Here is a 57,671-nt window from a genome sequence, read left to right as displayed (position 1 = left end):
GCCCGTAAACTTCTCGATAATCGCCAGCAGCAGCTTCCGATCCATATAATCAAACCCCTCGGTGTCCACTGCCAGCATATCCAGCGCCTGAGTCGCGACCTCTGCGGTAATCGCCCCTTCGGATTTGACCTCTGAAAAATCCCGCACCCGGCGCAGCAGCCGGTTAGCAATTCGCGGCGTGCCACGCGATCGACGCGCCACTTCCAGCGCCCCGTCATGCGTCAGATCCAGCCCCAGACATTGCGCGCTGCGGCTGACAATGTGCTGTAAATCCGCAACCTTATAAAACTCAAGGCGCTGAACAATACCAAAGCGGTCACGCAGCGGGGATGTTAGTGAACCGGCCCGGGTAGTCGCACCGATGAGCGTAAACGGCGGCAGGTCCAGTTTGATGGAACGCGCGGCTGGCCCTTCGCCAATCATGATATCCAACTGATAATCTTCCATCGCCGGATACAAAATCTCTTCCACCACCGGTGACAGACGATGAATTTCATCAATAAACAACACGTCATGTGGTTCGAGGTTGGTCAGCAACGCCGCCAGATCTCCGGCTTTTTCCAATACCGGCCCGGATGTTGTACGCAGATTGACGCCCATTTCGTTGGCGACAATATTGGCCAACGTGGTTTTCCCCAAGCCAGGAGGACCAAAAATCAGCAGATGATCCAGCGCATCGCCGCGTTTGCGAGCGGCCTGAATAAAAATCTCCATTTGCTCACAAACCTGAGGTTGACCTACGTATTCCGTCAACAGTTTCGGACGAATGGCGCGGTCTATGATTTCCTCTTCAGGAATCGCTTCTGTGGAAATCAAACGATCAGCTTCAATCATGAATACCTCACAGCGCAGCGCGCAACGCGTCTCTGATCAGGGTTTCGCAGTCTGAATCCGGATTGGCAACTTTTGCAATCAACCGGCTCGCTTCCTGAGGTCTATAGCCCAGCGCAATCAGCGCGGAGGCCGCCTCAACTTCAGGATCGGATGCGTTTTTATCAACAGCGGACGGCGAAGTCGCCGGCGGCACATCGCCAACCGGGTTAAACAGATCGCCGCTTAAGCCTTTGAAGCGATCTTTCATTTCAACCACCAGCCGCTCGGCGGTTTTCTTACCCACGCCAGGCAATTTCACCAGGGCGCCAATCTCTTCCCGTTCGACCGCACTGACAAATTGCGTGGCGGACATGCCGGAAAGAATCGCCAGCGCCAGTTTCGGCCCCACGCCGTTCACTTTGATCAGTTCGCGGAACAGCGCTCTCTCCTGTTTATCATTGAAACCAAACAGAAGTTGCGCATCCTCACGCACCACGAAATGGGTAAAAATCACCGCTTCCTGCGCCAAATCAGGGAGTTCGTAAAAGCAAGTCATCGGCATGTGGACTTCATAGCCAACGCCGTTTGCTTCAATCAGCACCTGCGGCGGTTGTTTTTCCAGAATAATGCCTCTGAGACGACCTATCACGTTGATCTTCCTTTTACGTTTATCAGCAAAGAATAGGGTATAGCTTATAGCATAAAAAAGGCTGGATGAATATCCAGCCTCATACTTCAGCGTAACCGTCCCGCTAACGGATTGATTTTCCCGGTCGCGGTACGAATCAGGTTTTGGCTGAAGTGACAGTGAGTGATGGCGATTGCCAGAGCGTCGGCCGCATCAGCCTGCGGACTGGCGGATAGTTTCAGCAGCGAGCGCACCATATGCTGCACCTGCTTTTTATCTGCCGCTCCCGTACCAACAACCGTTTGTTTCACCAGTCGGGCAGCATATTCCGAAACCGGTAAGTCCTGGTTCACGGCCGCGACAATCGCCGCGCCGCGCGCCTGCCCCAACTTTAACGCCGAATCAGGGTTCTTCGCCATAAACACCTGTTCAATGGCCAGACAGTCCGGACGAAATTGCGTGATAATTTCACTCACGCCGGCGTAGATCAGCTTAAGCCGCGTCGGCATATCATCCACTACGGTTCGGATACATCCGCTGCCCAGGTAGGTCAGTTGACGACCTTGCTGGCGAATAATGCCGTAGCCTGTTACACGCGAACCGGGGTCGATGCCCAGAATAATTGTCATCGCACCGCTCCGCCGGTTCGTTTGTCAGTAAGGCGTGGTTTCCCCTGCATTATCGGACTGCCATTACAGCAGTTCCGCCACCTCGTCGGAGATCTCACCGTTGTGGTAAACCTCCTGTACATCATCACAGTCTTCCAACATATCGATAAGTCGCATCAGTTTCGGTGCGGTGTCTGCGTCCATATCTGCCTTGGTGGACGGTATCATGGAAACTTCTGCGGATTCCGCTACCAGACCGGCCGCATCCAGTGCGTCTTTCACTTCACCGAACGTTTCCCACGGGGTGAAAACATCGATCGCGCCGTCATCATAAGTCACGACGTCATCTGCGCCCGCTTCCAGCGCCGCATCCATTACCGTGTCTTCATCCAGGCCCGGTGCGTAAGAGATCACGCCTTTTTTGGTGAACAGGTAGGCAACAGAACCATCGGTTCCCAGATTACCGCCGCATTTGGTAAATGCGTGACGCACCTCGGAAACGGTACGGTTACGGTTGTCACTCAGACATTCCACCATGACCGCCGTGCCGCCAGGGCCGTAACCTTCATAAATGATGGTTTCCATGTTGCTGTCTTCATCACCGCCCACACCGCGGGCAATGGCACGGTTCAGGGTGTCGCGCGTCATGTTGTTGGACAGGGCCTTATCGATCGCCGCGCGCAGACGCGGGTTTGACCCCGGATCGCCGCCGCCCAGCCGGGCCGCGGTGACCAATTCACGGATGATCTTGGTGAAGATCTTACCGCGCTTGGCGTCTTGTGCTGCTTTACGATGCTTTGTGTTGGCCCACTTACTATGACCTGCCATAAAAATCTCCGAAAAAAGCCTGTTCTAGGCCGGATAAATAACAAATTCCTCAATCGCCTGCCGGTTACTCCACGACTTGGTCAACTGCGCCGCGCGGGGCGCATCCAGCCACTGGTAAGCGAGATGCTCAGTAATGACCACCTCGCGTTCTTCGGGCAACGCCAGACAGAACCAATGTTCTGTATTGTGCGTCACCCCCGGTGCATAGCGACGTCTCAAATGAGCAAATAGCTCAAACTCAATACAGCGTTGACAGTCAAAGAGTGATAACGCCTCAGCGGATATATCAATATTAACTTCTTCTTTAACCTCACGCCGTGCGGCACACGACGCGCTTTCACCTTCTTCTATGCTGCCGGTAACCGACTGCCAGAAGTCAGGATCATCACGCCGTTGCAGCATCAGCACCCGCCCGGTATCACGGGCATAAATCACCACCAGAACCGAAACGGGCCGCTTGTATGCCATATTATTCGTTCTCTGACCGTCTATCCTGTGCATCCTGCGCAATTTTTCCTTTGCCTACGACAGCGATGGATAATTCATCCAGCGCGATCGGATTGGCAAAGTTCGGCGCTTCCGTCATCAGACAGGCCGCCGCCGTCGTTTTCGGGAAGGCGATAACGTCGCGGATGTTATCCGTTCCGGTCAACAACATCACCAGACGGTCCAGACCAAATGCCAGACCGGCGTGCGGCGGGGTGCCAAACTTCAGCGCATCCAGCAGGAAGCCGAATTTCTCTCGCTGCTCGTGTTCATTGATGCCCAGAATGCCAAATACCGTTTGCTGCATTTCACCGTTATGAATACGAACGGAACCGCCGCCGACTTCATAACCGTTAATCACCATATCGTACGCATTGGCGATCGCCGATATCGGGCTGGCGGCCAGTTCAGCTGGCGACATGTCACGCGGTGCGGTGAACGGGTGGTGCATCGCCGCCAGACCGCCCTCGTCATCTTCTTCAAACATCGGGAAGTCGATAACCCATAGCGGTTCCCAGCTCCCGTCGTTGGTCAGACCCCGATCGCGCCCCAGTTTAAGACGCAGTGCGCCCAGCGCATCGGTCACGACTTTTGCGTTATCGGCCCCAAAGAACAGAATATCGCCATCAGCGGCAGCGGTACGCTCCAGCAATGCGGTCAGCACCTCTTCACTCAGGAATTTGGCAACCGGACTCTGTACGCCTTCCAGACCTTTGGCGCGCTCATTGACCTTGATGTAGGCCAAACCTTTGGCGCCATAGATTTCAACAAATTTACCGTACTCATCGATTTGCTTACGGCTTAGTTGCGCACCGCCCGGTACACGGATGACGGCGACACGGCCTTTGGCATCATTTGCCGGGCCAGAGAACACTTTAAATTCAACATCTTTGAGCAGGTCGGCCACATCCACCAGTTCCAGCGGGTTACGCAGATCCGGCTTATCGGAACCGAAGCGACGCATCGCTTCAGCAAAAGTCATGACCGGGAAGTCGCCCAGATCCACACCTTTCACATCCAGCCACAGCGCGCGCACCAGTTTTTCCATCACTTCACGCACTTGTGGCGCGGTCATGAACGAGGTTTCCACATCGATCTGAGTGAATTCCGGTTGACGATCGGCACGCAAATCTTCATCACGGAAACATTTGACGATCTGATAGTAGCGATCGAAGCCGGACATCATCAACAGCTGCTTGAACAACTGCGGCGACTGCGGCAGCGCATAGAATTTGCCTTTGTGAACCCGGCTTGGCACCAGATAGTCACGCGCGCCTTCCGGGGTTGCTTTGGTCAGCATCGGGGTTTCGATATCCAGAAAACCGTGATCGTCCATGAAACGACGGACAAAGCTGGTAATACGGGCGCGGGTTTTCAGCCGTTGCGCCATTTCAGGACGACGCAAATCCAGGTAGCGGTATTTGAGACGCGCTTCTTCCGTGTTCGTCTGGTTGGAGTCCAGCGGCAACGCTTCAGAGCGGTTAATGATGGTCAGATCGCTGGCAAAAATTTCGACTTCACCCGTGGCCATCTCTTTGTTGATCTGACTTTCCGGGCGGGCACGCACCACGCCGGTAAGTTGAATGCAGAATTCGTTGCGTAATTCGGATGCCAGTTTAAATGCGTCCTGACGGTCCGGGTCAAAGAACACCTGGACCAGCCCTTCGCGATCGCGCATATCAATAAAAATCAAACCACCCAGATCGCGGCGACGGTTAACCCAACCGCACAATGTCACTTCCTGGCCCACATGGGACGAATTCAACTGCCCGCAATATTCAGTACGCATTACGATGTCCTTTTACACAGCCGCACAACCCACGTCTTTTCGCTGTACGCGACAACCGAAAAGGCAGTGATATCGTTGCTGAACGGCATGGTTTTTCTGGATTAGTGTCCGGTGAAAAAAGGCGAGCATTATAAAGGAAATTCGCCCGCACGATAAGTATGAAGGTAACGCTCTGTCGCTCGCCTGCACACTCTTTTTGATAAATTTCGCTATCAGTTAATAAAATGATCATCAATGTAAGGCAAATTGTTACCAGAACAGAACCTGCCCGCAGGTACGACGCATGGCGATCTGCCGCATGTTTATGCCCTACCGCTGATTTCCCACCACGGTCAGGAAGGCGCGGCGGCAGTAACCACATCGAGCGATACCACACCGGGCGCTAAAAACCGAAACCCAATGGATTTATGAAACATCCAATAACCCTTTTAATTGAATCTGCTAAAATTATAACTTATCCATTTTTCTCTACAGCACAAAATAAAGGCTTCACCGCTGTATATGAATTGATAATATTCGCTAATGTGTATGTCTCACATAGGGACTCATCATGTATTCATTCGTTGCCCGTCAACCCATTTTGAACCAACGTCTCCAAACCGTTGCCTATGAACTTCTTTTTCGCATTGATGTCACCAACAAATTTCCTGATGTGAGTGCCGAATATGCAACAGCCCAACTAATCTCTGACCAGTTTTTAACAAACCCGTTGGCAAAGTTAGTCGGCGACCAATTATGCTATGTAAATTTTCCTCACCAAATGTTAATAAACGGTCAGGCAGAAGCATTACCGCTCGAGAAAGTTGTCATTGAGATCCTTGAAAGCGCAACACCTGACAATGAATTATTCAATGCAATAAAAAAAATGAAAAAGAAAGGCTTCAGGTTTGCACTTGATGACTTCACGATGGGGCCTGACTGGAACAGGTTTCTGCCTTATGTTGATATAATTAAATTCGATTTAAAAAGGTCAACCTTCGATGAGATTAAAAACTTCATCGATCACTCCACGCACAATCATCTGACCTATCTTGCCGAAAAGGTGGAAACACATGAACAGTATATTCAGGGAAAGCGAATAGGGATTTCCCTGTTTCAGGGCTATTTTTTTAGTCTGCCGGAAGTCATGAAATCAAAAAGATTAATCAATAATTCAAACAGCACCATCAGCCTGCTGAAAGAAATCAACAAGCCAGAACTCAACTACGTCAGAATTGAGGAGTTAATTTTTGCCGATGTATCACTGTATTATAAATTAATGCGCTATGTCGCAAACATTAAATACAAGACCCGGTTTGGCATACTCTCCTCTTCCATGTCTTTTCGAGCGATGGCGATACTTCTTGGACAGAAAGAACTTAAACGTTTTGTTTCATTAATTAGTATAACGAATAGCAACACGAAAAAGCCCGATGAGCTTTATCGTATGAGTTTAATCAGGGCCAGATTTTTTGAACTATTACATGCCGAACGTCACGTTGACGATGATTCGACAGAAGCGTTCTTGTGCGGATTATTATCACTGCTGGATGCCATTTTAGATTATCCGATGCCGCTATTGCTTTCTCAGATAATCTTGTCAGATAAGGTCAACCGTGCTTTATTAAAGCATACCGGTGAGTTTGCCGTCTATCTGACATTAATTTCTGAATATGAGCAACAGCAATGGGAGCATCTTGATTATTATCTAACCTGTATGGCAATAAATGAGACGGATTTTTTCCATATGGTAATGGAGGCCACACGTTGGGCAGATGAAATTCTGTAGTTTGCTCACAGCACCAATATAAAGCCACCAGATATCACATGAAGATGCCGCATTAAATAATTTTGCGCGACCGCCGAAGCGGCCACGCAAAAATAAGCAAGAATCGTCAATTCTCTTTTTTATAACATGATTTGAAGATAATGCTGCCCTTCCGTCAATTCAATTTTTATCTGTTTTTGTTCTGCATCAAGCGCGATTTCCACCTCATCCAGCGTGACCCGGGACAACCCCTGGCATCGGTGATTATCATTCACAACGCTAATCAGATAGTGGCTCTCCCCCAAGGTTACCTTTGCCTCAAAACCGGGCCAGTAATCAGGAATACAGGGGCACAGCACCAACAGATTGCCTTCACGACCGATCCCCAGAACGCCTTCAAGGCCGGCGCGGTACATCCATCCCGACGAACCGGTATACCAGGTCCAACCGCCGCGTCCAACATGCGGGGCCACAGAATACACGTCAGCCGCCATGACATAAGGCTCAACGCGATATCGGGCGATCTTCTCCGGTGTCGAGCCATGATTAATCGGGTTAATCAAGGCAAAGAGCTCGGCAGCCTTATTCCCTTTACCCAATTGTGCAAAAGCGAGCACCGACCACATCGCCGCATGCGTGTATTGACCGCCATTTTCGCGCAATCCTGGCGGATAACCTTTGATATAACCGGGATCTTTCACCGTGCGATCAAACGGCGGCGTAAACAACAGCGCCAGCCCGTCCTCATGACGGATCAGATGTTTTTCCAGAGACGCCATGGCCGTCTCCGCCCTTTCAGCATCAGCAGCGCCGGAAAGTACCGCCCATGATTGTGCAATGGAATCAATGGCACATTCATCATTTATACGACTGCCCAGCCAGGAACCATCATCAAACGTAGCCCGACGATACCAGGCGCCATCCCAGGCCGAATGTTCAATTGCCGCCCTGACGGACTCGGCATGAGCGCGCCAGCGGGCCGCCCGAACCTCATCATGGCTGTCGGCCAATGGCGCAAAGCGTTCGATAGTATGAATCAGCAACCACCCCAGCCAGACACTCTCGCCTTTTCCGCCTTCACCGACGCGATTCATACCGTCATTCCAGTCGCCCCCGCCGATAAGCGGCAAACCATGCTCCCCCGTTAACTGTAAGCATTGATCCAGACCGCGCGCGCAGTGTTCGAATAACGTGGCGGTTTGAGCCGATGGCATAGGTTGGAAGAACGCGTCATGTTCCCCCTCGGCAACAGGCGGACCGTCCAGAAAGCCGATCTGTTCAGTGAGGACGTCATAATCCTGACTCACCTGCACATAAGTCGCGGTGGCAAACGCCAGCCAGACCCTGTCGTCGGAAATATGCGTTCTCACCCCGGCGCCAGAATGCGGCAGCCACCAATGCTGAACGTCCCCTTCGGCAAATTGCCGTCCCGCCGCGCGCAATAAGTGCTGCCGCGTCGCCTGAGGCCGGGAAAAGGTCAAGGCCATACCGTCCTGTAGCTGGTCACGAAAACCATACGCCCCGCTTGCCTGATAAAACCCGCAGCGAGCCTGAATACGACAGGACAAGGTTTGATACAGCAGCCACCCATTCAGCATGATATCCATTGATCTATCGGGCGTTTTCACACTGATCGCCCCCGTCACCGCATCCCAGTGAGCTTCGACCTCGCGCAGCACCTGATCCAGATCGATCTGCCGGTATTTCTCAATCAGATTCCTGACCCGTTCAACCGATGTCTCCTGTCCGATAAACCAGACGATTTCGACCTGTTCGCCTGGCGCGATGCTGACCGTTGTCTGTAAAGCACAACACGGATCGAGCCCTGCCGCAGTATTCCCCGACAGTCGAGTCGTTTTCGCCAATGCCGCCGGTGCCCGCATGTGCCCGTTACGCCCCAGAAACTCCGTTCTGTCCGCCGTCAGCGATGATTGACCGCCAGACAAATCAGCAAAACCGATCCGTCCGGGGAAACTGCCAGACCAGGGATTTCGTACCAGAACCGCCCCCGTCTGTGAATCAACATGACTTAGCAGATAAGGCGCGCTGGCGCTGCGCGACGTCCCCAGCACCCATTCCGCATACGCAGTAATCGTCAGTTGCCGCGGTTGCGTTGAGGTATTGCGTAGTCGCAAACGGGAGATTTTTATCGGGTCAATCAGGGGGACGTATTGTAGCAACTCTGACTCAACGTCATTGGCATTATGGGTAAATCGACTATAGCCAAAACCATGGCGCGCAACATAACGTCCGTTGTCATTAATCGGCCATACCGTCGGCGTCCACAACACGCCGCTCGTATCATCACGGATATAAAGCGCCTCACCGCCGGGATCAATCACCGCATCATTTCCCCAGGGCGTCAACTGGTTCTCACGGCTATTTTCCGCCCAACTGTACCCGCTCCCTTGCGCGGACACCTGAAATCCAAACGTTGGATTGGCGATAACATTAATCCACGGCGCTGGCGTGGTATGTTCAGCATCCAGCACGGTGACATACTCCCGCCCCTGCCGATCAAACCCGCCAATACCATTAAAGAATTCCAGACCTTCAGGACGCGGGGTCTTGTCTGGCAAACTCTTCGGCGGTGTGGGGCTTACCGATCGGATCTCGCTGGGCGAATACGGTATTAACGCCAACTGATTGGAAATGGGACCCCGGCGAGCGATCAGCGAGACCCGGGCGATTGACAGCAACAGCGCCCTTGATTCTTTTGACATTAAATCAGCACGCAGCGCAAAAACCTCGCCTCGCGTTGATGCGCCGCCCAGACGCGGCCTTGACTGACTGCTGCGGATGGCGGTTTCAATGGCTATCTGCAAATCCTGAATATAAGACGATGAGCGCTCATTAACGATCACCAAATCCACATTAAGTAACTTCATTCGCCAATATTCGTGGGCTCTCAGTAACTGATGCACCTGCGCCATATCGTCAATATCATCAATGCGCAGCAGCACAATCGGCAGATCGCCAGAAATGGACATTGACCACAGCCCGGATTGCCCGCCCGCCCCATCCACGATGGATTCCGGCGGAGCGCGAAAACGCGGATCGGTATAGATGACGGGAGCGGCCAAACGCTGAAAATCCGCGGCCTCTTCAGATTTCACGCCAAGATGGCGCAACTGCACCTGGGCCTGCGTCCAGGCAAAGGTTTTATCGCGCTCATAAGCACTGCGATCGTGATGTTTATCAATCAGATCAATCAATTCTTCACGAGAAGTGGCAACCACGGTCCAAAATGCCAGACGCACCGTTTTACCTGCGGGAATTTTCACCTGCTGACGTAGTGAAAAAATGGGGTCAAGTACCGTTCCGGTGGTATTTGATAACGACTGATGCCCCAGAATGGCATCCGCCGTCATGACTGACTTACCGTGGCCAATGAAACGGGCACGGTCTGATTCATACTGCATCTTGCTGCCAATAGCCCCTTCCAACACGGCGAAATGTGCGGCCCAGACGGGCGGCTCATCGGGTGTTCGAGGCCGGCGGGTCGCAATCAGGGCAGAAAATTCATCCAGATACTCCGTTTGCACAAACATGCGGGAAAACGCGGTATGCGCGATATCAGCACTGGGTGGAGCCAACACAATTTCCGCATAGGACGTCAGTTCTATATCACGCCGACGCCGTCCGCTGTTCGTTAATGTCACCCGCCGGACTTCCCCATCGCTTTCCCCAGACACCAACACATCAAGCGTGGTGGTCAGAGAACGTTCATGTCGGATATATGAGGCATGATCTTCGCCAAAAACCACCTCATAGCGATGCACTGGCACACCGATGCTGCCGATCATGCCGGATGAAACCGGCAAATTGCCCACCGATTCACTTAGCTCGCGTTGCTCCCCCGCCGACCAGATTCTGTTGCTGCGCATATCGCGCAACAATACGAAACTGCCCCAGGCATCTCGCGTACTGTCTTCCCGCCAGCGCGTAATCGCTAATTCGCGCCAGTGGCTATAGCCAGATCCCGTTGCGGTTAACATCACCGCATAACGGCCATTGGAGAGTAAATGTGTTATCGGTGCGCCGGTAGGCGATGCAGAGAAACGGCGCAACATCGCGGTTTCATTACGTCTTTCCCCTCCGCCCACTTTCACATCTTCAGTCTGGGGCTCCGCGAGAGCGACATGCACAGGCAGACTTTCCTGTAACAACAGTTCACACGACTGAATCACGGGCTCACGATGAAAACGCCGGCGCATATTGCCGTTATGCAGCGTATTGGCGATAGCGACCAGCGTCATACCCTGGTGATGCGCCATGAAACTGTAAACGATAGCGAATTTTTCATTATCCGGCAGACGTGAAGGCGTGAAATCAAGCGCTTCATAGAAACCATAACGACCAGAAGCCCCCATCGCCGCTAAACGCGCATAGTTTCGGCACGCGGCAAGCGGGTCAACCATCGTGGCTAGCCCGGTTGCATAAGGCGCCACCACCAGATTATCCGCCAGTCCGCGTTTTAACCCCAAACCAGGCACGCCAAAGTTTGAATACTGATAGGTGAAATCGATATCCCGCGCATTATAGGCCGATTCGGAGATCCCCCATGGCACGGATAACGCCCGGCCATAAACCTGCTGTTGCGCGACAATGGCGCGCGTCGTTTGTTCCAGCAAACTGCCTATCGGCGCACGCATCACCAGTGACGGCATCAGATACTCAAACATCGATCCGGACCAGGACATCAGCGCCGACCCCTGACCGGTGCGAACCGCCGAACGTCCCAGCCGGAACCAGTGGCGAGTACTGACATCCCCTTTAGCGATGGCGAACAGGCTGGCTAGTCTGGCTTCTGAAGCCAGCAGATCGTAACAACTGACATCAAGCTGATTCTCTGACATCAAATAGCCGATCGACAACAGCTTGCGTTCCGGATCGATAAGAAATGCAAAGTCCATTTCCATCGCCATCTTGCGAGAACGCAGCGCCAGCCCTGCAAGGCGTTCAATCAGGGCGTCGTGCTCAACGGCGGAGCATTGATGTTCACATTCATGGGCGAGCAGCATCGCTCTGGTCGCATTAATCCAGAAGATCGGTTCAGCACTGGAACCCTCGTCGGAATACGGCAATAGCGTATAGGTACGCTGCAACAATTGGTCCACTTGTAAAATCACTGCCGGCAACAGGCGTTCAGGCGCCAGCTTACCGTTCAGTAAGGCCTCGATTTTCGCTAACGACCGGAGTAATGAAGTCTCATCCCGCGTTTCGCTACACAGCGACAGGGATTCGCGAATCAATTGCAGGTGATCGGACAACGGTTCCCGAATATCCTGCAAACGTTTTTCTTCCTGCCATAACTCACAGGCGTTCGCTAATACGATCAAATTACCGGCCAGGTTTCCACTATCAACCGAGGATACATAGGCGGGATGCAGCGTTTGCAGATCCTGCGTATCGTACCAATTAAAAAAATGGCCTTTAAAACGCGGCAATCGGTCCATGGTTGCCAATGTTGCGCTGATCCGGTCAAGCACCTCAGAAAGACCGATCCAGCCGAAATCTCTCGCCGCTACGGTAGAGAGTAAATACAGGCCGATATTCGTTGGCGAAGTCCGGTGAGCCACCACCGGTTTCGGTCGCTCCTGGAAGTTATCCGGCGGCAAGTGATGTTCATCTTCAGTGACAAAGGTTTCAAAAAAACGCCAGGTACGCCGGGCGATTAACCGCAATGCCTGCTTATCCGCCTCGTTGATGTTTTCCTGATGAAAAGTCTTACGCTCGCGGCTGGTCCATAATGCCAGCGCCGGGGCCGCCAGCCACAACATGCCAAGCGGCAACCAAAGCGGCCAATTCTGGGGCGACACCAGACAACCCCATCCCACCGCGGCCACACCCAGCAACAGTCCCCCCATCATCTGATGGTAAAAACCGGCCAGAGTCAGACGCGGGCGGCTGCCAGACTGGGCTGCCGTCGTCCATTCAAGCAAATGCCGCCGGGTAATCGTTAACCGTACCAACGTGCGAACCAATGCATCAAGCGCTCGCCAGCTATGATCGGCAAGAAAGGCCAGAGAGAGGAAAACCTGCATGAATGCCAGCTTAAGATCGCTGCACAAATGACGAAAAGGATGGCTCTGACTGAGTGGCTGTTGCCGGGTCACCCCGCGCTGACAGCGCGAAACAGCATCCCACAGCGCCGGCAAACAGGCGGGAAACGCCAATATCAGCAGAACGATGACAACCCCTTTCCATGCCACAGCCAGCGGTAGCGCGGCACAACAAATCAGCATCAATAAAAGACTCGGGGCAAACAGCGAGCGGCGCAAGTTATCGATCATTTTCCAACGCCCGACGGCGGGTAACCGCACTTTCGCCCCTGACGCGATACGCACCCGCCCAAGGATCCACGGCAGCAATTGCCAATCGCCGCGCGTCCAGCGATGCTGCCGTTTTACGATGACGTCATAGCGGGAAGGAAAGGCTTCCACCAGTTCAACATCAGAAGCCAGACCCGCGCGGGCATAAATCCCCTCAAACAGATCGTGACTGAGCAGACGGTTTTCCGGAATACGCCCTTGCAGCGCACGTTCAAACGCATCAACATCGTAGATCCCTTTCCCGGTATAAGAACCTTCACCGAACAAATCCTGATAAACATCAGACACCGCCGCTTCATAGGGATTGATCCCACCGGGCGCAGAGAAAATACGCTGATATAATGACGCATCATTCCCCGCGGGCAGAGAAGGTGTAATGCGCGGTTGCAGAATGGCGTATCCCGCCACAATGCGCTGGCCGCTGCAATCCCAACGCGGTTGGTTAAGCGGGTGCGCCATTTTGCCAATCAGCTTTAGGGCCGTATCCCGGGGCAAACGCGTATCGGCATCCAGCGTAATCACATAGCGAACATTGGCCGGCACCTGAACAGGATGACTCGCTATCGGGATGAAGCTGGTATCCGTCGCTCCGCGTAACAAGCGGTTAAGCTCATGCAGTTTTCCCCGTTTTCGCTCCCACCCCATCCATACTTCTTCACTGGCATTGAATAACCGCCTGCGATGCAGCAATAGAAACCGATCGCCGGCCGGCCCCGCGCCATAGCGCTCATTAAGTTGTCGTATGGCCAGTAATGCCTGCATCAGGATGTGTTGATCGCCGGCAAGCATTTCCGTTTCGGCATCCACGCCATCGGTCAACAAGGCAAATGTAATATCCCCCTGTCCGCAGGACAGATAATGCACTTCCAGTTGTTCGACCTGTTGCAAGATATCCTGTTCGCTGGACAACAAGGTCGGCACCACCACCAACGTCCGGCAATTCGGCGGTACGCCTTGCAATAGTTCCAGCCCCGCCAATGGCGCGGCGCCAAACAGCCAGGTGATCAGCCGATTGACCCATGTCATAGCGACTTCAGACAACGGAATAATGCTGATCAGGCCAATCAATAACAGCCAGAGGTTTGACACGGAAGAAGACGATAAGACCGCCCCGGCACCAACCAACAACAGCGCGGTAAAAAATCCGATAGCGCCGGCATAACCGGCCATTCCTATGCGCAGAGTAAATCGATTGAAACGCAGTAAAAGCGCGGGCCGAAAACCAATCACCTCTTCGAGTTGTGGCCGGCCTTCCGCAATCAGGTAGTACCCGGGTTCACGCTTACGTTCGTGAAGATCGTCGGACTGAGGAGGAACCGGCGCCTGTTGTGCCAGCAAAAGGGCCTTTTCTGTGATATCAAGCTCAGAGCATGGCGCTTGCCGGGCAAGTTGTTCAATCGCGCTGCGGTATAAATTACGGGTGGAAAAATCCATCGCCGCAAATTCGCTGCCGTCCCGTAAACGCGCGTCAACCAGACTGACGCTTTCAAAAAATACCGCCCAGTCGATATCGGAAATCAACCGCATACTGGTAATAATATTACGCACGGTGACGTTAGAGATCCCCAGACGCTGCTGCGCACGCTGCACAACCTCTTCCGTCGAACTCCCCTGCTGTTTAAGCCGCTGTTCAAGCCATCCCAGCGCGGGCGTTGTCCTTGGATCCTGATCGCGTAATCGCTTTACCAGCTGAGCGGCAAACGTCTCTGACAGCGGAACATTGTTGTCATAAGAAGCAAGGTTATAAGAAGACAGTTTGTTGTTCGCAATTTCATGGTCAAGATCGGCGCGTACATCGTCGGCTCGCAACAGGTTGTTCGCCACCCGCTCCGCATCAGCACGATCCCGACGCCCGACGGTCATCTGATCGGCCAGACGTCGCAGGTTTTCTATCAGCACGATACGCAGGGTGATGGCTACGGCCCAGAGTTCGCCTATCGTCAAGGGCTGAACTTCCTGATAGGCCATAATGAAACGGCGTAATGCGTCAGGATCGACATGGCTGTCGGTATGGGCAATAAACGCCCATACCAGACCAAATACCCGGGGATAACCGACAAAAGGCCCCTGTGACAACTTGGGTAATTGCCGATAATAACGGGGAGGCAAATCTTCACGAATCTCACGAATTTGCGCCGCAACCAGATGATAGTTATCCAATAACCATTCTGCCGCCGGCACGACGTTACCGCCTTCTTCCAATTCGTGAGCACTGGCGCGGTAAGCCGCCAGCAACACTTTCGCATTGTCATTCAAGCGATGGTGCAACGAGGTAACATTCGGTGGTGATAACGTCACAGGTTGGGCAGCGGCTAATGTGCGTCCATGCTGTTCTAAGCGCTCCATACCAAACAGATCCCCTCTGACAGGTAGAATGTCATTCCAGGGTGGCGCAACTTCTTGACGCAGGAAGGAGAACGCGCGGGAAAATATTTTCATAATCGCCTTTTAGTCTGAACGCCAAATACGCACAGACCGCTTTAAAGGTAACGTCCAGAAAGCTGGCAAACCTTATTGGCGCAGGATTGTCGGCACTTGATACAGGAATTACATCGTCAATTCGCTCGAACCGTGAAAAAAGCAAGAGCAAAAATTAGAGAAGCAGGAAATAAGTATAGTCGATAAACGTCAGCCTACTGAACGTCGTATCGACAACAGGAAAGGCGGCAAAATCGGGATGAACACTAAAACATTATTGTAAAATAATGAATTAAATATACAGCGATTGCTCACCTTGAGGACGGGTTTTAAAACGCCGATGTAACCAAAGATATTGGTCCGGCGCTCTCATAATTTCATCTTCTATCGTTTGATTGAGATAATGAGCGGCCGACATATTGTCATCATAGGGATAATTTTCCAGTTCAGAAGAAATGATCAATTGATATCCTTGTTCGCCAGGTTTCCGAATTACCACCGCGGTCACCAATTTAGGTCTGGTCAGTTTAGCGATAGTGAATGTCCCATTGCTGGTGGCCGCTCGCTCGACGCCCAAAAAGGGCACAAATACACTGCCTTTCACGCCATGTTCCTGATCGGGGGCAAACCAAACAATACCGCCATGTTTTAAGGTGTGCACCATTAAGACCAGCTTTTTGCGATCGACCAGGACATTTCCCGATCTTGAACGTCCCCATTTTTGCACCAGTTCCAGGACTCTATTGTTATGAGGGCGATACATTACGGTCATCGGTTTGCAATGGCCCAAAATACGAAAATGTAATTCCAGCGTCATGAAATGTACGCCAATAACGATAACGCCACACCGTTTATTTTCTGCCGTTTGCAAATGCTCCAATCCGGTGATATCAATCCACTTTTTTATTCGCCTGTCAGACCAGAACCAGGCCATGCCCGTCTCCAGCAACGCGATGCCAAGAGAGGAAAAATTATCAGTTAATTTAGTCTCAAGTTGTTGCGCACTGATACCAGGGAAGCAAAGCGCCAGATTACGTCTGGCGATCGCTACTCGCCTTTTTAAAAAATGCATCGACTGACGCCCTACCCAACCGCCAAACGTAATCAGAGCGGGATAAGGTAATTGCACCAGCAGAAACAATATTCCCAGACCAAACCACAATAACCAGTATCTGGGATGGGCATAGCTTAAAAAAATTTCACAGCGATTAATCATATATACTTATCTCTAATTATCAGTCTGTTATCCATAACCGCAATGATTTAGCAACGTGAGATTATTCAGGGTGCCATGTTCATGGCCGATGATTTTTCGATTGGGGGACACCTGTTTTTCATTCAACCACCTATTTTTATTCTTTTTAAATGAATGAATATCGATTGTTAACCTGGGTTACAGGCTATCCGTTAATAGCTCTCGGTACATTGTTAGTATATAAAACTAAGCATTATTCATTTTTACCGAAGAAGACCAGGGACTATGTTATATGTTGGTTTACCCCAGTGGCAACATGCAGCCTGGGGCCGCTTAGGGCTACACGATCTGGCTGATTATTCACGCTATTTTAACTGTGTTGAAGGAAATACCACTTTCTATGCCCTGCCTTCCCGCGATGTCGTGATGCGCTGGCGTGATATGACGCATGATGACTTCCGGTTCTGCTTTAAATTTCCGGCGACCATCAGCCATCAGGCGGCGTTACAGCATTGTGAAAACGAGGTGCTGAGTTTTTATCAGTGTCTGGAACCATTGGCCGATCGCATCGGGCAGCTCTGGGTCCAACTGCCTGCGGCGTTCAGCCCGGCGCAACTCCCTGCGCTATGGCAGTTTCTCGATGCATTGCCACAGACCTTCTGCTATGGCGTGGAAGTCAGGCATCCGCTGTTTTTCGCCAAAGGGGATGAAGAACGCCGCCTGAATCAGGGGTTGCAACAGCGCGGCGTCAACCGCGTCATTCTTGATAGTCGTCCCGTCCACCATGCGACGCCTGACAGTGCGGCCATGCGGGAAGCTCAGCGTAAAAAACCGCGTCTGCCCGTACATGCCGTCTTAACCGCGACGCAACCGATCATTCGTTTTATTGGCAGTGAAAATGCACAGGAGAATCGACAGTGGTTCCAGTCCTGGCTGAATAAGCTGCCGCAGTGGCAATCTGCGCAACCATTTTTATTTATTCATACTCCGGATATCGGTGACGCCCCCCCGCTGGCCCAGCAACTCTGGCCCTTGCTGGCTGACGTGTTGCCTTCGCTCCCCCCGATGCCGGACTGGCCACAGCAGGCATCGCTCTTTTAACCACGTTCTTTGATTGATCTGTCTCCATAACCGCGCTTTTTATACACGGGACAGCATTGTCGTATATTTCAGATAAAAATAATTGACTTGGCAGGCGACAGTTCTGTTAGAGGAAGCTATTATTCTGCAAGCCGTTTTCGGTTAGGTTATGGAGTTAAAAATGGTAAGCGCGCTCTATATAGTGCTTGGCGCATTGTTGTTGATAAAGCTGTCTCTCGATGTGGTGAAACTCAGAATGCAGTACCGTGTGGCCTACGGCGATGGCGGGTTTTATGAGCTCCAAACGGCTATTCGTGTTCATGGTAATGCCGTGGAATACATTCCCATCGGAGCCATCCTGTTGCTGCTGATGGAAATGAATGGCGCCATCGTTGCGATGGTTCATGTCTGTGGGCTTTTACTGATTGCTGGGCGTTTATTTCACTATTACGGCCTGCATCATCGTGAATTTCGCTGGCGGCGGGTTGGCATGGCGGGCACATACGTCTCACTGGTGTTGATGGCGCTGATCAATCTCTATTATTTGCCCTGGGAACTCGTGTTTACCTTGTACTGATCGGCGATTAGCCATCAGGTAACTCAGCCCTACGGATGAAGCCTCTCCCCTCATCCGCTTCTCTGCGTGCAATTACCATCAAATGGTAATTGCCTTATCCCCGGCATCTCTCAAGTTGCTGGTGCGTTGGTCCCCGGAGACGGGCAGGATTGTCCGCCAAATCTATCAGGCATCGCTTTCTCGCGACAACAGCGCATGCTTTATTGCCGCATTCTGCTAGAATACCGCCCCTCAATTATTTATTTCAGTCCTGTTTCCGTCATGCCAAACCGCGATATGCTTTTTTCCGCCCCTATTGCTAATCTGGGCGACTGGACCTTCGACGAACGTGTTGCCGAAGTCTTTCCCGACATGATTCAGCGCTCTGTTCCTGGCTATTCCAACATTATTTCAATGATTGGCATGCTGGCCGAACGCTTTGTCCAGCCTGAAAGTCAGATTTACGATCTGGGCTGCTCTTTGGGTGCCGCCACCTTGTCTATGAGACGCAATATTCGCGTGCCGGGCTGCAAAATTATCGCGGTCGATAACTCGCCGGCCATGATCAAACGTTGCCGCAACCATATTGACGCCTTCCGCTCCGATACTCCGGTGGACATTATTGAGTCCGATATTCTGGATATTGAAATAGAAAATGCGTCAATGGTGGTGCTGAACTTTACCCTGCAATTTCTGGAGCCCGCCAACCGGCAATTGCTGTTGAACCGCATCTATCAGGGACTCAATTCCGGCGGCGTTTTGGTGCTATCGGAAAAATTCAGTTTTTCTGATGCCGAAGTCGGCGAATTACTGTTCAACATGCACCTTGATTTCAAACGGGCCAACGGCTACAGCGAATTAGAAATCAGTCAAAAACGCAGCATGCTGGAAAATGTGATGCTGACGGATTCGGTAGACACGCATAAAGATCGTTTGAAGCTGGCAGGTTTCGAGCATCGGGAAGTCTGGTTCCAATGCTTTAATTTCGGTTCTTTACTGGCGGTTAAAACAGGGAAGCAGGCATGATCGATTTCGGCAATTTTTATCAGCAAATCGCCAAAGGTCCTTTGAGCCACTGGCTGAATACGCTGCCGCCGCAGTTGAGCCACTGGCAGCAGGCATCGTTGCATGGGAAATTCAAGTTATGGTTTAACACCCTTGAGCATCTTCCCGAGTTAACACCGACCTCGCTGGATCTCACCCACAGCATCACCGCCCGTATGGAACCAGAACTCTCCAGCGGGCAGCGTGAGGGCATTGAAATGCTGTTACGCAATCTGATGCCCTGGCGCAAAGGTCCGTTTTCCCTTTATGGCGTAAATATCGACACCGAGTGGCGTTCTGACTGGAAATGGGAACGCGTACTGCCACACATCAGCCCGCTAAAAGATCGTCTGATTCTTGATGTTGGCTGCGGCAGCGGTTATCACCTGTGGCGCATGGTGGGGGCCGGCGCGCATATGGCGATCGGTATCGATCCCATGCAGCTATTTTTGTGTCAGTTCGAAGCGGTTCGTAAACTGCTTGGCGGCGATCAGCGCGCTCACGTTTTACCACTCGGCATTGAACAATTACCTGAGCTGGCAGCATTTGATACCGTGTTCTCTATGGGGGTGCTCTATCACCGCCGCTCACCGCTCGATCATCTGTGGCAATTGAAAAATCAGCTGGTATCAGGGGGTGAACTGGTGCTGGAAACGCTGGTGGTTGAAGGCGACGAACATCAGATTCTGGTACCAGGAGAACGCTACGCACAGATGCGTAATGTCTATTTCATTCCTTCCGCCGCGGCATTGACGACATGGCTGGAAAAATGTGGTTTTACTGATATCCGCGTCGTCGATGTCTGCACGACAAGCACACAGGAACAACGCCGAACCGATTGGATGATCACCGAGTCGCTGGCGGACTTTCTTGATCCCAACGACCAGCGTAAAACGGTGGAAGGCTACCCGGCACCGCTGCGCGCGGTTCTGGTTGCCCGCAAACCCTAATCGTCCCGCAGGGAAAAAATTTCCGGGAGCAATTTTCAACGTCGCTTGCGACGGCCCGCCATAAAAAAAGCCCCGGCAACACGCCGGGGCCTGGTACTCGCAAGCAAACCTGATGGCATGCTGCGCGGCAAAGAGGACAGAATTAATAAGCCAGTGGTTGCACCGGAAAACCTCAGCGCCTGCTGTTAAACAAACCGTGGCGAGTCAGGAAGTTCCGTAACTTGCGCAGGATAGAAGCCAATAATCACGAAACGGATGAGGTTTCACAATCCGGGCTCAGCGCCCGCTTCATCGCAGCGACCACATCACCGTCCACGCTGTACTGACTGAACTCATCCATATCGGTATTATCTCCACACATGGAAACACCGATTTTTCGATAGCGCATCACTGATGACGTCCACTGGCCGGCTGAGCTGTGCAACTCCTGAATGCCATTTTGCTGGAACTTATGGAGGTTGGTCAGCCGTACGCCGGAACCGGCCATAATGATTGGACCACGGCTGGCCCGGGTTAGTTCACGTAATAACACCAATCCATTTTCTGCCGTTTGCTGCTGCCCTGACGTCAGGATGCGAGACACCCCCAGATCCGTCAGTTGTTCTAACGCCAGACGAGGGTTCAGGCACATATCGAAAGCACGATGAAATGTCACCGCCATCCCCTGTGCCAGCGCCATAATTTTTTGCATCCGCGGCAAGTCAATATGTCCTTCGGAATCCAACACGCCCACCACCAGCCCTGGGAACCCCATGTCCTTGATTTGTTCAACCTCATATTTGATCGCTTCGAATTCTGTTTCGCTATAACAGAAATCACCACCGCGGGGACGCACGATCGGATGAACGGGAATGGTTACTTTGTCGCGGGCAAGGCGCAGTACGCCGTATCCGGGCGTTAAGCCTCCCTCTCGTTGTCCGGCGCAAAGTTCTATTCGATCCGCGCCTGACTGCGCCGCCGTTACCGCACACTCGACGCTGTAGCAACATACTTCCAGTTTTGACATAACCACCTCCATTTCAAACCAATGAACACCCAAGATAATTTCCTTCATTAAAGGAATGACTAACTATGGCATTCAGGTTCATATCGTGAGGAGACAAGTGTCACAATGAATGCGATGCCTCTGCGGAATAAACATGATATAAACCACAATTTCATTAATGTGTTCATCGCAGCCGCCAGTCAGTGACGGATCATGTCGCCACGGCGCACGACCTACAACATTTATTCGCCATTCTCACTGGCGACAATATCGCGAATATCATAAGGATGAAACTTGATGGTAACTTTCCCATTGGTCACCGCCAGCGTTGGATTGGAAAGACGCTCTTTTTCTCCTTGCGGAGAACTGAATTTAAGTTTTATCCCCGGCGCGCGTAATGCTTCATCCGATAAACAAGCCAGCGCTCTTTGATGCAATGTTTTCACATCGCCCGGTAGCACCAGTTCTATATGTTCCCACCCTTCATGTGGGTAATATTTTTTCCCCGGCCAGGGTAATTCAATGCAATCAATTTCCCATGGCCCGATTTTGATTACCGAATCTAATATAAAAAGGCAGATATTTCGGCCATTAATCATATTCTCGGAAAGCAGTCTTCCTTTATCCAACAGCTCGGCTTTCCAGCGCTCGGCCGTACTATTCTGATGACAGCGCAGAGAGATATGATCGGCGTGAAATGGCGTCAAATCTAGTTGAAGATCCGCGGCTAACGCCGTTAGCGCCTGCTCAAAACGAACCAAATCCTGGCTTAATGCTTCAGACAGCATATAAGAAAACTCCTAACTGATTGATGACAGTATTTATACGGCAATAACATCCGAACTCATGAAATTTTCTGATGAAATTATGGTTTGATGCCTATTCCGGCCCTATTTATTTTAGAAAAATAAAACTTTTAAATACAAGAAGATGAAAAAACAATTAGCTTACTTAATAAACAAAATCGCTTATTGACATCTAATAGCTGAGAGATCTATCGCAATTTTTTCTGGGAGTTATCTTAAATAAAAGCAGCCCCATTGTGTGATGAAAAAAAACAGTATACCCTGCTCAGTAAATATACAATGAGAGTCAGCAATATGATATTATTAATTATTTCAATTTTACTCGTTATTATCGCGGCATATGCGATTTTTCGTCATTTTAAAACCAGAAATGAACTTAAAATCGGCGGAAACCACCGTCCCAGAAAGCGTTAACTCAATAATTGTCCTGCCGAACCTTGCTTCAGTAACAAACGTAATCAATCCCCTTTCATCTCTGTGTCATCCTGCTTTCACGTCATGTGAGTTATGTCATTTTCCGCCGCCAACACGCCCGTTTGCTGACTCACCAAGGCAAATATGGTATAAGCAGGGCTTGATTTTTTATTTAAGGTAAACCGGTGAATATTCAGGCTCTTCTCTCCGAAAAAGTCAGTCAGGCCTTGTCCGCAGCGGGTGCGCCAATCAACAGTGAAGCGCAGGTTCGTCAGTCGGCAAAAGTACAGTTTGGCGATTATCAAGCGAACGGTGTTATGGCCGCCGCAAAGAATCTTGGCGTACCTCCACGCCAACTGGCAGAAAAGGTACTCCAGCATTTAGCGCTGGATGGCATTGCGGCGAAAACAGAAATCGCAGGCCCGGGATTTATCAATATTTTTCTTGATAAACAATGGGTTGCCAATCAGGTAGAGAAAGCATTGAACGCGCCCAAACTGGGCGTAGCGCTGGTTGAGCCACAAACCATCGTTATCGATTATTCCGCCCCTAACGTGGCCAAAGAAATGCACGTAGGCCACCTGCGTTCTACCATCATTGGTGATGCTGCGGTCCGCACACTGGCGTTCCTCGGTCACAACGTTATTCGCGCCAACCACGTCGGCGACTGGGGCACACAGTTCGGCATGCTGATCGCCTATCTCGAAAAAGTACAGAACGAAAGCGCCAGCGAGATGGATCTGTCCGATCTTGAGGCGTTCTATCGTGAAGCGAAAAAACACTACGACGAAGATCCTGAATTTGCCGAACGCGCTCGTGGCTACGTGGTAAAACTTCAGGGTGGTGATGAGTATTGCCGTCAGATGTGGCGTAAGCTCGTCGACATCACGATGACGCAGAACCAGATTAACTATGAGCGTCTCAACGTCACGTTGACCAAAGATGATGTTATGGGTGAAAGCCTGTACAACAGCATGCTGCCGGGTATTGTGGCCGATCTTAAGGCGAAAGGCCTGGCGGTCGAAAGTGAAGGTGCGACGGTGGTTTTCCTTGATGAGTTTAAAAACAAGGAAGGCGAGCCAATGGGTGTCATCATCCAGAAAAAAGATGGCGGCTACCTCTATACCACCACGGACATCGCCTGTGCAAAATACCGCTATGAAACGCTGAATGCCGATCGCGTGCTTTACTACATCGACTCCCGTCAGCACCAGCATCTGATGCAAGCCTGGACTATTGTCCGTAAAGCAGGTTATGTTCCCGACGCTGTCAGCCTGGAACATCACATGTTCGGCATGATGCTGGGTAAAGACGGCAAACCGTTTAAAACCCGCGCTGGCGGCACCATCAAGCTCTCCGATTTGCTGGATGAAGCCTATGAACGCGCCTATAAGCTTATCGAATCCAAAAATCCTGAAATGTCCGCAGATGAGCTGAGTACCTTGGCCCAGGTGGTTTCCATTGGCGCAATAAAATATGCCGATCTGTCAAAAAGCCGTACTACCGATTACGTGTTCGACTGGGACAATATGCTGGCGTTTGAAGGCAATACCGCACCGTATATGCAGTATGCGTATACCCGCGTAGCATCGATCTTCAAACGCGCGGGGGTGCAGGAAGCAATGCTGACTCAGCCAGTTCAACTGACTGAAGATCGCGAATTGGCGCTTGCCACGCGCTTATTGCAATTTGAAGAAACGATCACCACCGTGGCCCGTGACGGTACACCGCACGTAATGTGTGCATACCTTTACGATCTGGCGGGTTTATTCTCCGGCTTCTACGAGCATTGTCCGATCCTGAATGCGGAAAGCGAGGCGGTTCGCCAGAGCCGTCTGAAACTGGCATTGCTGACGGCAAAAACGCTGAAGCAAGGTCTGGATACGCTGGGTATTGATACCGTCGAAAAGATGTAATTTTCAAACGCCCCGGTATTGAATAAACGCCAACGCCATTGGGAGCCCAATGGCGTTTTGCATAGATTTCAGGCAGTCATGCGTCGGGAGAAATCCCGCGGACGGAACCCTAACAGGGCCAATGCAGCAAAGTAAGCCCCCGCTCCCGCCGCCACCACAAGCATCAAACGGATAATGCGGTATGTCATGTTGCCGACATCCCAGGCCGGCATCCACCATAGCAGCCCAATCAGCACCAGAACCATAATGGCGACGGCCACCAACAGTTTTAACAGGAAGCTCGTCCAGCCGGGCTGCGGATGGAAAATATCCTGCTTACGCAGTTGCCAGAACAACAACCCCGCATTGATGCAGGACGCCAGCCCGATAGAGAGCGCCAACCCCGCGTGCTGCAACGGTCCAATGAAAATCAGGTTCATGATCTGCGTCAGAATCAGCGTGACTATCGCAATTTTTACCGGTGTCTTGATATCCTGCCGGGAATAAAAGCCAGGCACCAGCACCTTGACGACGATTAATCCCATCAGACCCACAGAATAGGCAATCAACGCACGTTGCGTCATGGCGGCATCAAAGGCGCTGAATTTTCCATACTGGAACAGCGATACAGTCAGCGGCTGCGCCAAAATCCCCAGCGCGACCGCACTCGGCAAGGCCAGCACGAAACACAGACGCAGCCCCCAATCCATCAGGCGGGAATATTCATCATGGTTGCCGCTGGCAAAACTTTTTGCCAACGAAGGCAGAAGAATCGTTCCCAGTGCCACGCCTAATACGCCGGAAGGAAACTCCATCAGACGATCGGCGTAATACATCCATGACACGGCGCCTTCACTGAGAAACGAGGCGAAAATAGTATTGATGATCAGCGAGATCTGGCTGACAGACACGCCGAGAACTGCGGGGCCCATCAGTTTCATCACCCGCCAAACGCTGGGGTCGCGCCACTTGATACGCGGCAACACCAACATTCCGATCTTCTTCAGGTGCGGTAGCTGATAGCCTAACTGAAGCAATCCCCCCACCAGTACAGCCCAGGCCAGAGACATCACCGGGGGATTGAAATACGGTGCCGCAAACAGAGCAAACCCGATCATGCTGACGTTCAGCAGCGTGGGTGCGAACGCCGGAACGGAGAAGCGGTTCCAGGTGTTCAGCACCGATCCCACCATTGATGTCAGAGAGATCAGCAAGATGTAGGGAAACGTCACCCGCAGCAACGCAGAAGTCAGTTCAAATCGGTCCGGCGTGGCGGCGAAACCGGGGGCGGTCACCATGATGACCCACGGCGCGGCCACCATTCCGCCGATCGTCACCAGCGCCAGAATCAATGTCAGCATGCCAGAAACATAGGCCAGGAATGTGCGAGTCGCTTCATCGCCCTGTTGACTTTTATATTCAGCAAGAATCGGCACAAACGCCTGAGAAAACGCCCCTTCAGCAAAAATACGCCGTAACAGATTAGGCAGTTTAAATGCCACAAAGAACGCATCCGTCGCCATGCCGGCGCCAAAAACCCGCGCCACTATCGCATCACGGACAAAGCCCAGGACGCGGGAAAGCATGGTCATAGAACTGACGGCTGCCAGTGATTTAAGTAGATTCATCCGATTATATTCTGAAATGTCCGGGGACTATTATGACCGTTCGGGGTCATCTGATTGCGAGGTGCGCCTAGTCTACGCATTGTACGCTTAATAGCTACCGGACATTGTTATGACCGCCGATATTTTCAGCTTTTTCCCAACAACTCTTCAATCATGAGTTGAGCCCGCAATGCTTGTTTACCCGATGTTTCCGCAGGTTTCTGTTGCTCGATGGCATCAATAAAATGACTCACCGCCCCAACAAAACCTCGCTGTTCTAACGTGGTCTGCCAGGAAGACATCGGATACCGGGTGATCACGCCCTGCTGCTCCTGCTGCCATTCCCGCATATCACCCACTTGATACAGCCCGCCATCCGTCACCGCCTGCACCCATTCACGCTGGCTCCCTGCGCGACGATGCATGCTGGTCGTAATCTGACAGTGGGATGTTTGAAAATGGTGCTCGGCATAAAGTAGCTGCCCCTCGCTATTGCATTGCAGCACGCCCCCGCTAAGCCGGGCCCCGGAACCGGCCAGCCACAGGGCCGTATCCACCACATGCAGATAATCATCCAACAGGGTAAAACGCATCTCCTGCGGGCCGATATTATCAATACGGTGCTTGTCCATCCGAAGAGAAACCGGACTCCCGGCCTGGCATTTTAAGCGTTGATACAACGGGGAGAAACGGCGATTAAAGCCAACCATCAAGATTTTTTGTTGTCGTTCCGCCAGAGCAATCAGTGCGTCAGCCTGTTCCACCGTTTCCGCCAACGGTTTATCGACATAAACATGAACGCCAGCCTGAAGCAACGCACTGACTACCGAAAAATGGCTGGCCGTGCTGCTGTGAACGAATACTGCGTCACACTGGGCCGCCAACGCCTTCATATCACTAAAGTGGTGCAGGCGATATTGCTGACAGATACGCTGCGCTTTTTCCCTGCCGGGCGAAAAAGCACCAATCAGTTGCCAACGTGCATCCTGACTCAATATGGGTAAATAGGCTTTCTGCGCAATCGATCCCAATCCCACCATCCCGATACGAAGAGGAGCAAACGGGTTTACTGACCATTCGGCTTTCGTTTGCATGACGTCTCCAACGGCGATTAATATTTTTACGATAAACGTTCGGCAAGTTGACGTTTCAGCTCTGCGACCTCTTTTTCCAGCGTTTCCACCCGCTCGGCCAGCGACAGATCGTCAGACGCCGTTTCGTCCGCCGCGGCTAACGTTTCACTTGGCTCACCGCTGAAGAGATGCATATAACGGCTTTCCCGCTTGCCCGGTTCTCGCGCCAGACGCACCACAAAGGGACCATCTTCCCGCTGTTGCAGGTGTTCCAATCCCTTTTCCACTTCGCTTACATCGGCAAACTCATACAAACGGGTCGCACGCGTACGCAGTTCACCCGGCGTCTGCGCGCCACGCAGCAGCAAGGTCGCCACCAGCGCCACTTCCGCAGGCGAAAACTTTAGATCGCCAAATTCTGAATTGCAAAAGCGATGTTCATATTTCACAACCCGATTGCCAAATCCGCTGAGCGTGCGCAGAAAGTGTTTTTTCACCAGCAAATCCAGCGTTTGCTGAACGTCGCTCTCGTGCAACTCCATCACGGGTTCACGGTTCGTTTTCTGATTGCATGCCGTCGTAACACCATTTAACGACATGGGGTACTGTTCCGGCGTCGTGATTTGCTTTTCCAGCATGCAGCCAATCACTCTGGCCTCGCGGGCACTTAGCTGATATTTCATCATGGTTCCTTAGCGCTGTGGTTTCCAGTCATGGTTGGTCAAGGCCGTCAAAACGTGATCCTGCCATTTTCCATCAATCAGCAGATAGTTTTTCGCGTAACCTTCACGTTCGAATCCCAGTCTGGCCAGTAAATTTCCACTGCGATGGTTATGTGGCATATGGTTGGCCATAATTCTGTGCATGTATTGCTGACGCTGCATGTAACGCAACGCGGGTTGCAGGGCCTCATACATCAGCCCCTGCCCCTGCCATTTCTCCCCTAGCGAGTAGCCAAGATAACAGGCGTGAAAGGAACCGCGCAGCACGTTGCTAAAGTTGGCCACGCCCCGCACTTCGGTTTCATTAGGATCCAGCAGCAAAAAATAGTAGGCGCTGCCCTGTTTATGCATATCGTTAATGACGCTCAATCGTGCCTGCCAGCCGGATGGATAGCAGTGGCTGGCGTCACGCACCGGTTCCCAGGGCTTGAGAAAATCACGATTTTCCGAATAGTATTCAGCCAGACGCCATGCATCGCGCTCATGGGCCAAACGCACCACTAACCGATCGGTTATTAAATGAACTTTTGCTGGCGTAGAACGGTAGCCAAACATTCCTCCCCCCAGATTTCAGTTTGTTCGATAAGTAAAATTCATCGGGGCAAAAAAAATAAATATTCTCTGACAGCAGAAAATACCGCGCATGACCGATAACGCTTACTATAACCGCATAAATTCTCTGGCGTAAAATCCCCTTCGCTGAGTTATTGTTCGATCGAATCAATAAATTTATTTTTTAGGCAAAAAATGCTACTCAGATAACGTTCACTCGATAAAAAAATATTATCCATCAATGGGCTATTCCAAATGGAAAATAGAGTACAAAATAGTCACGTCTGTTATTTTCCTCTCTTCTTTTTGTGGTGATACATGCCTCTGATGTCGCAAGCTCGGAGCCTGGGCAAATATTTTTTATTGCTGGATAATATGCTGGTGGTTCTGGGGTTTTTCGTGGTTTTTCCCCTTATTTCCATTCGCTTTGTCGATCAGCTTGGCTGGGCGGCATTATTGGTCGGTATTGCACTGGGACTACGCCAGTTTATTCAGCAGGGTCTGGGGGTTTTCGGCGGCGCCATCGCCGACCGCTTCGGCGCAAAACCGATGATTGTCACCGGTATGTTGTTACGCGCTTTCGGCTTCGTTTTCATGGCGATTGCCGATGAACCCTGGCTATTGTGGCTCTCCTGCGCCCTCTCCGGTTTAGGGGGAACGCTTTTCGATCCACCAAGGACCGCGCTGGTTGTCAAGCTGATTCGTCCCCAGGAACGCGGCCGTTTCTACTCCTTGCTGATGATGCAGGATAGCGCGGGAGCGGTGATCGGCGCACTTATCGGCAGTTGGCTGCTCCGGTATGACTTCGAAATCGTCTGCTGGGTGGGCGCGGTGATCTTCGTGCTGGCGGCGGCGCTGAACCTGTGGCTCTTGCCCGCCTACCGTACCTCGATGGTTAAAACCCCCATACGGGAAGGCCTGACGCGCGTTATTCGCGATCGTCGTTTCCTGACCTATGTGCTGACGCTGACGGGTTATTACATGCTGGCGGTTCAGGTGCTGTTGATGCTGCCCATTATGGTGAATGAAATTGCCGGTACGCCCGCCGCGATAAAATGGATGTATGCGATTGAAGCGACGCTGTCACTGACGCTGCTTTATCCTATTGCCCGCTGGAGCGAAAAACGTTTTCGTCTGGAACAACGCCTGATGGCTGGTCTGTTTATCATGTCGGTCAGCATGTTCCCGATCGGCCTGGCAACCAGCCTGCAATCTTTGCTGATACTGATCAGCCTGTTTTATATCGGCTCCATTATTGCGGAACCCGCCCGTGAAACGCTGAACGCCTCATTGGCCGATGCTCGCGCCAGAGGCAGCTATATGGGATTCAGTCGTCTTGGACTCGCGCTGGGCGGCGCGATTGGCTACAGCGGCGGTGGCTGGCTGTTCGATACCGGGCATGCGCTCAATCAGCCGGAACTGCCCTGGTTCATGCTGGGCACCATCGGTTTTCTCACTCTGGCGGCACTTTATTGGCAGTTCAATCAACGCCGCATTGAACCCGCGATGCTGGGCGGCCACTAAGCGCCTACCCAATAGACGCCCGGAGCCGTCTTTAAACGGGTGATTTGATCTCGTCGGTAAAGCGCTCCATACTTTCCTAATACATTCAAATAATTGTTATTGATTGTTTGTGGAGTATATCCCGGCCGCCCTCGCGGCCATTGTCTTAATACCCGGCGTCGCGATGTGGCAGCCTGTCGGTAACGAACGAGTCCGATGTTCTGCATGAACGGTAATTAGGGCGATCGCGCCATTTCAAGACAACGGGTGCATCAGTGAACCAGAGGATAACAAGTATGAAGTTATATATTTACGATCACTGTCCCTACTGTGTGAAGGCACGTATGATTTTCGGCCTGAAGAATATCCCTGTTGAACTGCAAATATTAGCGAATGACGATGAAGAGACGCCAACCAGACTGATTGGTCAAAAAATGGTGCCCATCCTGCAAAAGGACGATGGCAGCTATATGCCGGAAAGTCTGGATATCGTCCATTTCATTGATAACTACGACCGGAAACCGCTCCTGACCGGCCCGGCCAATCCGGCCATCGCGGCCTGGTTGCGCAAGGTATCCGACTATACTCCGCGTCTGATTATTCCCCGCTTTGCCCAAGCGTCATTCGAGGAGTTTGCTTCCGCTTCCGCCCGTCAGTATTTCACCAAGAAAAAAGAAGCCCAGTTAGGCAGCTTTGCTGAACACCTCAGCCATTCGAAGGGATTGATTAAAAAGCTGAACAATGATCTGTCGGATCTGGATCCGCTCATTGAGCGTCCCAATGCCTGCAACGGCGAACTGTCTCTGGATGATATCCATCTGTTCCCGCTGTTACGCTCCCTGTCGATTGTTGCGGGCGTCACGCCGCCATCTCGCGTTGCCGACTACCGTGACAATATGGCCAAACAAACTCAGGTCACTTTGTTGAGTAGTCTGGCGCAGTAATCGACGCCGGCTTGCCGCTTCTCCATGAAGCGGCATTTTTCTTGATTGTTCCTGTTCACCGCAGGCTATATTCTTTGTTTTCAGCGCTATCTGATTGGTATGGATGTGGTAAGCATGCACCCTGTGATTGCATATGAGTTACCGGATTACACTCGCAGGAAGCCTGATTGAGGTCAAAATAATGAAGAAGTTAGGATTGGCGGCAACCGCATTGCTGCTCACTTTTACGCTAAGCGCTTGCAATAAACTGACGCAATACACACTAAGCGAGCAGGAAGTTAACGAATACCTGCAAAAACACAATGATTATAAAAAACAGCTGGGCGTTCCCGGCGTGGTGGATGCCAATATTATTCTGTCCGATCTGGCCAGTCAGATTGGCAGAGCCGAACCGGGGAAAATTACCCTATCGGGTAATGCTAAAGTGGATATCAGCTCTCTGCTGGGTAACCAGACCGCCGATCTGAAGCTGACCCTGAAAGCACAGCCCGTGTTCGATAAGGCTCAGGGAGCTATCTATCTGAAAGAGATGGAACTGGTTGATTACACCGTTCAGCCGGAAAAAATGCAAACGGTGATGAAGACGTTAAGTCCCTATCTGGATCAATCGCTGAAAAGTTACTTTGATCAAAAACCAGCCTATATTCTGAATGCGGATAACAGCACCACTGAAGCGCTGGCGAAAAGAATGGCGAAAGGCATCGAAATCAAGCCAGGACAAATTGTTATTCTGTTCACAGACTAACAGCGTCAGGTAAAAGGCGTTTACGGTGCGATTTCCGCAAACGCCTCCCATTTTCCGACCCCGTTATTCTTCATCATCCGACGCGTCGTTAACGTCTTCATCCAATTCATCGCGCATGGCTTCCAGTGCTTCACGGCAGACGATAGCCAGTGAGCGATAGAATGCCGTAGCGGCATGACTTTCAACCTTACCCAGAAAACGATTGCTCCAGGGCAGCAGATAATCATCAAACAGTGCGATTTGTGCTGCCGTCTCATCATCCTGTGATTGATCCTCCAGCCAGGATGCCGCCAACAACAAACCGCCAAAATGATCAACCGGCCCTGCATTCAGCGGCATGCCACGCTGTTGCAAAAAAGTGCGAACATCCGTCTTTTCATCGGTTTCATAAGCTGAACGCCACGGCGGCACGGCACAATCATCACCGACAAACAGAGCCTGATAATCAGCCTCCATGGCGGGAAGGTCGAAACCTTTTTGCAGCCTTTCCAGCAAAGCATCCTGTTCCAGCGGCCAGTGCTGCTGAAGCTTGCCTTCTTTGATGAGCGCAAACACCGGCGCCAGTACCGGATCCTGTGGTTGACGATAAAACAAGGAACCCAATATACGGCAAACAATAGAAAATTCGTTCATTCAGAAACCTGTTATTATTAAGTGACAGCGTCACAAATCAGCCAGTTCGGCAATTGCCGGTCTTCCTTTCCGCTCCAGGAAATCCAGCACTCGTCGAGGGCTTACGTTTAAAATCCGCTCCTGCGGGAAATTCACTTCCTGCAAAATACGTTCGCAGTGGGTAAAGTCTCCCAGAGAAAAGGCAATATGGGAATCGGAACCTAAAGAAAGGACCCCGCCGGCATCACGTACGGCTTCGGCAATGGCACGACAATTCGGTTCGCTTCCCTTGCGGGAATGCATAAAAGAAGAGTTATTGAGTTCCAGCGCGACATCATATTTGGCTGCGGCTTCGGCGATAGCCCGGATATCAACCGGGAACTTCGGGTTGCCGGGATGACTGATAATATGCGCATCGCCATTTGCCATGGTGGCGATCATCGCTTCAGTATGAGTCTCTTTATCCTGGGGTGGAAAAACCGGCTCATGGAATCCGGCAATAATTAAATCGATCTGATCCACCATCGGTCCGGTGCAATCAATTTCGCCCTGAATATTCTTAATATTGGCTTCGATTCCACGCAGAATGCCCACACCATCGACCAGCCGAGGCCAAACGCGCATATTCATAAAATGCCAGTAGTGCGGCGCATCGGCCATATCCGGGCCATGATCGGTAATAGCGAACAGGCGAATATTTTTTTGTTTTGCCTCAGCAATATAGTCATGCAGCGTACTGTACGCGTGAGTACTGGCAACGGTATGCATATGTAAATCGACGGGATACATGGTTTCTCCTGAGTCAGCATTTGATTAATAGCATAACATTTTTGGGGTTATCGCACAGCAAACGAACGACTCAACAACCGCAACTTAACATAATTGAAACATTATTTTGGTGAGACGCCGTGGTGCATTGGGCGATAAAAACGGATGAAATGGCGAGTAAAGCAACAAATTGCGTTAAGTTTAGCTAAACGCACTAGTCAGGCGCAGAAGTTTGTTGACGCTGTTACGCAATTTCCCTACATTAGCGCCGTCCCCAGCACCACATGCTGATGACCCCGGTGAGGTGTCCGAGAGGCTGAAGGAGCACGCCTGGAAAGTGTGTATACGTGAAAACGTATCGAGGGTTCGAATCCCTCCCTCACCGCCATATAAAAGAAAACGCTCTTGACGTAAGTCAAGAGCGTTTGAGTTTGATGACAAACGTTCACATCACGGAATGATTCCCCACTATGCAAAGCACGGGGACGGTTTCGTGCGTGATAAATAAGCGGTATCTCTCTGCGTCACTGGCGCCACGCACGACTCAGGGCGCTCAATCGCCAGCGCCCTGAGAACCCGGGCTTTTGGCGAAAATTATGCCGCTAACGCGGTGCCTTCGGCGTTCATGCCCGCTATACGAGCCGCTAGTGACGCGTTCCCAACGCGGCACTGGCTTTCGCGACGTCCTGTCGCTCACTCGGCGTTCATGCCCACCTCAGCATAATTCTTTACGCCAGCAAGGAGAAAAACCGTGAAATATGCTGGTTGGCAGCAGAGGTTTGTCAGAGGCGTTTTCTTTCCTGCCAGATCCCATAAAAACAAAAGCCTCCGCATAAGCGGAGGCGTTCCCTTATCATCATGACAAGACGGGCTACGCGGTAACCGCCTTGTCCTCCATGGCTTGTCGCCAGCCTCCCAACCAGTAGGACCGGGCATTTATTGATTGATAGGGACAAAGTTCCCTCGGTCTGCCGGAAATACCTGCTTGATAACCCCGTGAATGAGCCCGTTCCAGGCGATCGCGTTTCTGTCTCTTCATGCCTTATTTCCCTCATTATTTATCTGGTGGAAAGAAAACAATGATTACTTTATAAGCAACCACAGACTATCAATAACCATTCTGTAGCCAAAGATCAAGTCGCAAAATTCACGCCAATGTCATATTTGTGATCTACAAATGAGAGTTTTCCTCAGAAAAAGAAAAGCGAAAATTAACGCATTGAAAAATAAAAAAACCTCTGAAAGGGGTATACGCGACAGAATACCCTTTCAGAGGTTGAGGTTTGATGCGTCCAGATTAGCGATGCAATAATCTGGTCAGATGATTGAGCCTATTGTGTCATGGACTGAGTAGCGGATTGGGCGATGGATTGCGCAACCTGCTGCCAACCCTGAGCAAGGGTTTTGACCAATGCGTCATAGCCATCCTCCGTCTGCGGTAAAGTGACATTGAACGGACGCTTCATCACCTTGCCTGACTGATTCAAGATCCATTCGCCGCGTATCACCACGTTACCATCGTAGCGGCCATGAAACGCCGTGACGGTAACGTTTAATACTGACTGATCGCTACCCTGTGATTGAGTCGTCACAATCCAGCCTGGCATCCTGCTTTCCAGTTCAGTGACTAACGATTGCTGAAGTTGCTGATCCAGCGGACTCGCCCACAAGTTATCGCTGGCGATAACATACTGCACATCGCTGGTCTGATAAACCAACCCTGAATTGCCCAGATAATCGGCGACGCTGATATGTTCAAGCCATAGCTGTCGGGCATGGGTCGTTGTCACGCTCGATGTCCCCGCATCCGACACCGCCGGTAACTGATAGTAAGATTTTTGCGGGCTGCTGCTGCAAGCGCCCAGTAGCAGCACCACTGCCAGAGTCCATACTTTCGTCATCATTTTGCCCTCTTCGGCTGAGGATCTTTGCCAGCCGGCGCTTCAAAGATCAATGCATTGCTTTTTTCATTCAAGGTTCTCAGCACTGGCTGCAATTCACGCAAGACCTGATCCAGACGCTGCATATCCGCCACCATTTTACTGTAAGCCGGTGATCCAGGCTGGAAGCCTTTCATGCTGCGATTCAGCTCACGTAAGGTTTGCTGCATATCCTGCGGCAAATCCTGCATCGCTTTGCTGGACGTAATCTGATTAAGCGCAGCCAGCGTTTTCTGCATTTCACGCAGGGTGGCCTGACTTTCCGCCAGCGTCTGCGTCGCTTCGGTCACCATCGGATTAAGTGGCAGGGCATTAATCTTGTCGAGTACCGACATCAGCCTATGCTGAATTTGCGACAGACCGCCATCAATCGTCGGCAATACGGGATAGCCATCCACGTTTACCAGCTTTTTATTCACTTTTTCCGCGGGATAAAAATCAAGATCGATATACAGCGCACCGGTCAGCAAGTTGGCGGATTTGAGCGCCGCTCGCAAACCCATAGGCTGCGCCATTCTCAAATGCTGCTCAAAATCGAAATTATTGCCAATTCGCTTCTCAAACCGATCTGGCTCAATACGAATCAATACTGGAATGCGGTAATCATCATCGAGGTCCTGCTTCATGTTGCGTGGGAAGAATGGAGCTTCCGCCACCGTCCCCAAGCGAATGCCCCGGAATTCAACCGGCGCCCCCGCCTGCAACCCACGGATCGATTCCTTAAAGAACATGAGATACTCTTTGTATTCGGTATACAGCGAATCCTGAATGCTACGCTGGCTATCGAACAACCGATACTCCGCCCGTTGCTCCACCGGGTTACCCAGTTCCCAACCGGAAGGAACATCAAAACTCACCCCGCCGCTGAACAGCGTCGCCAGCGATCCCATTTCCACCCGCATCCCTTGCGCAGACATATCAAACGCAACGCCGCTGTCTTTCCAGAAACGAACGTTAGTGGTGACAAGACCGTCATAAGGCGCGGAAATGAACAGCTGATAACGCATTTTACGTGCTTTCGGATCAAACTCACTGGTTTCAACCGAACCCACACGATATCCCCGAAACAGCACCGGATCGCCAACGTTCAACTGGCCAGACTGTTCACTATCCAGAATGACTCGCATCCCTTTGGCATCCGGTGACGCCAAAGGCGGTGTATCCAATAGCGAAAATTCTCTCTTTTCATCGTGGTGAGAACCTGGCTGAAGCTCAATATACGCGCCGGATAATAGCGTCCCAAGACCGGAAACGCCTTCACGACCAATCTGCGGTTTCACCACCCAGAAAGCCGAATCCTGTTTTAACAGTTTATCCATACCGTCATGCAAACGGGCTTTGATTTCAACCTGATGCAGGTCATCGCTCAACACGACGCTTTCCACCATGCCGACATCAACGCTGCGACTCTTGATCATGGTTTTACCCGCTTCAATCCCCTCGGCATTGCTGGTAACAAGCGTGATTTGTGGCCCTTGATGACTGAAATGATAAAATAATATCCAGGCACCAATCAGTACCGTTACAATCGGCACAATCCAGACCGGTGACCAGCGTTTGATCGTTTCTATATCCGCAACGGCATGTTTATCTTTCGTCAACGGAAGACTCCTTATTTTTAAGAACATCATCACGACTATCCCACAATAAACGGGGATCGAAAGTCATCGCCGCAAACATGGTCAAGATCACCACTGCGGCAAACAGCACTGCCGCCACCGCAGGATAAATACTCATTAACCGGCCGATTCTCACCAACGCCGATAATACGGCGATGACAAACACATCGATCATTGACCACCGTCCGACAAATTCGACTATTTCATAAACCACATGCATCCGCTCGCTGTCGCGCTTACCGTTGCCATTGGCAACCCAGCACAGCCAGCCCAGCGCCAGCATTTTCAAAGATGGCACCATAATACTGGCAACAAAAATCACCATCGCCACCGGATACGAACCAGCGCTCCATAGCAGCACCACGCCAGACATGATGGTGGATCCCATTCGATCCCCTAATGCTTCAGTCACCATAATCGGCATGAGGTTCGAGGGGATATACAACAGAATCGACGTAATCAATAATGCCATTGTCCATTGCAAACTGTTTTTCCGTCGCGCATGTCCATGGCTGTGACAGCGCGGGCAAACCAACCGGTCCGCAGGCAAAATAGCCGTACAACATGAGCACGAACGAAATCCCTGAGACAAGCCACTGGTCCCTGGTTTCGGCACCGCCGGTAACGCGGGGGGCGCCACGATATCATTCCACAACCAACGGCGGTCAAGCCGCTGAAACGTCAGCAGCTGCAATATGCAGAACAACACAAAAGGCAGAAAACTGGTCCCGATGCCAATGTCGCCATAAGCCATGAGTTTTACAAAGCTCACCAGCACGCCCGCCAGAAAAATTTCCGCCATCCCCCAGCTTTTCAGATGAAATAGCGCTTTCCCCATCATTTTCTTCAGCGCTAACGGCAACGAGACATGCAGACAGAGCAAAATCACGGTCACCATACCGAACGCGGGAACAAGCTGGACAAATAGCATAAACAAGCTGGCAACGCTGACGTAATTGTCCGTCACCATGACTTTGGGTATCTCAAACAGGGTGATTTCACTGGTAATGCCGGCAACGCGCATATACACAAATGGAAACAGATTTGACAACACCAGCATGAATAACGCACTCAGCGCATACCCGACGGTACGTTTGCGAGGCTCGATTTGATAACTGGTTAATCCGGTTTTGCACTGAGGACAAACGGCTTTCTGTCCGTGCGACAAAGTCGGCAGTTTAACCAACAGATCGCACTGCGGGCATAACATGTAATCATCATGATGGTGCTCATGAAGACCGTCTTCGTGAACATAAACCTTATCGTCATGAGCATCGCTATGAGAACACACGAATAACCTCCTTCTGAGACGCGCCTGACGTTGCCGAAAGAACAACGTCAAGCCATCTGCGACGATATCCGTCGTCATCTTTTAAGTTGCAGCCGTCACCCGAAATGACTCAGCCCTTCAGAGCGTAATTCGCGTTAAAGCCAGCCCGCATCGTGAATAAGATCGGATATGTATTAACCATTCCTTTGTGCTTCGAGCGCTTCCCAACGCTCAAAACAGGTTTCCAGCGTTTTTTCCGCTTCCGCCAGCGCATTCAGTACCTGTTGCGTTTCCTCGTGCGGGCGGCTAAAGAATTCGGCATCGTTCATTTTTGATTGCAAGCTATTGATTTCCTGCTCCAATTGCTCGATTTTCAGCGGTAACTGATCCAATTCACGCTGCTGGTTATAACTTAGTTTACCTGCATTCCGTTTAGCGGGCTGTGCGGTGTTGGCCGCGGACGTCGCGGGTGTTGCTGCGGCCGGGGCCGATACGGTGCGCAGCGGTGTCGACTCGGCACGTTGTTGCTGGGCATCGTAATAGCCGCCGACATAGCGAGATATCACTCCATCGCCTTCAAAGATCCAGCATTCCGTTACCGAGTTATCGACAAACTGACGATCGTGGCTGACCAGCAGCACCGTGCCCTGATAGCCATCGATCAACTCTTCCAACAGTTCCAGCGTCTCCACATCCAGATCGTTGGTTGGTTCATCAAGAATCAGCAGGTTGCTGGGTTTCAGAAATAGTCGCGCCAGTAATAAACGGTTGCGTTCGCCCCCGGACAGGGCTTTCACTGGCGTCATGGCGCGTTTCGGGTGGAACAGAAAGTCTTGCAGATAGCCAAGCACATGGCGCGGGCGACCATTTACCATCACTTCCTGCTTACCTTCCGCCAGATTATCCATCACGGTACGTTCAGGATCCAACTCGGCGCGGTGCTGATCAAAATAAGCCACTTCCAGCTTGGTGCCGCAATGTACCCGCCCGCTGGTGGGCGTCAGTTCACCCAGCATTAGTTTCAGCAGCGTGGTTTTACCACAGCCGTTCGGCCCGACCAGCGCGATTTTATCGCCGCGCTGTACCTGTGCGGAAAAATTGCGGGTCAGAACTTTATCGCCGATCTGGTAGTTAACCTCTTCCAGTTCAAACACGATCTTGCCGGAACGGGCGGCTTCTTCCACCTGCATTTTTGCCGCTCCCATGACTTCACGCCGCTGTGAACGTTCATTACGCATGGCCTTCAACGCCCGGACACGGCCTTCATTACGGGTACGACGTGCCTTGATCCCCTGACGGATCCAGACTTCTTCCTGCGCCAGTTTGCGATCGAACTCAGCATTTTGCAGCTCTTCCACCCGCAGGGCTTCTTCTTTACCTTCCAGATATTTATCGTAATTTCCCGGCCACGAAACCAGTTTGCCGCGGTCAAGATCAACAATACGGGTTGCCATATTGCGAATAAACGAACGGTCATGCGAGATAAATACGATGCTGCCCTGAAACGTTTTAAGAAACGTTTCCAGCCAGTCGATGGTTTCAATATCCAGGTGGTTGGTCGGTTCATCCAACAGCAATACTCTTGGCGCGCTGACCAAAGCCCGCCCCAGCGTGGCTTTACGTAACCAGCCGCCTGACAGCGAGGCCAGCGGCGCATCCGCGCTCAGGCCGAGTTGCTCCAACACTTCGTGGATACGGCTTTCCAACTGCCACAGCCCCTGGTGCTCAAGAATTTCCTGTAACTTCGCCAGTTGATTCAGATGTTTTTCGCTGGGATCGGTTTCAACCAGACGCAGCGTCGCGTGATAGCTTTTCAGATGATCCGCCTGAGCGGCTACCCCTTCGGCGACAAAGTCAAACACGCTGCCAGCAACGTCACGCGGCGGATCCTGCTGTAAGCGCGCCACAATCAGATCCTGCTCATAGGTAATGCGCCCATCATCCAGCGGGATTTCTTTTGCCAGTATCTTCAGTAAGGTTGACTTGCCTGCGCCATTACGACCGACCAGGCAAACACGTTCGTTATCTTCAATATGAAGCTCGGTGTTATCTAACAGTGGGGCATCGCTGAAGGACAGCCATGCGCCCGATACACTGATTAATGACATCTGTTACTTTTCCTCGCCAGCATGCGTCAGCAGCCAGCAGTTATGAATCTGACGGTTTCGGGCGAAATCCTGTGATTGCGTAAGGGCGGTAATCTCTTTCACCGCCATTCCTAGCGCCGCCAATCCCGGCATATCCATCTGGAAGCCACGTTTATTGTTGGAAAACATGATCGTGCCACCGCGACGCAACAGCCGCTTGAGATCTTTCATTAATGCCAGGTGATCGCGCTGAACATCAAAGGTATCTTCCATTCGTTTCGAATTCGAGAACGTCGGCGGATCGATAAAAATAACGTCAAACTGTTCGTTGGCTTCACGCAGCCACGACAGACAATCGGCATGAATCAAACGATGCTGGCGTCCGGTCAGGCCGTTGACCCGCAGATTTTTTTCCGCCCACTCCAGATAAGTGCGCGACATATCCACCGTGGTGGTGGTTCGAGCCCCGCCCAGGCCGGCATGGACGCTGGCCGTACCGGTATAGGCAAACAGGTTGAGGAAATCTTTCCCATTGCTCATTTCGCCCAGCATTTTGCGGGCAATACGGTGATCGAGGAACAGCCCGGTATCCAGATAATCGGTCAGGTTGACCCACAGTTTGGCGTTATACTCTTCTATCAGCAAAAATTCGCCCTTTTGCGCCAGTTTCTCATACTGACTTTTTCCTTTCTGGCGTTCCCGGGTTTTCAAAATCAGTCGATTGGATGGCAATTCCAACACGCTCAGCGTCGCATTAATCACATCAAACAGGCGCTGACGCACCTTCTGTGCATCAATGGTTTTCGGCGGCGCATACTCCTGTACGACCACCCAACTACCGTAGCGATCGACCGCCACGTTGTACTCCGGCAGGTCAGCATCGTACAGACGATAACACTCAATCCCCTGCTGCTTCGCCCATTTCTCCAGCTTGCGCAGGTTTTTACGCAGGCGGTTGGCAAAATCCTCGGCAATTTGACCGCGGGTTTCGTTCTGGCTCTCGGCGAGCTGATAATTTTTCTGCACACAGTCCAGCGGACCATTTTTAGCCTTGAACTGGCGTTCTGCACGCAATTGCAGACAGCTAAGCAGTTCCGGCGAGGCGCTGAATAACGACAGCTGCCAGCCGCCAAAATCGCTTTTCATCTTGCGTCCCAGCAGGTTGTGCAGCGCAATCAATGCCGGTTCGCTTTCCAGTCGCTCACCGTATGGCGGGTTGCTGACTACCGTTCCCTTCGGCCCTTCTGGTAACGGATTCTGGATCTGAGCGGCATCTTTCACCGCAAAAGTGATTAATTCAGCAACGCCAGCACGACGGGCATTGGCTCTGGCAATCTCAATCACCCGGCGATCGTTATCGGAGCCAAAAAAGCGAGAGGAGGTTTCACGCAGCCCCAAACGCGCCCGATCCTGCGCTTGCGCCGTCACATCACGCCACAGTTCGGCATCGTGCCGCAACCAGGCATTAAAGCCCCAATGGGTACGATGCAGGCCGGGGGCTCGATCGGCCGCGATCATCGCCGCCTCAATCAGGAGCGTACCGGAACCACACATCGGATCGACCATCGGCGTGCCTTTTTGCCAACCGGAACGCAGCACAATCGCCGCCGCCAGGTTTTCTTTCAGCGGAGCCAGGCCAGCCTGATCGCGATAACCACGCTGATGTAATCCATCGCCACTCAGATCCAACGCGACACTGGCGGTGTCTCGCTGTAAAAAGACATTGATGCGAATATCCGGCTGCTGTTTCGCCACATCCGGACGCTGTCCCGTTTTACGGCTGAAGCTGTCCACAATGGCATCTTTGACTTTCAATGCGCCATACTGGCTATTACGGATATCGTCGTTAGTGCCGGTGAAATGCACGGCAAACGTTTTATCGACGGCGAAAATCGTTGACCAGTCGATAGCCTGCACGCCGAGGTACAAATCCAAATCGCTATGCACTTTGAACTCATTCAGCGGCAGCAAAATACGTGATGCCAGACGGCTCCACAGCAGGCTTTGATACAACAGGCGATTATCTCCCTGAAAATGTACCCCGCCTTGCACCACAGCACAGGCCTGAGCGCCCAGCGCTTCAAGTTCACTCTTTAATAGTTCTTCCAGACCACGGGCCGTGCTGGCAAACAAAGCGTTCATATCGTCACAATCACCAAAAGGAAATGGCACCAAAAAAGAAAATTGACGCGCATTATAGCTAATCCGGGACGCTTGTCATAAAGTTGCCGTTTTACTTCTGCAAGGAACCGTTCAGTGATCGGCGTAACGCGGCTTTATATCCATCCGGTAAAATCCATGCGTGGTTTGCAATTGTCTCATGCGATGGCCTCCGCCAGCGGGTTGGCGCATGACAGAACCTTTATGATTACCGAAACCGATGGCACCTTTATTACTGCCCGCCAATATCCGCAAATGGTATTGTTCACTCCCGCACTGCTACCGGACGGGCTGTTCATCTCCGCACCGGATGGGCAAACCGCCAGCGTTCGCTTTACTGACTTCATTCCTACACCACAACCAACTGAAGTCTGGGGTAATCACTTCACGTCGCAGGTCGCCCCGGATGCGGTTAACACCTGGCTGAGTGGCTATTTTCAACGTCAGGTACAGCTGAGGTGGGTCGGCGACGATCCATCGCGCCGGGTTAAGCAACACCCTGAAGTTCCACTCTCTTTTGCCGATGGCTACCCGTTTCTCCTGATCAACGAAGCGTCTTTTCAGGCACTGCGTCAGCGCTGCCCGGCCGGTATCAGGATCGAGCAGTTTCGTCCCAATCTGGTGGTGACCGGCGCGCCGGCGTTTGCCGAAGATAGCTGGCAGACCGTGCGGATTGGCGATGTCATTTTTGATGTCGCCAAACCCTGTAGCCGCTGTGTGCTGACCACAGTCAGCATCGAGCGTGGCAGAAAGCATCCGTCTTCTGAGCCGCTGGCGACGTTACAATCCTTCCGCACCGCCGAAAACGGCGATGTCGACTTTGGTCAGAATCTGATTGCCAGGAACAGCGGTATTATTCGCGTTGGCGATACGTTGGAAGTCCTGACGACCAAACCGCCGCGTCCTTACGGTGCAGGCAACATTGCCGGAAGCATGACGGTCAAACCGCAAAGCGAACAAGCGGTAACCATTCAATATCAGGGGAAAAACCTGCGGGGAAATAACCAGCAAATCCTGCTGGAACAGCTGGAACAACAGGGAATTCGCGTGCCTTACTCGTGTCGTGCCGGAATATGCGGGTGCTGTAAGATGACGCTGGTCAGCGGAGAGGTTTCAGCACTCAAGAAAAGTGCAATAGGGAAGAACGGCGCGATTCTCGCCTGTAGCTGTATTCCTCAGAGCGATATCAGCCTGCAATAACGTAGGTTATGCCAGAGGCGTTAAACGACTTTGGCATAATGGAACGCGGAGGACGTTTGTTCAGCCGTATGCTGCGCGGCGGCGGGCAATAATCGGTCATGCATGATTTTGATTGCATCACCCAGTATCATCGTCTTCGCATTCAGCGTTAATTGCTCCTGCGCCAGCAGACACAGGCTGGCTTTATCACCGGCCTCCGCCACCAGAAAACACGCCGTTTCCTGACTTTCGGTAACCTGCACTTGCACCAGATCTCCGGTCTGCGGCAAATAATCATTTGCGACATGCTGCTGAACAAAATGCCAGCTTTTCGGCATTAACGGCTTGAGAAAACGGCTGGCCACCAGCGCATTTAATATTAACTCGCTTTGCAGCGAGCGATTTAATGCCATTTTCTGACATTTTTCGTTATAGGTAAAAAATAAAGCGGCATCTTCAACACAGAACGCGCCTTCAATAAACGCATCCGGCGTCAACATTTTAGATGGAAAACGCGAACGGAATAACATGCCGTTTGCCAGATCCAACATCAACCGATCGTGTTCGGTATCAAAGTACCAGCGCCAGTTATCATCGGGTTTTAACTTCATCTTATTTATCCCTCGCCTTTTGTTCTTCTGTTCTTTCGTAAAAAAAGAACCAGAATCAGAAATGACTGATTGCAACATGCTGCAATAAAAAACCAGGTCGATGCTGATAGTTTATTAACGCAAACGGATAAAATATAGACTAGCCGGGGGAATAAATAAACCCCCGGAGATAAATGAAAGGCAGAAATAATTAAATATGTGTCACGATATCTTTTATCAGACCCGGTCCGCGGAAAATAAAGCCGGAATAAATCTGAATCAATGTCGCTCCGGCATCCAATTTCTCGCGCGCCGCCATCAGGGAATCAATACCGCCTACACCGATAATAGGTAAACGCCCGGATAATTCCTGCGATAAGCGACGAATAATTTCCGTGCTATGCAGTTGTAAAGGTCGACCGCTTAATCCGCCGGTCTGCCCGCAATGATTTAATCCCTGAACCAGTTTTCTATCGAGCGTGGTATTGGTAGCAATGACACCATCAATGTTATGGCGCACCAGACTATCAGCAATCTGGATCAATTCTTCTTCAGAAAGATCCGGCGCGATCTTTACTGCCACCGGAACATATTTCTGATACTTCGTCTGTAATTCGGATTGTTTATTTTTTATTGATTGCAAAAGATCGTCCAGCGCTTCCCCATATTGCAGACTACGCAATCCCGGTGTATTTGGTGAAGAGATGTTGATCGCGATATAGCCCGCATGAGGATAAATTTTATCCATGCAGATCAAATAATCGTCCTTCCCCTGCTCTACCGGCGTATCTTTATTTTTTCCGATATTGATCCCTAATACGCCGCCAAAACGTGTCTTTTTCACATTCTCAACCAGATAATCCACACCCTTATTATTGAAACCCATCCGGTTAATTAACCCTTCCGCTTCAACAATTCTGAATAATCTCGGTTTATCATTACCGGGTTGAGGGCGAGGCGTAACGGTTCCGACCTCAATAAATCCGAATCCCATCGCTCCTAACGCATCAATACATTCTCCGTCTTTATCAAGACCGGCAGCCAAACCCAGCGGATTTTTAAATGACAGCCCCATACAGGTGACCGGTTTGGTAGGAACAGACTGACGGACGAGAAATTCAAACGGCGTGTTCGTGATACGGCGTAATTGTTGAAAGGTCAGCTCATGAGCTCGTTCTGGATCGAGCTGAAATAACGCTTTCCTGATAACGGGATAGAACATATCGTCTCCTGGGATCCCAATCGCAAATAAACAAAGTCGGAATACGGTTTCGCGCACGGGCGTGATGGTAATTCTATCGCAGCGGAAAGTAAAACGTTTGCGGAGAAGGGAAAGGACAGTATGACGATAGCCACGCGCGACATGACGTAATGCGCGCGTGGCTTTTTCGGTCTAATAAAACAGCGTTAATCTCGCAGCGCTTTACCGATCTTCTCGAACAGATCGCCTGACAGATTCTCCAGCGCTTTCAACTGTTCCAGCGACTCACGCATCAACGCCTGCCGCTTGGCGTCATAACGTTTCAAGCGGATCAATGGCTCGATCAACCGCGCCGCGACCTGTGGATTGCGGGTATTCAGGTCGATCAGAACCTCCGTCAGGAAACGGTAGCCGCTGCCATCCCCGGCGTGGAAAGCCGCAGGATTGGAAGCCGCAAACGCGCCAACCAACGAACGCAGACGGTTAGGATTATTCAGACTGAACGAACGATGCCGCAGCAGCTCTCGTACCCGATCAAGCACATCCTCAGCCGGACTGGTCGCCTGCAAGGTAAACCACTTGTCCATAACCAGGCCATCCTGATGCCAGCGCTCATCAAACCGGGACAACAATTCCTCACGGCACGGCAACTGGGCGCTCACCGCGGCAGACAATGCCGCCAGCGAATCGGTCATGTTGTCAGCCTGAGCAAACTGAGTCGTTACCAGCTTGTCGGCCTGCACCTCATCGCCAAATGCCAGATAATGCAGACAGACATTGCGCAGAGCGCGTTTGCCAATATCCTCATGCTCAATTCGATACTGAGGCGCATGATTAACGTGATAAACCGCCAGCCATTCATCAGCCATCTCTTTCGCCATCGCCCGCACAATACCATCGCGCACGGCAGCAATGGCTACGGGATCGATAACGTCAAACAGTTCGGCGATCTCATTTTCACTGGGCAAGGTCAGGATCTGGGATGCCAGCATCGGATCCAGTTTGTCATCCAGCAATACCCCCCGAAACGCATCAACCACATGCATCGGTAAGGAAAGCGCCTGCTTCTGCTGATAGCGGGAAACGTTCAGACGAATGTAATTGGCCAACAGACTTTGTGCCGCATCCCAGCGGGAAAACGCATTGCTGGCGTGGCGCATCAGGAAAGTCAGTTGCGCATCGCTCCAGGCATAATTCAGTTTTACCGGCGCGGAAAACTCACGTAATAAAGAAGGAATTGGCTGGCAGGGAACCCGATCGAAAATAAAGGTTTGCTCAGATTCCGTAACATTTAATACTGAGGACAATAGTTGCCCATCCTTCTGTAACGGGATCGCCTGTCCTTGCTGATCGTACAGTTCAATATCCAATGGAATATGCAACGGCAGCTTGGGCTGCTTATCTGCGCCCACCGGCGTCATCTGGCTGACGCTCAACAGGTATTGCTGTGTTTGCGGATCGTAATCATCACGGATGGTCAGCACTGGCGTACCCGACTGGCTATACCAGCGCCGGAACTGGGTGAGATCCACACCGGAGGCATCTTCCATCGCCTGGACAAAATCATCGCAGGTGGCGGCGCTGCCATCATGACGTTCGAAATAGAGGCGCATCCCGGCCTGGAATTTCTCTTCGCCTAATAAGGTATGCATCATGCGGATCACTTCCGATCCCTTTTCATACACGGTCAGAGTATAGAAGTTGTTCATTTCTATTACCTGATCGGGACGAATCGGATGCGACATCGGGCCGGCGTCTTCCGCGAACTGGGCTCCACGCATAACACGCACATTATCAATACGGTTCACCGGACGAGAGCCCAGATCCGAACTGAATTCCTGATCGCGGAACACCGTCAACCCTTCTTTCAGACTGAGCTGGAACCAATCGCGGCAGGTGACGCGGTTGCCCGTCCAGTTATGGAAATACTCGTGACCGATGACCGCTTCAATATTCAGGTAATCTTTATCCGTGGCCGTTTCCGCTTTGGCCAGCACATACTTGGAGTTGAACACATTCAACCCTTTGTTTTCCATGGCTCCCATATTAAAGAAGTCCACGGCCACAATCATATAGATATCGAGGTCATACTCGAGGCCAAAACGGGTTTCATCCCACTTCATGGCATTCTGCAATGAAGTCATCGCCCAGCCAGCGCGATCGAGGTTGCCGCGATCAACATAGAGTTCCAACGCCACATCTCGGCCGGAACGCGTGGTAAAACTATCCCGCAGCACATCAAAATCACCGGCGACCAGCGCAAACAGATAGCACGGTTTAGGGAACGGATCCTGCCATTCAATCCAGTGACGACCGCCTTCCAGATCGCCCTGGGCGATACGGTTGCCGTTGGACAACAAATAGGGATAGCGGGTCTTATCGGCAGTAATGCGCGTGGTAAATTTGGCCAACACGTCTGGACGATCGAGATAATAGGTTATATGGCGGAAACCTTCAGCTTCACACTGGGTACACAGCGCCTCGCCGGACTGATAGAGCCCTTCCAGCGCGCTGTTGGCCGCCGGATTAATATCGGTTTCGATACTGAGCGTAAATCTGGCAGGCAACTTCGTCAGTACCAGACCGTCATCCTGTGGTTCATAATGCGGCCACGCCACGCCATCAACGCTCAGGCTCACCAGCGTCAGACCTTCACCATCCAGCTTGAGCGGCGCTCCCGCCTCCCCTTGCAGAACCACCTTGCTTACTGCCTTTACACGCGTTTTCTCCGCATGCAGATCAAAATCCAGAGCAATATCCGTGATGGTATAATCCGGCGCGCGATAGTCGTGGCGATATTTCACTTGCAGCTGTTGATTCATATAACGTTTCCATCTCCTCATAAGCTTCAGGAATGAAGTCTATTCCTGTTACGTCGATGTTACCAAGACAATATAATGATAAATTCCGTCATCTACTCAATAGATTTCGAGTGGCAAGAAAGCGGTTGGCGGTCGCGCCGAAGAGATAGGCCCGGAAAGGGACCCGGAATAATTTAGTGTAGCCGACGTACCTGCATTTGAAAGATGACAGGTATAGCACGTTTAAATCTCGCCTCTGGCGCCCCATTATGTTGTGATAAGGTAAAGAAATGGGAATCAAGGTATACTGACCGAACCTTGCCGATTGTCCTGAAAGTGGATATGCGTCTAACGAGGATGCTGTAACGCATTATGACTTTGCACACTTCCCCGATTCTAACTTCATTACTGGATACCGATGCTTACAAGCTGCATATGCAGCAAGCCGTGTATCACCACTATTACCATGTCGATGTTGCGGCTGAATTCCGCTGTCGCGGTGATGAATTGTTGGGAACCTATGCTGAAGAGATAACCGAGCAGGTTGCTCTTATGCGCTTTTTGTCGCTGAGCGACGAAGAGCTTAGCTATCTTTCTTCCCTGCCCTTCTTCAAGCAGGATTACCTGAACTGGCTGAAAACATTTCGTTTCAATCCACAGCAGGTGAGCATCAGGAATAACCACGGTAAGCTGGATATTCGTATTGCCGGGCCATGGCGGGAAGTCATCCTGTGGGAAGTGCCGCTGCTGGCGGTGATCAGCGAAGTGGTCCATCGGAACCGCTCTTCGCAGGTCGGAGCCGAGCAAGCGATTGCACAGCTTGATAAAACGCTGGCCCATTTCCGGCAGATCAGCGCCGATATGGACATCAGCCAATTCAAGCTCATGGATTTTGGTACCCGCCGCCGCTTTTCACGCGACGTTCAATACCGGATCGTCAGCAAACTGCAATCCGAGTTTCCGTATCTCATCGGCACCAGCAACTATGATTTGGCTCGCCGTTTAAAACTGACGCCCGTTGGTACTCAGGCTCACGAATGGTTCCAGGCTCATCAACAAATCAGTCCGGTACTTGCCAACAGCCAGCGTGCGGCGTTGCAGATGTGGTTAAACGAATACCCCAATCAACTGGGTATTGCGCTGACCGACTGCATTACCATGGATGCCTTCCTGCGCGATTTTGATACCCGCTTTGCCGAATCCTATCAAGGGTTACGCCATGACTCGGGTGATCCGGTCGATTGGGGAGAAAAAGCGATTGCCCATTATCAGCGTTTAGACATTGATCCGATGAGTAAAACGCTGGTGTTTTCCGATAATCTGAATCTTGATAAAGCGCTCAAGCTATATCGTCACTTCTGGCCGCGTATCAATCTGGTATTTGGTATCGGCACTCGCCTGACTTGCGATATTCCGGGAATAACGCCATTGAACATCGTCATCAAACTGGTGGAGTGCAATGGTAAGCCGGTCGCAAAACTGTCCGATAGCCCGGGAAAAACGATTTGTCAGGATCAGGCCTTTGTGTGTGAATTGCGCAAAGCATTCGCTCTGCCCCGCATAAGAAAAGCCAGTTAATTCCTGTTGACCAGGCCGAGACTGCCTAACTTTTAGTCCGGATAAGCCGGAATGCATAAAACTTATTGCATTCCGGTGATTTCTGCTTGTGTCCTGCTCGACGGCAAGTAACATAGCAATTCACCCGTTTCCGGGTCATCCACTGTTTCTAAACAATAGTTAATTGAAGAGAGAATTTTATGAGCGTAGTGCCTGTAGTCGACGTACTGCAAGGCCGTGTTGCCGTTGACAGCGAAGTCACCGTGCGCGGCTGGGTACGTACCCGGAGAGATTCTAAAGCCGGTATCTCCTTTGTTGCCGTTTATGACGGCTCCTGCTTTAATCCATTACAGGCTGTCGTTAATAATAATCTCTCCAATTACCAGAATGACGTCCTGCGCCTGACCACAGGCTGTTCCGTGGAAGTGACGGGCAAAGTCGTGGCATCCCCAGGCGAAGGCCAAAGTTTTGAGTTGCAGGCATCCCAGGTCAACGTAATTGGCTGGGTTGACGACCCGGACACTTATCCAATGGCCGCAAAACGCCACAGCATCGAATATTTGCGTGAAGTGGCACATTTGCGTCCGCGCACCAATCTGATCGGCGCCGTTGCCCGTGTTCGTCATACGCTGGCTCAGGCCATTCACCGTTTCTTTCATGAAAATGGTTACTTTTGGGTGTCAACGCCGCTGATTACGGCTTCCGATACGGAAGGCGCGGGTGAAATGTTCCGCGTTTCCACCCTCGATCTGGAAAATTTGCCGCGTACTGAGCAAGGCAAGGTAGATTTCAGCGAAGACTTTTTTGGCAAAGAAGCGTTTCTTACCGTATCGGGTCAGTTGAACGGCGAAACCTATGCGTGCGCGCTCTCCAAAGTGTATACCTTTGGCCCAACGTTCCGCGCAGAAAACTCCAATACCAGCCGTCATCTGGCTGAATTCTGGATGATCGAACCGGAAGTCGCTTTTGCTTCACTGGATGATATCGCCGGTCTGGCCGAAAACTTGTTGAAGTATGTCTTTAAAGCCGTTCTTGATGAACGTGCGGATGATATGGCGTTCTTCGCTGAGCGTGTAGATAAAGAAGCGGTCAGCCGTTTGAAAAGCTTTATCACGTCTGATTTTGCTCAGGTCGACTATAGTGACGCCGTAGAAATATTGCTGAACTGCGGTCAACAGTTTGAAAATCCGGTTTACTGGGGCGTGGATCTCTCTTCCGAACACGAGCGTTATCTGGCGGAGAAACATTTCAAAGCCCCCGTTGTGGTTAAAAACTACCCGAAAGACATCAAAGCATTCTATATGCGTATGAATAGCGACGGTAAAACCGTTGCCGCCATGGATGTGCTGGCGCCGGGAATTGGTGAAATCATCGGCGGTTCTCAGCGTGAAGAGCGTCTGGAGCAGTTGGATAGCCGTCTGGAAGCGATGGGACTGAATAAAGAAGATTACTGGTGGTACCGCGATCTGCGCCGTTACGGCACTATTCCACATTCCGGATTTGGATTAGGATTTGAACGCCTGATCGCTTATGTTACTGGCGTACAAAATGTGCGCGATGTTATTCCATTCCCACGCACGCCGAGGAACGCCAGTTTCTAAATAAAAATTTAATATAAGTAAAACAAATATGTAGAAAAGGAGAGTCGGGGTTCCCGACTCTTTTTTTTTAATTTTAGGGCTGCCTCACAAAGTTCCCTAAAATTTACATTTTGTAATACAAATTTTCCATTGGTTACTCGATTGAGAACTTAGTAGCATTTTCGGGGTGGATTAACTGGCGAGTGAATGGAAAACTGCGTTCAGACACAGGAAGACACCAAACTTTCAGGAATGTTCCGTAAGGAATTTTTTATGGCAGTGGCAGGTGTCTGAATAACACCAATGAGGGTAATAATGATGAAACGCAATATTCTTGCAGTGGTAATCCCAGCTCTGTTAGCCGCAGGCGCAGCAAATGCTGCTGAAGTATATAACAAAGACGGTAACAAGCTGGATCTGACTGGTAAAGTAAACGGCCTGCATTACTTCTCTGATAACGATGGTAATAATGGTGATAAGACCTATGCTCGTCTGGGCTTTAAAGGCGAAACTCAAATCACCAGCGAACTGACCGGTTATGGCCGCTTCGAATATGAATTCAGAGGGAACAGAACAGAAGGTACCAATTCAGCTAACAGTGATAAAACTCGTTTTGCCTTTGCTGGTCTGAAATTCGCTGACTTTGGTTCTTTCGACTATGGTCGTAATCAGGGTATCGCGTATGACGGTATTTCTTATACAGACGTTCTGCCTGAATTCGGTGGAGACCAGAGCAACACTGACAACTTCCTGACCAGCCGTTCTACTGGTGTTGCCACTTATCGTAACAGCAATTTCTTCGGCTTGGTTGATGGTTGGAACTTTGCTCTGCAATATCAAGGTAAAAACAGCAGCAACACCACCAACAGTACCGGCCGTACTGAAGGAGTACAGAACGGTGACGGCTGGGGCATCTCATCTTCTTACGAATCAGACATCGGTCTGGGCGTTATAGCTTCATATGCGTCAAGCAACCGTACTGATGATCAGAATGACTTGGCGAGTGGTCGTGGCAAAAAAGCCGAATCTTGGGCTACTGGTCTGAAATATGATGCTAATAGTGTTTATTTAGCAGCAACATACGGAGAATCCCGTAACCTGAGCTTCATTGACTCTGGTCGTGCTGGCGAAGTAGCTACTGATTTTGCTGATAAAACCAAGATTTTTGAAGCAGTTGCCCAGTATAACTTTGATTTCGGTCTGACTCCGTCTCTGGCTTATGTGTCTGCTAAGTCCAAAGATGATGCTAATAACCGTAATGACTACATCACCAAATACGTCAGCGTTGCTGCAACCTATGCATTTAACAAAAACATGTCTACCTTTGTTGAATACCAGATCAACCTGATCAAAGACGACAACGCATACGGCCTCAATGATGACGATACCGTTGCTGTTGGTCTGGTTTATCAGTTCTAAGTTGATTATGCCTCGTGTAACGGTTTAACCGTTTATCGTGCGGAAAAGACAGGGCTTCGGCCCTGTCTTTTTGTTTGTCTGTTCTGTGTTTAAATCTCCATAATCTCTTTTTAACCAGTCTTTTATTTTGTTTCCTCCTCCCCCTTTATTATTTCCCCTTCTTTTTTAATTCAGTGGTTGGCAAAGGCTTTTGGTGGCGGTAATCTGGGAATTCTTGCTTAATCTCTGTCATGGAACACCCTATCAATGTTTGAAAATATCTCCGCCGCACCCGCCGATCCTATTCTTGGGCTGACCGATCTTTTCCGCGCTGATGCTCGTCCGGGCAAAATCAATTTAGGGATTGGTGTTTATAAAGATGAAACGGGTAAAACACCGGTACTGACCAGCGTTAAAAAAGCAGAACAGTTTCTGTTAGAAAACGAGACGACAAAAAACTATTTGGGCATAGATGGTCTTCCTGCCTTTGCCCTGTGCACGCAGGAATTGCTGTTTGGCAAACATAACAGCATCATTACCGACAAACGCGCACGCACGGCGCAAACGCCGGGCGGTACCGGCGGCCTGCGCGTCGCGGCCGATTTTATCGCTAACCAGACATCGGCGAAACGCATCTGGATCAGCAACCCTACCTGGCCAAATCACAAAAACATATTCTCTGCGGTCGGGCTGGAAGTCTGCGAATATAATTACTACGATGCCGCCAACCACTCACTGGACTTCGATGGCCTGTTAAACAGCCTTAACGCCGCTCAGGCTGGCGATGTGGTGCTTTTCCACGGTTGTTGCCATAACCCTACGGGTATCGACCCCACCGCGGAACAGTGGAGCAAACTGGCCGAGCTTTCTGTACAAAAAGGGTGGCTGCCGCTATTTGATTTCGCTTATCAGGGTTTTGCCCGAGGTCTGGAAGAAGATGCTGAAGGATTGCGCATTTTCGCAGCAAAACACCACGAACTGATCGTTTGCAGCTCTTATTCCAAGAACTTCGGCCTGTATAACGAGCGCGTGGGCGCCTGTACGGTGGTTGCCGCCGATGCCGAGACCATGGATAAAGCGTTCAGCCAGGTGAAAGCCGCCATTCGCGCAAACTACTCCAACCCGCCGTCACACGGTGCGACCGTGGTTGCAACCATTCTCGGCAACGATGCACTGCGCGCCATCTGGGAGCAGGAACTGACGGCAATGCGTGAACGTATCCAGCGCATGCGTCAGCTGTTTGTGAATACGCTACAGGAGAAAGGCGCCAAACAGGACTTCTCTTTTATTATTAACCAAAATGGCATGTTCTCATTCAGCGGACTGAATAAAGATCAGGTCCTGCGCCTGCGTGATGAATTTGGTGTTTATGCCGTTAATTCTGGTCGTATCAACGTTGCAGGCATGACGCCTGAAAACATGGCTCCGCTGTGTGAGGCCATCGTCGCGGTACTGTAACGGATAACCTGATAACAATTAACGAAAAAGCCGGCAATTTAGCCGGCTTTTTTATGCGTGCCTGATGTAAACCTACCAAATCGCAGGTTCATCACGAACAAAAGGATTGGTTCTCCGTTCCTGACCTAACGTCGAGATCGGTCCATGCCCGGGAATAAAGGTGACATCATCACCCAGCGGAAACAGTTTATTCTTGATCGAAGAGATCAGCGCCTGATGGTCGCCCTGTGGGAAGTCGGTGCGCCCTACGCCGCCATTAAAAATTACGTCGCCAACCTGAGCCAGCCGTGAAACTTCATCAAAAAAGACAACATGACCGGGCGTATGACCAGGGCAATGGAATACGGCCAACACAACCTTGCCGACTTTAACCGTGTCCCCTTCCTGTAGCCAGCGCGAAGGCGTTAACGGTTTACATTCATCCAGTCCAAACATGCGGCTCTGTGCGGGCAATCCTTCCAGCCAGAAAGTATCTTTAATATGGGGGCCAACGATCGGCACCTGATAATATTCTGCAAGCTCGGCCGCCGCACCAACGTGGTCTAAATGTCCATGGGTCAGTAAAATTTGCTTTACCGTGATACCCGCATTCGTCACCGCACGTTTGATTTTATCCGCATCACCGCCAGGATCGACAATGGCAGCTTCGTTCGTCGCTTCACACCATAGTAATGTACAGTTCTGGCTAAACGCCGTCACAGGGACTATTTGATATTTCATACCGCTCCATTTTAAAACAACCTGACAGGCTCTGGCTGTCGCAAAACCCGGCGATGACAACAATGTCAGCCGCGCCCTTGTCTGTCAGGGTAAATGATTTCGAGATGATCCATCGTAACCCGAAATGCTACCAGGTGCGAACAGGGCCGGTATCGATATGAACAAAATTGCTGCGAGGATAATAACCAACCCCGCCTGCCCGCATCTTTATCGCCGCTTTTCGCAGGTTGGCGAGTTGAACACCGTCGATATGAAAATCCATCGCCTGCCCTTTGGTATGATAGCTTTGTTTGGCAACGCCTTTGCTGTGCGCACGGAGTTCATTATTGGTGTCGATTGCCCGATATCCAGAAATCAGCTGTATCGGCTTATTCGTTTCCAGCATCACCTGTAAGCGGTAAAGCTGATCAAAAAGGTGGGGATCAATCGTTTTAACTTTATTTGCGCGGTAGTCACGGAAAAAGTGGTTTAAACGGGACAATTCTTCTTTATTGTAACCTCTGCCATTAAAGAATTCCGTTTTGAGGCGTTCACCCGTATTGAGGTTATTAAGCGTTAAAATACGTGGTCGGGGTGTCGATAAAGTAGCGAACGCTTGACCGGGAAGAAGTGCAATACCTAATGCTGCACCACCTAGCGCAAGCCATTTGCGACGATGATTGTCAATGTCTTCCATAGAACGAATTACCCTGGCTAAAAGAACGGTGTAAATGGAGGCACACAAAACGCACCGCCATGAACCTTAACTGCCTATGAAAAGTGAGTCAACCCGCTTTAGTCATGGGTTTGAAGGGGATCGCAATGATCCCCCCGAGAGTGGAATTCGCGTCGGTTTCGCTAAGTCGCGCAATTTTCAATAATTACAACAGCAATAAACCCGCTTTTGGTAATATGTGCGCGCCCGCTCTTGCCGTATCATCATAATTGTAAATATCTGTTCTGAACTGTGGTTTACCATCCTCCGCAACCCACGCGGTTAAATAATACAGGCTTACCGGGATCCGATGTTTCATCGGCACATAAGTCGTATTGCCCTGATCCAGCGTTGATGAGATACGCGCATTATTCCAACCTGCATCCTGTAATAGCATGGCGGCCAGTTCAGATGCCTTGTTGACGCGAACACAGCCCGAACTCAGTGCCCGGATATCTCGCTGGAACAGATTATGATTCGGCGTATCATGCAGATAGATAGCTTCCGAGTTTGGCATGTTGAACTTATAGCGTCCCAACGAGTTGTTGACGCCCGGCGCCTGACGCAGCCGATAAGGGAAACGATCTGGAGAAACCATGGGCCAGTCAATCATCGCGGGGTCAATCGCTTCTGAATCCTGACTCCAGCCAGACAGCACCGTATAGCCATGACGCTGTAAATAGCCTGGATCCCGAATAACCTTCGGAATAATATCCTGACGCGTCAGCGTGGTGGGAACATTCCACGGCGGATTGACCACCACATTATAAAGCGAACTGCTCATCAACGGCGTTTTGCGCTTAGGCTGTCCCACAATCACCCGCGATGACAGCCGCTCCGCGCCGTCCTGATAGTAAATCAGCGAGTAATTGGGGATATTCACCATAATGCCAGTGTTGACATTATCCGGCAGCAAACGCAGTCGCTGAATATTCAACGCCAGCAACGTTGCCCGCATCTGAGGTGAAACATTCAGCCAATCGCGCGTTCGCTTACCAATCACGCCGTCAGCCTCCAGCCCTTGCCAATGCTGGAAACGTTTAACCGCTTCAACCAGTTCGCCGCTATAACGGTTTTCAGGATCCGTCAAGGCACTGTCAAGGGTGCTCGTTTCCGATCCTTGTGCAGGCTGTGGCGTAACAGATAACGCCGCGGCCACCTGTTGTTCACTGAACAACACAAGATTCTCTGTTGCCGTCAACATGCCGGTCCGTTGCAGAATTTCACGCAGGACTGCCAATTCCTGACTTTGTTGTTCCGGACGCAGCGTTTCAGACAGGTTCAATTTCGGCCAGGGGCGATTATCCATCAGCATGTTTTTCAATGCATCATGCATCTTGGCGTATTGCGAATGTTGAGGCGCCAGCGAAGCAACATACGCCGCGCTGTTTCCCGATGCGATTGACTGCTGCCATTGGCTGACCACACTTGCTGATGGGGATTGCAAACGATAAGGCACGCTGCTGTATAACCAGCTATTGCCATTGCGCTCAACGTCGGAAACAAACTGCAAATAACCGAGCATGGCATCGGATAAGATAATGTCTCGAGCAAAACCGGTGATTTGAGGATCGGTCAACCAGGAAACCCATGTGGTGAACTGAGGCTGTATCCCGGCAATCGCCAATTCGGCCAGCTGCTGTTGAAATTGCTGAACAGCACGATTGTCAGTCCACATGGGTTGCATAGCGTGACTGGCATATAATAATGGCAGGTCGGACAGATATTTTGGCGTCACCGATTTAGGCAATGTCGCCAATAATAACGCTCTACTTTGTTCTATCGAAACTGCTCCGGGACTTTGCGCAACACCAGACAAAGCCGTGGGTGATGCCGCCAGCGCCGAAAAAGAAGGAAACAGGCTACATACCCAGATACAACCGGCACTCCACAGTAGCCTCTGCATTTTTCGTTTATATAACAACATCCATATATCCCCTGTACACATTGACTACCATTCCTTCCACGACAAACGGTTTTGGTCGTGGAAATAAAATAACCGAACTCAATTATTGCAAATAAAAAATTATGGTTTTAAGTGGCAATATTCACCCGTGGTTCAAAGCAGATAATATCGTCGTTCATGAATGGCATATTCTTCCGTCTTTATTGTCAGTATATAAAGAGAAAAATAATTTTGCTTCTCCCTTCACACTATTATCTTACTGGTCCGGCAAGTTATCCCCTTTTTACGCGCCATCCTCCAACATCGCCGGGAGCAATTTTAAACCTCGCGAGCGGGCGACGCTCGGCGCGACAGGATCGCCGCCGTAAAAAACCACCTGCATAGCAGGTGGCATTGATTTCGCCCCAT

Annotated in this window: 43 protein-coding genes and 1 tRNA gene (1 of these 44 running past the window's edge); 16 read left to right on the top strand and 28 right to left on the bottom strand. The window is 51.1% G+C overall.

Translation table 11 applies throughout. The features are described 5' to 3' along the window. The 6 genes from ruvB to aspS all read right to left on the bottom strand — a co-directional run. Positions 1-834, bottom strand: the 5' portion of a protein-coding gene (gene ruvB / locus B4923_RS13655; protein ID WP_109054916.1) for a Holliday junction branch migration DNA helicase RuvB. 171 nt of this gene lie to the left of the window's left edge; 834 of the gene's 1,005 nt are visible here — the first part of the coding sequence; it begins with the start codon at positions 832-834; its stop codon lies off the left edge, out of view. Positions 835-841: 7 nt separating this feature from the next. Beyond that, complete coding sequence (ruvA, locus tag B4923_RS13650) at positions 842-1,462, bottom strand: Holliday junction branch migration protein RuvA (protein WP_109054915.1); 621 nt, start codon at positions 1,460-1,462, stop codon at positions 842-844. Between the two features lie 86 nt (positions 1,463-1,548). Next, complete coding sequence (gene ruvC, locus B4923_RS13645; protein ID WP_109054914.1) at positions 1,549-2,070, bottom strand: crossover junction endodeoxyribonuclease RuvC; 522 nt, start codon at positions 2,068-2,070, stop codon at positions 1,549-1,551. A 63-nt stretch (positions 2,071-2,133) separates the two neighbouring features. Beyond that, positions 2,134-2,877: a YebC/PmpR family DNA-binding transcriptional regulator gene (locus B4923_RS13640; RefSeq protein ID WP_109054913.1), complete on the bottom strand. Its 744-nt coding sequence runs from the start codon at positions 2,875-2,877 to the stop codon at positions 2,134-2,136. A gap of 24 nt (positions 2,878-2,901) precedes the next feature. After that, a complete protein-coding gene (gene nudB, locus B4923_RS13635; protein ID WP_109054912.1) occupies positions 2,902-3,345 on the bottom strand; it encodes a dihydroneopterin triphosphate diphosphatase in 444 nt (147 codons plus the stop codon). A gap of 1 nt (position 3,346) precedes the next feature. Further along, entirely contained in the window at positions 3,347-5,152 is a 1,806-nt protein-coding gene (gene aspS / locus B4923_RS13630; RefSeq protein ID WP_109054911.1) for an aspartate--tRNA ligase, read from the bottom strand. Positions 5,153-5,398: 246 nt separating this feature from the next. Between aspS and B4923_RS20920 the strand changes: the two genes are divergently transcribed. Both B4923_RS20920 and B4923_RS13625 read left to right on the top strand, forming a co-directional pair. Further along, a complete protein-coding gene (locus B4923_RS20920; protein ID WP_170116062.1) occupies positions 5,399-5,563 on the top strand; it encodes a hypothetical protein in 165 nt (54 codons plus the stop codon). A 139-nt stretch (positions 5,564-5,702) separates the two neighbouring features. Continuing rightward, entirely contained in the window at positions 5,703-6,920 is a 1,218-nt protein-coding gene (locus B4923_RS13625) for an EAL and HDOD domain-containing protein (protein ID WP_109054910.1), read from the top strand. A gap of 119 nt (positions 6,921-7,039) precedes the next feature. Here the strand turns inward: B4923_RS13625 and B4923_RS13620 are convergent, their stop codons facing one another. After that, positions 7,040-15,673, bottom strand: coding sequence for a glycoside hydrolase family 94 protein (locus B4923_RS13620; protein ID WP_109054909.1), 8,634 nt, complete (start codon positions 15,671-15,673; stop codon positions 7,040-7,042). Between the two features lie 271 nt (positions 15,674-15,944). Next, positions 15,945-16,868, bottom strand: coding sequence for an LpxL/LpxP family Kdo(2)-lipid IV(A) lauroyl/palmitoleoyl acyltransferase (gene lpxL, locus B4923_RS13615; protein WP_109054908.1), 924 nt, complete (start codon positions 16,866-16,868; stop codon positions 15,945-15,947). Between the two features lie 264 nt (positions 16,869-17,132). Between lpxL and B4923_RS13610 the strand changes: the two genes are divergently transcribed. From B4923_RS13610 to cmoB, 4 genes are all read left to right on the top strand, one after another. After that, the gene (locus B4923_RS13610; protein ID WP_109054907.1) at positions 17,133-17,948 is read left to right on the top strand and encodes a DUF72 domain-containing protein; all 816 of its coding nucleotides are present in this window, start codon (positions 17,133-17,135) and stop codon (positions 17,946-17,948) included. Positions 17,949-18,108: 160 nt separating this feature from the next. Next, positions 18,109-18,504, top strand: coding sequence for an MAPEG family protein (locus tag B4923_RS13605; protein WP_109054906.1), 396 nt, complete (start codon positions 18,109-18,111; stop codon positions 18,502-18,504). A 261-nt stretch (positions 18,505-18,765) separates the two neighbouring features. Then, positions 18,766-19,509, top strand: coding sequence for a carboxy-S-adenosyl-L-methionine synthase CmoA (gene cmoA / locus B4923_RS13600; RefSeq protein WP_109055019.1), 744 nt, complete (start codon positions 18,766-18,768; stop codon positions 19,507-19,509). Next, positions 19,506-20,477, top strand: coding sequence for a tRNA 5-methoxyuridine(34)/uridine 5-oxyacetic acid(34) synthase CmoB (gene cmoB / locus B4923_RS13595; RefSeq protein ID WP_109054905.1), 972 nt, complete (start codon positions 19,506-19,508; stop codon positions 20,475-20,477). Before cmoA ends, cmoB begins: the two co-directional genes overlap by 4 nt. Positions 20,478-20,721: 244 nt before the next feature. On the opposite strand, the gene cutC is transcribed toward cmoB, so the two are convergent. After that, positions 20,722-21,483 carry a copper homeostasis protein CutC gene (gene cutC, locus B4923_RS13590; protein ID WP_109055018.1) on the bottom strand — a complete coding sequence of 254 codons (762 nt, stop codon included), beginning with the start codon at positions 21,481-21,483 and terminating at the stop codon, positions 20,722-20,724. Positions 21,484-21,704: 221 nt separating this feature from the next. Beyond that, positions 21,705-22,250: a VOC family protein gene (locus tag B4923_RS13585; RefSeq protein WP_109054904.1), complete on the bottom strand. Its 546-nt coding sequence runs from the start codon at positions 22,248-22,250 to the stop codon at positions 21,705-21,707. Positions 22,251-22,867: 617 nt separating this feature from the next. On the opposite strand from B4923_RS13585, the gene argS reads away from it, so the two are divergent. After that, positions 22,868-24,598, top strand: coding sequence for an arginine--tRNA ligase (gene argS / locus B4923_RS13580; RefSeq protein ID WP_109054903.1), 1,731 nt, complete (start codon positions 22,868-22,870; stop codon positions 24,596-24,598). A gap of 68 nt (positions 24,599-24,666) precedes the next feature. On the opposite strand, the gene murJ is transcribed toward argS, so the two are convergent. The 4 genes from murJ to rimJ form a co-directional block, all read right to left on the bottom strand. Next, positions 24,667-26,205: a murein biosynthesis integral membrane protein MurJ gene (gene murJ, locus B4923_RS13575; protein WP_109054902.1), complete on the bottom strand. Its 1,539-nt coding sequence runs from the start codon at positions 26,203-26,205 to the stop codon at positions 24,667-24,669. Between the two features lie 125 nt (positions 26,206-26,330). Further along, entirely contained in the window at positions 26,331-27,278 is a 948-nt protein-coding gene (locus B4923_RS13570) for a Gfo/Idh/MocA family protein (protein ID WP_109054901.1), read from the bottom strand. A gap of 26 nt (positions 27,279-27,304) precedes the next feature. Further along, the gene (locus B4923_RS13565) at positions 27,305-27,940 is read right to left on the bottom strand and encodes a YceH family protein (protein WP_109054900.1); all 636 of its coding nucleotides are present in this window, start codon (positions 27,938-27,940) and stop codon (positions 27,305-27,307) included. Between the two features lie 9 nt (positions 27,941-27,949). After that, positions 27,950-28,534: a ribosomal protein S5-alanine N-acetyltransferase gene (gene rimJ, locus B4923_RS13560; RefSeq protein ID WP_109054899.1), complete on the bottom strand. Its 585-nt coding sequence runs from the start codon at positions 28,532-28,534 to the stop codon at positions 27,950-27,952. Between the two features lie 315 nt (positions 28,535-28,849). Between rimJ and mdtH the strand changes: the two genes are divergently transcribed. The 3 genes from mdtH (at position 28,850) to B4923_RS13545 (ending at position 31,723) form a co-directional block, all read left to right on the top strand. Continuing rightward, positions 28,850-30,055 (top strand): multidrug efflux MFS transporter MdtH, encoded by a 1,206-nt coding sequence (gene mdtH / locus B4923_RS13555; protein WP_109054898.1) that lies wholly within the window; start codon positions 28,850-28,852, stop codon positions 30,053-30,055. A gap of 275 nt (positions 30,056-30,330) precedes the next feature. Further along, complete coding sequence (gene grxB, locus B4923_RS13550) at positions 30,331-30,978, top strand: glutaredoxin 2 (protein ID WP_109054897.1); 648 nt, start codon at positions 30,331-30,333, stop codon at positions 30,976-30,978. A gap of 181 nt (positions 30,979-31,159) precedes the next feature. After that, positions 31,160-31,723 carry a lipoprotein gene (locus tag B4923_RS13545; protein WP_109054896.1) on the top strand — a complete coding sequence of 188 codons (564 nt, stop codon included), beginning with the start codon at positions 31,160-31,162 and terminating at the stop codon, positions 31,721-31,723. Between the two features lie 63 nt (positions 31,724-31,786). Here B4923_RS13545 and B4923_RS13540 read toward each other — a convergent pair whose 3' ends face one another. Continuing rightward, on the bottom strand, positions 31,787-32,356 hold the full coding sequence (locus B4923_RS13540) for a TorD/DmsD family molecular chaperone (protein WP_109054895.1): 570 nt from the start codon (positions 32,354-32,356) through the stop codon (positions 31,787-31,789). 30 nt (positions 32,357-32,386) lie between these two features. Beyond that, positions 32,387-33,124: a phosphatase gene (locus B4923_RS13535; protein WP_109054894.1), complete on the bottom strand. Its 738-nt coding sequence runs from the start codon at positions 33,122-33,124 to the stop codon at positions 32,387-32,389. Positions 33,125-33,401: 277 nt separating this feature from the next. On the opposite strand from B4923_RS13535, the gene B4923_RS13530 reads away from it, so the two are divergent. Then, positions 33,402-33,491 (top strand) — tRNA-Ser (locus B4923_RS13530). A gap of 483 nt (positions 33,492-33,974) precedes the next feature. Here the strand turns inward: B4923_RS13530 and rmf are convergent. The 6 genes from rmf to rlmKL all read right to left on the bottom strand — a co-directional run bounded on the left by rmf (position 33,975) and on the right by rlmKL (position 42,161). After that, positions 33,975-34,142: a ribosome modulation factor gene (gene rmf / locus B4923_RS13525; protein ID WP_009113168.1), complete on the bottom strand. Its 168-nt coding sequence runs from the start codon at positions 34,140-34,142 to the stop codon at positions 33,975-33,977. Between the two features lie 292 nt (positions 34,143-34,434). Next, complete coding sequence (pqiC, locus tag B4923_RS13520; protein ID WP_109055017.1) at positions 34,435-35,004, bottom strand: membrane integrity-associated transporter subunit PqiC; 570 nt, start codon at positions 35,002-35,004, stop codon at positions 34,435-34,437. Beyond that, positions 35,004-36,674, bottom strand: a complete 1,671-nt coding sequence (pqiB, locus tag B4923_RS13515) for an intermembrane transport protein PqiB (RefSeq protein ID WP_425428629.1) — start codon at positions 36,672-36,674, stop codon at positions 35,004-35,006. Before pqiB ends, pqiC begins: the two co-directional genes overlap by 1 nt. Beyond that, entirely contained in the window at positions 36,631-37,953 is a 1,323-nt protein-coding gene (gene pqiA, locus B4923_RS13510; RefSeq protein ID WP_281261840.1) for a membrane integrity-associated transporter subunit PqiA, read from the bottom strand. The genes pqiB and pqiA overlap by 44 nt, the downstream gene beginning before the upstream one ends. A gap of 173 nt (positions 37,954-38,126) precedes the next feature. Beyond that, positions 38,127-40,040, bottom strand: a complete 1,914-nt coding sequence (locus B4923_RS13505; RefSeq protein WP_109054891.1) for an ABC transporter ATP-binding protein — start codon at positions 40,038-40,040, stop codon at positions 38,127-38,129. Between the two features lie 3 nt (positions 40,041-40,043). Continuing rightward, the gene (gene rlmKL / locus B4923_RS13500; RefSeq protein WP_109054890.1) at positions 40,044-42,161 is read right to left on the bottom strand and encodes a bifunctional 23S rRNA (guanine(2069)-N(7))-methyltransferase RlmK/23S rRNA (guanine(2445)-N(2))-methyltransferase RlmL; all 2,118 of its coding nucleotides are present in this window, start codon (positions 42,159-42,161) and stop codon (positions 40,044-40,046) included. 156 nt (positions 42,162-42,317) lie between these two features. On the opposite strand from rlmKL, the gene B4923_RS13495 reads away from it, so the two are divergent. Further along, on the top strand, positions 42,318-43,379 hold the full coding sequence (locus B4923_RS13495; RefSeq protein WP_425428631.1) for a YcbX family protein: 1,062 nt from the start codon (positions 42,318-42,320) through the stop codon (positions 43,377-43,379). A gap of 20 nt (positions 43,380-43,399) precedes the next feature. Here B4923_RS13495 and B4923_RS13490 read toward each other — a convergent pair whose 3' ends face one another. From B4923_RS13490 to pepN, 3 genes are all read right to left on the bottom strand, one after another. Then, positions 43,400-43,969: a cell division protein ZapC gene (locus B4923_RS13490; RefSeq protein ID WP_109054888.1), complete on the bottom strand. Its 570-nt coding sequence runs from the start codon at positions 43,967-43,969 to the stop codon at positions 43,400-43,402. A gap of 190 nt (positions 43,970-44,159) precedes the next feature. Further along, on the bottom strand, positions 44,160-45,170 hold the full coding sequence (pyrD, locus tag B4923_RS13485) for a quinone-dependent dihydroorotate dehydrogenase (RefSeq protein WP_109054887.1): 1,011 nt from the start codon (positions 45,168-45,170) through the stop codon (positions 44,160-44,162). Between the two features lie 185 nt (positions 45,171-45,355). Continuing rightward, on the bottom strand, positions 45,356-47,971 hold the full coding sequence (pepN, locus tag B4923_RS13480) for an aminopeptidase N (RefSeq protein ID WP_109054886.1): 2,616 nt from the start codon (positions 47,969-47,971) through the stop codon (positions 45,356-45,358). Between the two features lie 351 nt (positions 47,972-48,322). Here pepN and pncB point away from each other — a divergent pair, with 351 nt between their 5' ends. The 4 genes from pncB (at position 48,323) to B4923_RS13460 (ending at position 53,943) form a co-directional block, all read left to right on the top strand. After that, complete coding sequence (gene pncB, locus B4923_RS13475) at positions 48,323-49,528, top strand: nicotinate phosphoribosyltransferase (RefSeq protein WP_109054885.1); 1,206 nt, start codon at positions 48,323-48,325, stop codon at positions 49,526-49,528. A gap of 179 nt (positions 49,529-49,707) precedes the next feature. Further along, entirely contained in the window at positions 49,708-51,108 is a 1,401-nt protein-coding gene (asnS, locus tag B4923_RS13470; protein ID WP_109054884.1) for an asparagine--tRNA ligase, read from the top strand. 294 nt (positions 51,109-51,402) lie between these two features. After that, positions 51,403-52,506 carry a porin gene (locus tag B4923_RS13465; protein ID WP_109054883.1) on the top strand — a complete coding sequence of 368 codons (1,104 nt, stop codon included), beginning with the start codon at positions 51,403-51,405 and terminating at the stop codon, positions 52,504-52,506. A gap of 246 nt (positions 52,507-52,752) precedes the next feature. Continuing rightward, positions 52,753-53,943 (top strand): amino acid aminotransferase, encoded by a 1,191-nt coding sequence (locus tag B4923_RS13460; protein ID WP_109054882.1) that lies wholly within the window; start codon positions 52,753-52,755, stop codon positions 53,941-53,943. A gap of 72 nt (positions 53,944-54,015) precedes the next feature. On the opposite strand, the gene B4923_RS13455 is transcribed toward B4923_RS13460, so the two are convergent. From B4923_RS13455 to ldtD, 3 genes are all read right to left on the bottom strand, one after another. Further along, the gene (locus tag B4923_RS13455) at positions 54,016-54,663 is read right to left on the bottom strand and encodes an MBL fold metallo-hydrolase (protein WP_109054881.1); all 648 of its coding nucleotides are present in this window, start codon (positions 54,661-54,663) and stop codon (positions 54,016-54,018) included. Positions 54,664-54,790: 127 nt separating this feature from the next. After that, positions 54,791-55,339, bottom strand: coding sequence for a peptidoglycan L,D-endopeptidase MepK (gene mepK, locus B4923_RS13450; RefSeq protein WP_109054880.1), 549 nt, complete (start codon positions 55,337-55,339; stop codon positions 54,791-54,793). Between the two features lie 184 nt (positions 55,340-55,523). After that, complete coding sequence (gene ldtD, locus B4923_RS13445; protein ID WP_483861873.1) at positions 55,524-57,263, bottom strand: L,D-transpeptidase; 1,740 nt, start codon at positions 57,261-57,263, stop codon at positions 55,524-55,526. Between the last annotated feature and the right edge of the window lie 408 nt (positions 57,264-57,671).

The sequence above is a fragment of the Brenneria roseae subsp. americana genome, from assembly GCF_003115815.1.
Taxonomy (GTDB): Bacteria; Pseudomonadota; Gammaproteobacteria; order Enterobacterales; family Enterobacteriaceae; genus Brenneria; species Brenneria roseae.
Note: the sequence above shows the minus strand (reverse complement) of the source record. Positions and strands in the feature narration are given on the sequence as shown.

Bases quoted from the DNA above. Each gene is read 5' to 3' on its own strand.
- ruvC (WP_109054914.1), bottom strand. From the start codon at position 2,070: ATGACAATTATTCTGGGCATCGACCCCGGTTCGCGTGTAACAGGCTAC.
- B4923_RS13640 (WP_109054913.1), bottom strand. From the start codon at position 2,877: ATGGCAGGTCATAGTAAGTGGGCCAACACAAAGCATCGTAAAGCAGCA.
- nudB (WP_109054912.1), bottom strand. From the start codon at position 3,345: ATGGCATACAAGCGGCCCGTTTCGGTTCTGGTGGTGATTTATGCCCGT.
- aspS (WP_109054911.1), bottom strand. From the start codon at position 5,152: ATGCGTACTGAATATTGCGGGCAGTTGAATTCGTCCCATGTGGGCCAG.
- B4923_RS13625 (WP_109054910.1), top strand. From the start codon at position 5,703: ATGTATTCATTCGTTGCCCGTCAACCCATTTTGAACCAACGTCTCCAA.
- B4923_RS13620 (WP_109054909.1), bottom strand. From the start codon at position 15,673: ATGAAAATATTTTCCCGCGCGTTCTCCTTCCTGCGTCAAGAAGTTGCG.
- lpxL (WP_109054908.1), bottom strand. From the start codon at position 16,868: ATGATTAATCGCTGTGAAATTTTTTTAAGCTATGCCCATCCCAGATAC.
- B4923_RS13610 (WP_109054907.1), top strand. From the start codon at position 17,133: ATGTTATATGTTGGTTTACCCCAGTGGCAACATGCAGCCTGGGGCCGC.
- B4923_RS13605 (WP_109054906.1), top strand. From the start codon at position 18,109: ATGGTAAGCGCGCTCTATATAGTGCTTGGCGCATTGTTGTTGATAAAG.
- cmoA (WP_109055019.1), top strand. From the start codon at position 18,766: ATGCCAAACCGCGATATGCTTTTTTCCGCCCCTATTGCTAATCTGGGC.
- cmoB (WP_109054905.1), top strand. From the start codon at position 19,506: ATGATCGATTTCGGCAATTTTTATCAGCAAATCGCCAAAGGTCCTTTG.
- cutC (WP_109055018.1), bottom strand. From the start codon at position 21,483: ATGTCAAAACTGGAAGTATGTTGCTACAGCGTCGAGTGTGCGGTAACG.
- B4923_RS13585 (WP_109054904.1), bottom strand. From the start codon at position 22,250: ATGCTGTCTGAAGCATTAAGCCAGGATTTGGTTCGTTTTGAGCAGGCG.
- murJ (WP_109054902.1), bottom strand. From the start codon at position 26,205: ATGAATCTACTTAAATCACTGGCAGCCGTCAGTTCTATGACCATGCTT.
- B4923_RS13570 (WP_109054901.1), bottom strand. From the start codon at position 27,278: ATGCAAACGAAAGCCGAATGGTCAGTAAACCCGTTTGCTCCTCTTCGT.
- B4923_RS13565 (WP_109054900.1), bottom strand. From the start codon at position 27,940: ATGAAATATCAGCTAAGTGCCCGCGAGGCCAGAGTGATTGGCTGCATG.
- rimJ (WP_109054899.1), bottom strand. From the start codon at position 28,534: ATGTTTGGCTACCGTTCTACGCCAGCAAAAGTTCATTTAATAACCGAT.
- mdtH (WP_109054898.1), top strand. From the start codon at position 28,850: ATGCCTCTGATGTCGCAAGCTCGGAGCCTGGGCAAATATTTTTTATTG.
- grxB (WP_109054897.1), top strand. From the start codon at position 30,331: ATGAAGTTATATATTTACGATCACTGTCCCTACTGTGTGAAGGCACGT.
- B4923_RS13545 (WP_109054896.1), top strand. From the start codon at position 31,160: ATGAAGAAGTTAGGATTGGCGGCAACCGCATTGCTGCTCACTTTTACG.
- B4923_RS13540 (WP_109054895.1), bottom strand. From the start codon at position 32,356: ATGAACGAATTTTCTATTGTTTGCCGTATATTGGGTTCCTTGTTTTAT.
- B4923_RS13535 (WP_109054894.1), bottom strand. From the start codon at position 33,124: ATGTATCCCGTCGATTTACATATGCATACCGTTGCCAGTACTCACGCG.
- rmf (WP_009113168.1), bottom strand. From the start codon at position 34,142: ATGAAGAGACAGAAACGCGATCGCCTGGAACGGGCTCATTCACGGGGT.
- pqiC (WP_109055017.1), bottom strand. From the start codon at position 35,004: ATGACGAAAGTATGGACTCTGGCAGTGGTGCTGCTACTGGGCGCTTGC.
- pqiB (WP_425428629.1), bottom strand. From the start codon at position 36,674: ATGATGTTCTTAAAAATAAGGAGTCTTCCGTTGACGAAAGATAAACAT.
- B4923_RS13505 (WP_109054891.1), bottom strand. From the start codon at position 40,040: ATGTCATTAATCAGTGTATCGGGCGCATGGCTGTCCTTCAGCGATGCC.
- rlmKL (WP_109054890.1), bottom strand. From the start codon at position 42,161: ATGAACGCTTTGTTTGCCAGCACGGCCCGTGGTCTGGAAGAACTATTA.
- B4923_RS13495 (WP_425428631.1), top strand. From the start codon at position 42,318: ATGCGTGGTTTGCAATTGTCTCATGCGATGGCCTCCGCCAGCGGGTTG.
- B4923_RS13490 (WP_109054888.1), bottom strand. From the start codon at position 43,969: ATGAAGTTAAAACCCGATGATAACTGGCGCTGGTACTTTGATACCGAA.
- pyrD (WP_109054887.1), bottom strand. From the start codon at position 45,170: ATGTTCTATCCCGTTATCAGGAAAGCGTTATTTCAGCTCGATCCAGAA.
- pepN (WP_109054886.1), bottom strand. From the start codon at position 47,971: ATGAATCAACAGCTGCAAGTGAAATATCGCCACGACTATCGCGCGCCG.
- pncB (WP_109054885.1), top strand. From the start codon at position 48,323: ATGACTTTGCACACTTCCCCGATTCTAACTTCATTACTGGATACCGAT.
- asnS (WP_109054884.1), top strand. From the start codon at position 49,708: ATGAGCGTAGTGCCTGTAGTCGACGTACTGCAAGGCCGTGTTGCCGTT.
- B4923_RS13465 (WP_109054883.1), top strand. From the start codon at position 51,403: ATGATGAAACGCAATATTCTTGCAGTGGTAATCCCAGCTCTGTTAGCC.
- B4923_RS13460 (WP_109054882.1), top strand. From the start codon at position 52,753: ATGTTTGAAAATATCTCCGCCGCACCCGCCGATCCTATTCTTGGGCTG.
- B4923_RS13455 (WP_109054881.1), bottom strand. From the start codon at position 54,663: ATGAAATATCAAATAGTCCCTGTGACGGCGTTTAGCCAGAACTGTACA.
- mepK (WP_109054880.1), bottom strand. From the start codon at position 55,339: ATGGAAGACATTGACAATCATCGTCGCAAATGGCTTGCGCTAGGTGGT.
- ldtD (WP_483861873.1), bottom strand. From the start codon at position 57,263: ATGCAGAGGCTACTGTGGAGTGCCGGTTGTATCTGGGTATGTAGCCTG.